Origin of the sequence: Prosthecobacter sp., assembly GCF_044226605.1 — a bacterium.
Classification (GTDB): domain Bacteria; phylum Verrucomicrobiota; class Verrucomicrobiia; order Verrucomicrobiales; family Verrucomicrobiaceae; genus Prosthecobacter.
In genome coordinates this window covers 517869-575539 of the sequence record NZ_JBGAGS010000001.1, presented here as the reverse complement: position 1 = coordinate 575539, position 57671 = coordinate 517869, and the positions used below count along the sequence as shown (strand labels likewise).

Sequence of the window (57671 nt, the reverse complement as noted above, 5' to 3'; positions counted from 1 at the left end):
ACGTGAGTGACTCCGGCGTATTTGCGTTCGGCTTTGCCGACGGGCCAGCACATGACTTCGACGGTGGCGAAACCTTCGTGGCGGGCGAAGTTGAGGACGTTGTCGAAGGAGAGTTCAGGGAGGATGGCGGTGACGAAGCCGAATTTCATGGCGGGTAGTGGGGATGACGAAACCAGAATGACCAATGATGAATGAATGACCAAGCTCGAAAGACGAAAATCGGCGTTTATCCGAGGGCACAAAAAAGGGCGGGAGTTTGAGTCCCGCCCTTTTAATGAGGTGTGTTTTACTTGGAGTCCGAGGGAACGTCCTTCTTCCCTTCGAGCACCTTGTCCACCAATCCGTATTCGGCGGCCTGGGCGGCGGACATGTAGTTGTCGCGGTCAGCGTCGCGTTCGATTTGTTCGACGGACTTGCCGGTGTGGTGGGCGAGAATGCGGTTGAGGCGCTTCTTGAGGCCGAACATGTACTCGACGGTACGCTCCACATCGCTGGCGGTGCCGCGTGCGCCGCCGGAGACCTGGTGGATCATGATGTCGGAATTGGGCAGGGCGTAGCGCTTGCCCTTGGTGCCTGCGGCGAGCAGGACGGCGCCCATGGAAGCGACGAGGCCGATGCTGTAGGTGCAGACGTCGCAGGTGAGGAACTGCATGGTGTCATAGATGGCGAGGCCGGCGGTGACGCTGCCGCCGGGGCTGTTGACGTAGATGTTGATGTCCTTCTTGGGGTCCTGCATCTGGAGGAAGAGAAGCTGGGCTATGATGATGGAGGCCATCGTGTCATTGACCTCGCCACCAAGGAAAATGATGCGGTCCTTCAGGAGGCGGGAGTAGATGTCATAGGCGCGCTCGCCACGGCCTTCGGACTCGATGACGGTGGGGACCATGTAGCTGGACTGAGGGGCGATGACAGAGGGAAAATCGGAGTAGGGGCTGGGGGTCATGAGGAGAATGAAGAGGTTGGGGGTGGGGTTGTCAAAAAGGATGAATTATGAATTATACATTATGAAGGGTGGGAAGAGGCGAGTTTGAGGCCAACAACGCCGGAGATGATCAATAGAATGCATACGAGGCGGGCGGCGGTGCGGGGTTCATCAAAGATGAATATGCCGACGAGGGCGGTGCCGACGGCGCCGATGCCGGTCCAGACGGCATAGGCGGTGCCAAGGGGCAGGGTGCGAAGGGCTAGGGAGAGGAAGAAGAAGCTGGCGATCATGAGTGCCACGGTGATGACACTGGGCCAGAGGCGGGACCAGCCGTCGGTCTGTTTCAGGCCGATGGCCCAGGCGACTTCCAAGAGGCCGGCGATGGTGAGGTGGATCCAGGGCATGAGGGAGTATTAAAGGTTGGAGGATGAAATGACGAGGCCATGCACGGGTGAAGATGGCGAGCTGCTTTTTAGCCGAGGTATCTGATGACGGACGTTTTTGTTCCTCGGTTGAAGAGTTTGCATGCAGCCATGGTTCCGAAAAGCTACGAGCCTGCCGGAGTCTTGGCTGCGGACTGCTTGCGGCGGACGGCGAGGTCTTCGCTCTTGGTGCGGACAATGGCGGCATCCGCGGAACGACCTTGAGAGAGGAGATCTTTTTCCAGGGTGGCGAGATCCTGGACGTAACGATCGTAGAGGGGGCGTGATGCGGCATCTTTTTGCCGGGCATATTTTGATTCTTCGGCGCGGTAAGATCTGCGCTGGATGATGACGGCCTCGTGCAAACCTGGGGCATCGATGGCGGGCATGGACTTGCGCGCCGTGAAGCGCTGCTTTTCTTCGCGGAGGGCGACGGCATCATCGAGGTGGCCAGCCTTGGTGGCGTCCTGGATGGCGCGATCCAGAGAACCTGGGTAGCCGGCATCGAGGGCTTTCATTTGCGCGGTGTAAGGCGCGTCAGCCTCACGCTCGAAGGCGGCCTGAAACTCGGATTCCAATTGTGACAGGCGATTGGTGACCCACTCGCTGGCAGATGCTGCGGCGGATGCTTCGGTGGTGGAAGGGTCCTGACTCTCCTGGGCGATGAACCACCCGCCGATGCCGAGAACGAGCAGGACCGCGAAAACGTAAGGCAGCGTGGAAGATGGCTCGGGCTTTTGAGGCGGTGGCGGCTCATGCACGGGATGCCGGGGCGTGGTTTGGCGCTGGGGCGAAGAGCCGGGGCTGCGTGACGATGGGACAACGGTGCGCCCGGGTTTGTATTCAGCCTGCTGGACTGGCGGACCGGGGGCCTCCTTGCGGGGCTCCGCGCGGGGTGTGGTAAGGATCACGTCAAGATCGAGGCGCAGTTCGTGGCTGCTCTGATAGCGCTCCTCCCGGTCATGCTCCAAGGCACGGCGGACGATGGCATCAAAGCGCGGGTCAATGCTCTGAAATTTTTGCGAGGGCATGCGGAACATTCCGCGTGGGATGTCTCCGGTAAGCATCTGATAGAGCATGACGCCAACGGCATAAATATCCGCCCGGCCATCGACATCCGCGCCGAAGGTAAGCGTTTCCGGGGCGACGTAATCGGGCGTGCCCATGGCCATGCCTGTCTGGGTAATGCCGGAGGTGCGGCTTTTGTCGGCCAGTTTGGCGAGGCCGAAGTCGGCGACTTTGACGCGGCCTTCCATGTCGATGAGGACATTGGAGGGTTTGATGTCGCGATGAACGATGCCCTGCTTGTGCGCGTAGCCGAGGGCATCGCAGAGGTGGGCGGTGATGGCGAGGGCGTGCTCAGGCGGGAGCTTCCCTTCACGGGCGATCATGCGCTGGACGTCCGTGCCATCCACATACTCCATGACGAAGTAGAGCTGACCGTCCGCAGTGCGGCCAAAGTCATACACGCTGACGATGGCAGGGTGGTTCATCCGGCCCATGAGACGGGCCTCATTTTTGAAGCGCTCAGCAAAGGCGGTGTCCTGCTGCTCAATGGCGGGCGGGAGGAGCTTGATGGCGACCGCACGATCCAGGCTGAGCTGGATGCCTTTGTAAACGGCACCCATGCCGCCGCGGCCGATCAGGGCATGGATTTCATACTGTGGCAGGAGCTCCTGCAACTCCTCCGGCTGCGGAGGCTCCCAGCGCCAGCCGCCGCCGGTGGTCTTCGGCGGAGGGTCGGAACTGGGGAATTCGCTCATGGCAGGGGTGGGAGCAGGGCTGGATTGGGAGCAGGATAACCTCCAGACCTGCGGGAAGTTGTCACGAAGAACCCGCAATGAGCGGCGGAATGACGCGACAGGTTGATTTCTGTGACAGACTCGCCTAACTCCGCGCCCCATGAATGAAAGTTTGAAGATTTTAAGCGGCTCTGCCCACCCGACTCTGGCGCAGTCGATCGCCAAGAACCTGAACATCGCGCTTTGCGCTGCTGAGCTGACCACTTTCCCGGACGGCGAGACTTTCGTGCAAATCCATGAAAACATCCGCGGTGGGGATGTTTTCATCGTGCAGCCGACGTGTCCGCCGACGAATCAGAACCTGATGGAACTGCTGATCATGGTGGATGCCGTGCGCCGTGCAAGCGCCGCGCGCATTACCGCAGTGCTGCCGTTCTTTGGCTACGCGCGTCAGGACCGCAAGGACCGGCCGCGGGTGCCGATCACCGCGAAGCTGGTGGCAAACCTGCTGGTGGCCGCCGGAGTGAACCGAGTGCTGACCGTGGACCTGCACGCAGGACAGATTCAGGGATTCTTCGATATTCCCGTGGATCATCTGTACGCGGCGCCGGTTTTGATGAAGGCTATCCGTGAGCGTGAGATCAACGACCTCGTGGTGGTCTCTCCGGACGTGGGCGGCATCAAAATGACGCATGCCTTTGCCAAGGCACTGGGCGCGCCGATGGCGATCGTGGCCAAGAACCGCGTGAGCGCGGAGGAAGTGGAGGCGCACAGCGTGATCGGGGACGTGGCCGGAAAAAATGTTCTGCTGGTGGATGACCTGACTGAAACGGCCGGGACGCTGACAGCGGCTTCAGACCTGCTGCTGAAGCATGGGGCGAAAAAGATCTATGCGGGGGTCTCCCACGCGGTGCTGGGGGAAAAAGGGCGAAATCGCATCGCCAAATCCCCGATTGTGGAGCTCCTGGCGACGAATTCGACGCCTCAGGCGACGGGGGACAAAGTGACCGCTTTGGACATTTCCCCCCTGCTGGCGCAGGCCATTGCCCGCATTCATGGGAATGAGTCTGTCACATCCCTGTTTGACACGAGGGGGTAAGCGTGTATTCTCCGCGCCCTTTTTCCAAAACTTAATCTCCTCACTGAGGAACCCCGACCATGGCTAAAATTCTCGATCTCCAGGCAGAAGTCCGCACCCAATCCGGTACCGGCGCCGTCAAACGCATGCGCAAGGCAGGCACCATCCCAGCTGCACTCTATGGTCGCAAGGTGAAGGCATCCAGCATTCAGGTGCACGGCAAAACCTTCTCGAAGCTCCTCGAAGGCAGCGCGTCTGACAACATCCTCGTCTCCCTGAAGATCGCCGGTGAAGAGCAGCTGGCGCTGGTGCAGGAAGTGCAGCACGACTACCTGCGCGGCGGCATTCTCCACATCGATTTCCATGCTGTGGCTGCCGACGAAGAAATTCACGCGAACGTGCCGGTGGTCACCGTGGGTGAAGCCAAGGGACAGAAGCAGGGCGGCATGGTGGAAGCGATCCACCACGAAATCGAAGTGCGCTGCCTGCCGAAGAACCTCCCAGAGAGCATCCAGATCGACGTCACAGCCCTTGAAGTGGGCCAGGGTATCCACGTCAGCGAAATCGCCTTCCCCGAAGGCGTCACCTGCCGCCTCGGTGGCGACGTGGTGATCGTGATGTGCGAAGAGCCGAAAGTGGAAGCCGAACCCGAGCCTGCTGCCGCCGCCGCTCCTGCTGCTGGTGCCAAGCCCGCCGCCGGTGCCGCTGCTCCTGCCGCCGCCGCTGGTGCCAAGCCCGCCGCCGGTGCTGCTGCTGCAAAGCCGGCCGCCAAGAAGTAATCATCCCTGCACCTTTTCCACGATGTGGCTTCCGGCGCGGCAACAACGAGCAGTGGCTTGAATGCGCCGCGCCTGATTGTCGGACTGGGCAATCCTGGCGAAACCTACCGCGACACACGCCACAACATCGGATTTATGGTGCTGGACGAAATCGCCAAACGCATGGGAGCCGCTTTCCGCGAGGAAAAGCGGTGGGCCGGGCTGGTGGCGAAATTCAGCGGCGGGTTTTTGCTCAAGCCGCTCACGTTTATGAACGACAGCGGTCGCTCCGTGCAGGCGGTCGGCCACTTCTACAAAGCTTCTCCGGCTCAGACATTGGTTGTCTACGACGATGTGGATCTGCCGCTGGGCCGGCTGCGTTTTCGCACGAATGGATCTGCCGCCGGGCACAATGGAATTCGCTCCCTCATTTCCTCCTTTGGCTCGGATGAGTTTCCGCGCCTGAAGGTGGGCATCTCTCCTGCAGAAGGCCGGCCCGCCGGTGAACGCATGGTGGGGCATGTGCTGGGAAAATTTCGCACCGAGGAGCAGCCGGCGCTGCAAACCGTGATCCAGCGAGCTGCAGATGCCGTGCTTTCTGCGGTTGAACGTGGGCTGGAAAACGCCATGAATGTCTTTAACCGGCAACCTGAATCTTAACCCCCGAAATACACACCTATGAACCGCAAATACGAGGCACTCATCGTGCTCGACACCAAAGGCAAAGAAGAAACCGTTGACTCCCTGGTCAGCACCATCAGCAAGGACATGGAGAAATCCGGCCTGAAGCTTGAGCAGATCGACAACATGGGCAAACGCAAGTTCCCCTTCAACCCACGTCACGTCGAAGGCGGCCACTTCATCAACATCCAGTTCAACGGCGAACCTGCCGCCCTGGACAGCCTGCGTGCCAAGCTGAAGCTGAACGAAAACGTGTATCAGCAGTACTACCTGAAGCGCAGCGCATAGTCCGCCTGCGACGGTGTTTTTTCATCACCCCGGTTCCGCGCGAGAGCGCGGGCCGGGGTTTTGTGTTGTGGAGGAGGCGATATGTTTTGGAGATGACCTAGGCGCAGGCATGTGGCGGCGATTGCACAGGTGCTGCTGATGCACGAAGAGATGCAAAGAGCGTGCTGGGTTTGCTTTCCGGGGTGTTTTGCAGAAACCCAGGGTCGCCTCGCTGAGGCCCGGCTGAACCTGGGCTGTATTCCGCAACCCCGTTGGGGTTGAAGTGAGGACCCAATGGCGAACTTGAAGCAAGGTGTGACGCGGTGCTCACTTCTGGAGCTTGCGGTAGGGAGCAAAGAGCGCTCCTAGAACCGCACCGAAGAACGTGCCGAATATGACCAGGAGGGGCCAAAGGGGTGGTCCTCCGATGTCACCTAGAAATGCAGTGCTCAGAAATAAAGCAAGAGGGGCCAGGCAGCCGCAGCCGATGGATCCGCGCACGCAGCCTGCCTTACGATTTCGAGGCGGTTCTGGCGAAACAGATGAGATGGCAGACCGGGGCGCCTGGTAAGGATTGATTTCCTCACTCATCGCTCAGTTTGATGACGCAGTGTGGCCCAGAGTGAGGGCTGGTGTGCCCACACCACTTATCACTTGGACTTAGGCATCGAGGCCGAAGGCGGTGTGAACGACGCGGGCGGCGTTTTCGACTTCGGCTTCTTCGACGATGACGGCGGTCTTGATCTCGCTGGTGGAGATCATCTGGATGTTGATCTTGGCGTCGGCGAGCGCCTTGAACATCTTGGCGGCAACGCCGCTGTGGCTGCGCATGCCGATGCCGACGACGCTGACCTTGGCGATGCTGCCCTGGGTGCGGAGCTGGGCCTTGTCACCGAGAGTGGGAAGGACGGCCTTGAGGGCGGACTCTGCCTTGGGGAGGTCGGCACCGCTGAGGGTGAAGGAGATGTCAGTGATGCCGTCGAAGCTGACGTTTTGCACGATCATGTCGATCGTGATGTTGGCGGAGGCGATGGCGCCGAAGATGGCGGCACTGATGCCTGGCCGGTCTGCGACGTCGTCGATGGTGACCTTGGCCTGATTGCGCTCGAGGCTGACGCCGCGGACGACGACAGATTCCATGCCGGGGGTTTCTTCTTTCACGATGGTTCCGGGGTTGTTGTTCATGCTGTTGCGCACTTCAAAGCGCACACCAAATTTATTGGCAAACTCGACGCTGCGGCTTTGCATCACCTTGGAGCCGGAGGAGGCCATCTCGAGCATCTCCTCGTAGCTGATTTCGGGGATTTTTTGCGCGGTTTTCACCACGCGGGGGTCGCAGGTGTAAACGCCGTCCACGTCGGTGTAGATCTGGCAGAGGTCTGCTTTGATGGCGGCGGCCATGGCGATGGCGGTGAGGTCGCTGCCGCCGCGGCCGAGGGTGGTGATTTCGCCGCTGGCGGTCTCGCCCTGGAAGCCGGCGAGCATGACGATATTGCCTTCGTCGAGCATCTTTTTCACCGCGTCCGGGGTGATATTGACGATGCGGGCCTTGGTGTGGACTCCGTCGGTGGAAATACCTGCCTGCGCGCCGGTGAGGGAGACGGCCTTGCCACCGAGGGCATTGATGGCCATGGCGGTGAGGGCGATGGTGGTCTGCTCACCCGTGGCGAGGAGGACGTCCATCTCACGCTCGATGGGTTCGCGCTCAGGGGAGACTTCCTTGGCGAGCTTGATCAGGTTGTCGGTGACGCCAGACATGGCGGAAACGACGGCGACGACTTGATTGCCCGCGCGCTGGGTTTCCAGAATGCGGCGTGCGCAATTGCGGATTCGCTCGGGATTGCCGACGGAGGTGCCGCCGTATTTCTGGACGATGAGGGCCATGCTGGGGTTGGGGGAAAAGGGCGCGGAAAATGGCATGGCGGCGCGGGTGTGCAAGGAGGGAGTTTGGGCGGAGAGGGGAGTTAACGGTGGTTTACGGTTGTTGACAGTGGTTGACCATTGTTTCCTAAGGGGCTGAAGGCGCTTAGGCGGAAAGGACCTTCTGCTGTTCTGCGGTGGTCAATTCTCGCCACTGGCCGGGTTTGAGAGGGAGATCGGCGAGGGTGAGGGAGCCGATGGAGACGCGGACGAGGCGGAGGGTGGGGTGGCCGACGGCGGCGGTCATGCGTCGAACCTGACGGTTTTTGCCCTCGGTGAGGGTGAGCTCGATCCAGGAAGTGGGGATGTTTTTGCGGACGCGGATGGGAGGATCGCGCGGCGGATGATCGGGCTCGGTGTCGAGGCGCTGCGCTTTGCAGGGCAGAGAGTGGAAATCTTTGAGATCGATGCCGGAGCGGAGTTTTTTGAGTGCGTCCTCGGTGATCTGGCCGTCCACCTGGGCATGGTAGGTGCGGGGGTGTGCGTGGCGGGGATTGAGGAGGCGGTCGTTCCAGCGGGCTTCATCGCTGAGGAGGAGAAGGCCCTCGGAGTCGCGATCAAGACGGCCGATGGCGTAGACGTGCGGAGGGAAGGCGAACTCGGCGAGGGTGCGGTGCGAGGGATGCTCCTGCGTGAACTGGGAGAGGACGTCGAAGGGTTTGTAAAAAGCGAGGAGCATTTATTTTTGCTTCAAGGCCTCAAGCTGGCGCTCGAGAACTTCCCTGCGGGTGTGATACGCAGCGCGGGACCTGTCTTCATTGATGCCACTGCGCATAAACGAGACTGAAATGACCACTCCGAACAGCGCCATGCCGATGGGAACGATGGCGAAAATGCCTGCACCGGCTTTTAAAAAGCCAGTGGCCATGACGATGCAAACCACGGCGAAGAAAACACCGAAGATGGTGCCCATAAAACGTCCGGCCGTACCTGAGCCGCTTCTGTTCATGGCGGCAGACAGATGTTCACTTCCCATTTCGCGGTCGAGCCTTTCAAGCTCGTTTTGCAGGGCGATGATTTCCAGGCTCTCTGCCATCTTGCCGGTATTCTCGGCGATCCGGGCCACTTCTTCGGTGAAGATGGTGGTCTCGGTGCGCTTGACCTCCAGGCTGCTGTGGCAGAACTGGCAGGTGACGAAGCGAGTTTTTTCGGCAACCTGCAGGGGAGCCCCGCAGTGGTTGCAGCGGACGGAGAGCGTATCCATACGGCAAGGCTAGCGGGCGCGCGGCGGAGTTTCAAGAGTGGTTCCAAACTGCGTGCAATCTTGCAATACGAGGCACGAACGGGCTCAGCGCGAGGGCAGGGGAGGCTTTGGCGTGGAGGCCGGAGACGCGAGGAGACGTTGCTGGAGGTAGGCGGGATCGTTGCCGCGGAGCATGGCTTCTTCCAGGGCCTTGCGTTTCTGCTCAAACTCCTCCTCCGTCATGCGGCGCGGGATGTAGAGCGGAGGGTCCAGCACGAGCGTGATGGTGGAAAATGGCAGGGGGAGCATGAACTTGTCCCAGGTTTTGAAATGCAGCGCACGGCTGTAATGCATGTGGGCGGGAATGATGGGCACGCCGGTGAGCTGGGCGAGCTTGATGATGCCGGGCTGCACTTGATAAATAGGGCCGCGGGGACCATCCGGCGTGATCCCGATCTCGTGGCCTTTGCGCGCCTTTTCCGCCAGGGTGATGAGTGCGCTCATGCCTTTTTCCGGCTTTGAACTGGAGCCGCGCGCGGCCTCGATGCCAAAGCTTTCGCAAAGGTCGGCGATGATCTGGCCATCGCCGCTGGGGCTGGTGAGGATAGTGCCGTCAATGTTGGGGAACCACTCCTGATGGGTCCAGGGAAAGAGGAACATGCGATTGTGCCAGAAGCCCCAGATGCAGCCGAGCCGCCGGGAGTCGAACACCCCGGCATCATCACGGATTTTCCAGCGCACGGTCAGGGCGATGGCGCGCATGAACCATGCGAGGATTTTGCCGGCGGATTTGATGCGGATTTTGGCCATGAGCGAATGATTCACGCATGGCGGTGTTCTGAGGGATGGTCAAGGCGCTGCATGCCGCAGTGAAGCATGAATGGCGGGAGCTGCCCCCCGCCTGGGCCGATCTTCAGCGCAGGTGTGCTGCTGCTCAGGTCTTGCGCATGGTCATGACACCGAGGGTGCCGACGCCCAGGACGAAGGCACCGATGCCGACAGGGAACAGCCCGGCATCGTTCGTGGAACCACCGATGATAACGGCGCTTTCCTGAGCATTGTCGGGCAGGTACCGGACCTGAACCTTTGGATCCGTGATGGAAGTTTCGTTGGTGCGCGAAGAAAAAAAGGTGGAGGAGACTTTGAAGTTTTTTTTCACCGGTGCGCTTGCACCCTGGGGGGTGAAAACGGCCTCAAAACTGTAGCTTCGGGAGCGTTTGCCGCTGCGACGGTACTCGCCTCCTTCAAGATGGCCGTCGACCGTGATACCCTCTTTATCGAGCTTGGCGAGGCGCTCTTTTTCCTGATGGCCGGTGTAGGCGAGAAAGGGCCCGGCGAGGATGCCGATGACGGCGACGATTTTGATTTTGGTAGGCGTTTCCATTTTTTTGGAATTACGCCGCCGGTTTTATCTAAAGGGAGATTTAGGGTCAATACGAATACTGCCGGGGTGTGTTGTTACATTGACTTAACCAATTCGATCACGGACCGGTCTTGCTCCCTGCGGAAGTCGGTACGGTCGAATATCTCGCTGATGACATGCAGACCGAGGCCGCCAATGCGATGATCGATGGAGGGAGGAGCGACCAGCCTTTGAAAGTCTTCATTGGTGATACCCTCCCCCATGTGCTCGATGAGGATGTGAACCGAGCCTGAAGTGGAAGCGATGCGGCACGTGGCCGCGCGCTCGCTGCTGGTGGAGCAGTAGGCGTATTTGCAAATGTTGCTCATCACTTCATCGCAGCCAAGAATGAGAAGCCCGGTGAACTCGTCGCTCAGGCCATGATAGGCGGACCAGGATTCGATGAACTCACGGACCAGACGGAGCGTGTCCGGATGACAGGTGAGGGCAATGGCGTTCGCTGGCGGGAGAGAATGATCGGTGATCATCAAGACGGTGGCGTCATCCTGATAAACGGCGTCCCGGGCAAAGGAGCGCCACTGCCTCACAAGATGGCTTAAGAATGCATGGCCATCCGCCGCGGGTTTCATGGCAGCGGCGAAAGACTTGTCCTCGAAGTATTCTCCCGCGCTGTTTTGCACTTCAAGAATGCCATCCGTATACAGCATCCACTGGCGCCCGGTGCTGAAAGGGAGGGAAGTGTGCTCGTAGCGGGCGGTACAAGCGATGCCGAGGGGGGCATTGCCGGGCGCTGCGACTTCTTTCCAGCCTGTGCCATCAAAGACCTGTGCGGCAGGCAGTCCGGCGCAACAAAGCCAGACGCGCCGTGTTTTCGGGCAGACGAGAATGGCATTGATGGCAATGAAGCGCCCGGCTTTCATGACGCCACAAAGACGTTTGTTGAGCGTGGCCATCCATTCGGCAAGGCTCATGGAGGTGCACAGATGGGCGGTGGAAGCGATCAGCGTGGTGCCTCGGGCCATGTCGAGGGCAGCGGGCAGGCCCTTGCCGCAGACGTCACCCACACCGAGGAGAATCTTGCCATCATCGATCTGGTGCCAGAAGTAGAAGTCGCCTCCGACTTCACTGGCGGGCTCGTAGAAAGTTTCCACGGCGACGTCGCCAAGTCGCACCTGCGATGCGGGAAGAAAAGAGTTTTGGATTTCAGTGGCGAGGGAGAGCTGCTGGCGGTTTGCGGCCTCCAAAATAGCCTTCTTTTGCGATTCAAGGCGCATCAAAGTCACTGCAATGAGACTGCCGAAAGTTTCGAACAATTCCACGTCCTGCGGAGTGAAGGCGGCACCATGGTTGGGATTGATGGCCTGCATGACTCCCAGGCAGCGATCTCCATCCAGCAGCGGAATCGTGACCATGGCACGAGTGACGAGGTCGGACTTGTCGGAGGCGGGACGAAAATGTCGGGGATCGCTGAGAGCGTCTTCGATATTGACGGCCTTTTTGGTGGAATAAACATCCCCGGCAATGCCCTTGCCTTTCGGAACTCGAACCTCCATCGCATTGATGGGGTCCAGTGTGGAGCGGATGAGGAGGTCCTCGCTGGGACCATCAGGGAGCAGGATGGAGCAAACTTCGCAGTCCATCACCTCACGTGACCGCTGAAGGATGTGATCGACAAGCTCGACGAGGTCGTGAGTGCTGCTGAGGCGGCGCGCCACCTCGAGCAGAATGTTTTGGCGAGACGAGATGGGCTGGGAATTACTCACGGAGGGAAAAGGACCGGAGCCAGGGAAAATGCAGCTAACGTTTGCTGGTGAGATCCATGGTATTCAATGCTACGTCGACGCTGGGCAGATGGGCGATGAAATCGCCGAGGCGGACGATTTTGAACGATGCCTCCACACGGCCCTGAATACCGGTGAGGGCAAATTCTGTGCCCGCGCCACTGGCATGCTGGAAGTACTCCACCACCACGGCCCAGACGGGAGTGTTGACGAAAGTCACCTTGGAGAAGTCAATGATGAGGCGTTTCACGCCGGCTTGCATCTGCTCGCGCACGACCTTTTGGAATTCGGGCACGGTAGCGAGGTCGGCCTCGCCCTCGAGCTCAATGACGACGGCATTGGGATGGGTGTGAACGGTAGGTTTCATGACGGTCAGAGCCAGCCGGTTTGATTGAGGCGCCCGGTGAGCTCCATCTGCCGTTCGAGCTGAGAGGCATAGAGTGCGGCATTTTCCGCGCTCGGCTTGCAGCGGGTGGATTCATCCAAGGTGACGAGTTTCCCGCAGAGCTGCTCGTAGCTGACGCGCTCGGTGCCGCTCTGATTGGCATGGGCATAGGCCGCCTGAATGGCGCCGCCAAGCGCGGCACCTTCACTGGTGCTCAGGGTGACGACTTCGGCATTGAAGCAGTCGGCGGCGATCTGACGCCAGACGCTGCTCTTGCTGCCGCCGCCCGTGAGGCGGATTTCTGTCGGGTTCATCCCGAGATCGCGGAATCTCTTCAAACCATAGGCGAGGCCAAGGGTTGCGCCCTCAACGGCAGCGCGGGCGAGGTTGGCGGGAGCCATGTTGGTGGGGCGCAGTCCGTGGATGACGCCGGTGCCGTTGGGCAGGTTCGGGGTGCGCTCGCCATTGAGGTAGGGGAGGAACATCACGCCATCTGCACCGACGGGGGCGGATTTCACGGCTGCTTCAAGCTGGCGCAGATCCCAGCGGAACATCTCGCGCACCTGCTCTGTGACGACGGTGACGTTCATGGTGCAGACGAGCGGCAGCCACTGATCGGTGCTGTCGCAGAAGGCGGCTACTTCACCCTGGCCATCGACCACGGGGGATGCCGCCACGCCGTAGAGCGTGCCACTGGTTCCGAAACTGGCGGTAACCACACCGGGCTTGATATTGCCGGTGCCGATGGCGCCCATCATGTTGTCGCCGCCGCCGGCGCTGATGATGACATCGAAATTCAGGCCCCACTTCACGGCGAGATCCTTGCGGATGGTGCCGTGCACGGATTTGGACGAACCGAGCGGAGGCAGCATGGAGCGCACGCTGGGATCGATGAAATCGCAGATCTCATAGGCCCACTGGCGGGTGTTGACGTTTAGGATGCCCATGCCGGAGGCGTCGCCGTATTCCATGCGCTTTACACCGCTGAGCCAGAAATTGATGTAGTCGTGGGGGAGCAAGATGGTCTTGGTTTTGGCGAAGTTCTCGGGTTCGTTCTGCTTCATCCAAAGCAGCTTGGGAATGGTGTAGCCTGGAAGCATGGCATTGCCTGCCGTAGCGATGACGCCGGGCTGGCCGCCGAAGTGGTGGGCGATCTCTGCGCACTGCGCCTGGGTGGAAGTATCGCACCAGAGCTTGGCGGCACGCACGGGCTTGTCATCCGCACCGAGCGGCACGAGGCCGTGCTGCTGGCCGCTGACGCCGATGCCGGCGATCTTGACCTTCTCCTTGCCGATTTGCTCAAGGCACTGCTGAACCGAGGCGTCCACGGCATCAAGCCAGGACTGCGGATCCTGCTCAAGGTGCCCGGGAGGCAGGCCATCGATCAATTCGTAGGAGCTGTGGCCGGAGGCGATGATTTTGCCTGAGTCGAGGTCGAGGACGATAGCCTTGGTGCTCTGAGTGCCGCTGTCGATGCCGAGAAAGTACATGGAGAAAGAAGAGGTTGGAGTCGGCGAAAGGTTTACGGTGGGGAGAGGGGAAAGGTCAAGGGGTCAAGCTGGCATGAATCGGCCATTTTAGGCGAAATCGGTCGAGGTCGTGGCCTTTGCCTGAGCATAGAGATGAATGACGGAATCCTTGGTGAGAAGGATAAGAGTGAAGATGCCGAGAAGCGTGCCAAAAGGCATGTGCAGGCAGTTCAGGCCGGCAATAACGATGGAGAAGGTACGGTTCACGCGGCGGTGAATGAAGCGTCCGGAGATGAGGGTGAGAATGCCGCTGACCAAGGAGAAGACGCCGAAGGCGAGATAAAACCACTTAAAGGCCTGGAAGAACTCCGCAGGATTGAAAGGCATTGGCGCCTGCGACTTTTCCCATATCCGAGGATTGCCGAAGAACATGTTCATCATGGAGTAATGAAAAAATAGAAAGGCGAGACCTACGATGGAAAGGCCGGCGCTGACGTAGTGGCAGATGGCGAGGGTGCGGAGGTGCTCGGCATCTTTGCTTGGAATGGGAGGCGGCTGCATGGCAGGTGCTGTAGTGGGGGAAATGCTCAGTCCTTTGACTGGATGTTGCCCGATTTGCGGATGGCGCGCAGGAGACGCCAGCCCAGGAAGAGGGAGACCGCGTAGCCCAAGGCACCGAAGACGGACACGCCATACAGCAGCGGCGCCGCCTGACGGCTCCACAGCTCCGTGGAACCAAGAAAAATGGCTGCCGTGAGAATACCGAGCACGAGCCGGTTGATGATGGGATCGAGATGGCGGTGGTCCAAATGCACGGTGAACGAGCCATCCCGAAAGCGGGCCAGCATGTCAGTGAGGTCACGAGGCAGGGCGGTGAGCAGGCGATCCCAAACTCGAAAGGTGCGGCGGGCCCTCCTGGCGATGCGGCTGGGCGAGAACCGGCGCATGATGAGGCGCGTGCAATACGGCTTCATCAATTCTGCCAGACTTACCTCAGGACTGAAGCGGCGTGAGGTACCCTCAAGTACGATGAGGGTTTTCAGCAGCATGGCCAGGGCCGGCGGGAGAACGATGTGATGACCGCGGATGATCTCGACGAGATTGCTCAAGGCCGTGCCCACGTGGATTTCATTGAGGGGATGGCCGGTGTAATCCGCCATGAATTCCTGGAGGTCGGCGCGCAGTTTCTCGCGCGCGCAGTCCGGCGGCACGTTTCCGAGCCGAAGAACCTGCTCGGCCACGAGCTCGGAATCGTTTTCGACCACCGCAAAGAGCAGGGCCTCGACCTCATCGCGTAAATCCTCTTCTATGCGGCCAACCATGCCGCAGTCGATGACGCCCACGATGTTGCCAGGCAGCAGGATGAGATTTCCCGGATGCGGATCGGCGTGGTAGAAGCCGTCTCGGAACACCATCTCGAGGTACATGTTGGCACCGCGCCTGGCAAACTCGCCCAAGTCCTCGCCGGACTGTTTCAGCATTTCGATGTCGGAGCCGATGATTCCCTCCAGCCGCTCCATGGTGACGACCTGGTGGGAGCACAAGGCGCCGAAGACTTCGGGAATGCAGACGGTGGGATCATCGGCGAAGCTGCGGGCGAATTCCTCGAGATTCTGGCGCTCGTAGGTGAGGTCGAGCTCTCGCAGGAGTGTGCGGCGGAACTGGCGTACGACCGCGAGAGGCTGGTAGGCGCGCAAGGCGGGAGAGTGTTTTTCAAGCAACTCTGCGAGGGCTTGAACGATCTCGACATCCGTGGCGGCCTGCTCGGCCACACCAGCGCGCCGGACTTTGACGACGACACTCTGCCCGGTGTGAAGCTGCGCGCCATGAACTTGGGCGACGGAGGCGGCGGCGAGAGGAGTGTCGTCAAAAGTGGCGAAAAGCTGCTCAATGGGGAGACCTAGTTCCTTTTCGATCGTAGCCCGGGCCACAGCGGAAGGATCGGGAGGCACATTGGACTGCAGCTGGGAAAGTTCTTCCGTGAGTTCGGGGCCGAGCAGGTCGGCGCGGGTGCTGAGCATCTGGCCGAGCTTGATGGATGTGGTGCCCAGCTCCGTGAGCGCCATGCGCACGCGCGCGGCCTGGGTGACTCCGAGGGTGAGGGACTGACCGTCGGCACTTTTGAGGCGGTCCTGCAGCCACGAGTACTTGAAGCCACCGAACAAATCGGCAAGGCCATACTTGCCGAGAACCGCAGCGATTTCCGCAATGCGTTTGGCATATCGTTCGAGGCGGGCCAGAGCGTCGATCTTCATTCTGCACAACCTCCGCATGAAAAAGGCGTCTGACAATGCGGAATGCACACTCTTGGCTGGCAGAATCTTCCCGCACGGCTATGCATCAAGGATGAGAACACCCAAGATCCTTGCCTTTGCGGGAAGCACCCGCAGCGACTCCTGCAACAAGAAGCTCGTGCGGCTCGCGGCGGATGCGGCACGCTCCGCAGGTGCGGAAGTCACGCTCATCGATCTGCGGGACTATGCCCTGCCGCTTTATGACGGTGATCTCGAGGAAGAGAAGGGCCTGCCAGAGAACGCCAAAACACTCAAGGCCATCTTCCGCGAACATGATGCCCTGCTGATTTCCGCGCCGGAGTACAACAGTTCGATCACCGCGGTGCTGAAGAACACGATCGACTGGGTCTCCCGTGCTGAAACGGACGATGAGCCTGCGCTGGTGGCCTACCGTGGTAAAACGGCGGCTTTGCTGAGCGCGTCTCCAGGAGCGCTGGGTGGCCTGCGTGGTCTGGTGCACGTGCGTGCGATTCTGGGCAACATCGGTGTCATCGTGCTGCCGGACCAGGTGGCCCTGCCCAAGGCATATGATGCTTTTGATGAGAAGGGAGCTCTCAAGGAAGAACGTGTCGCGAAGCAGGTGGAGAGGCTTGCGCAAGGGCTGGTGGATTTCTTGAAGAAGCAGCTGGGCTGAAGCTACCAGTCAAAGAACAGGCGCATAAACACCATTCCGGAAGCCACCTTGTAACTGGAGCCGTCCTGGGTGGAGCGGGAGTTCGTGTAGCTTCCCACGACATCAAAGGCAAGGTAGTTCAGCGGCTGCCAGCTCAAGGTGACCGATGGTGTCCAGATCTTGTCGGTGCGGACAAGATGGATGAACTGCTCCATCGAATACTGGACCGCAGGAGTGAGATAGAGTTTCCGGTCTTTAAAGGGTGAGAACGTAATGCCCAGATTGAAATTGTGCTTGTGCTTGTTTGGCACGAAATCGAAGGGGCTGCCGGCGGTCTGATAAAAATATTCGTAGCTCCAGGCCGGTGTGATCCGAGGGCTGACGATCCAGGAAAACTCGGTGGCCGCCCGGTAGGTGTAGCTGTCCAGGGTGCGTGCTCCGGTGGCGCGGTCAAAGACGCGCGAAAACGACCAGCTCAATGGCAGGTTCAGATCCAATTTCTTGTCCAAAAAGGTGCGCTCGTAGCTGAGCATCTGAGAGAAGGTGCTGGCAGTGAAATCCTGGGAGGCGTTTTCGGCGCGGCCATAGTAATACCAAGATTGATCAAAGGCGTTGGACAACGACCAGTGAGCATCGAACTGAGCATCCAGGGAGATGCCGGCGAACTGTGCGTATTGAGAGTCTGACTGCGGGTCTGTCTGGGTGTTGAAGATGTTGTCCGCCACCGAATACATGCTGGTGGTGCGAAACTGCATGGAGAAGATGTCGCTTAATATCTCATGCCATGAGCGGTTCAGTCCCGCAGCAGCGGCGATTGACTGCCGGTCTTGCTGCTCTGCGCTTTGAAAAGTTCCACGGCCCCTGGGCAGCAGACGGAGACGGGACTGGATGATGTTGGAGCGCCTGATCTTTGTGGCAGCGTCCAGGCTGTTCGTCAGAAAGGCCAGCACCAGAAGAATGAAAACCTTGAGTCGCATCCTGTGTGGGCAAGCCGTCGGGCGGAGGTCACCTGCGAGGAGCTGCGCCGGGCGCTGGTGCGGCATTTTTGGTGCCTGGACCACGGGCCCGCTCAGACTTGATCGGTACAGGAGTCAGCCGGATGGTTTCTACTTGAACAACAACAGGCTGGGGAAAGGCGTCCGGGGGAGGAACAGATTCATTGCCATTGGCTGGCCGAGTTTCCCGCAGGGATGCTATGCTGGCCTCAAGCTCAGCGAGTTCGCGCCGGGCAGTTTCGATCTTGCCGGCAAGTTCGGCGTGCTGGGCAAGTTGTTCGGGATCAGGTGCCTTGGCAGCCTTGGGAGCGGACATGGTCGCGCCTGCCGGAGGACCGCTGGCTTGGACATCCCTGTAACGCTGCTCCACAGCGGCGAGGCGTTGTCTGGCATCTATCAGCTGCTGTTTTGTGCCGGCGAGCTCCTGGTTTTGCTGCTCGATTTCGGCGCGCTCAGCCTTGACCTCTTCGAGGCGTTTTCTCCCCTCTTCGAGCTGCTGCTCCAAGTTGGCAAATGCGTGGCTCTGCCTGCCCAGCTCGGCACGTTGCGCTTTGACTGCGGCGAGGTTCTGCGTTTCGGCCGCGAGTTCTGTCCGGCATGTGGCGAGGTTCCTCTCACATGCGGCGAGTTCATCATTGCGGGCTGCGAGTGCAGCATTGCGCAGAGACAGTTCTCGTTCGTGAGCGGCGAGTTCTTGCTGAACACGCTGCAGCGAGCCTTCAGCCGCTGCAGCGTTTTGCTCCAGCGTCATGAGCAGAGACTCAAGGTCTTTGACAGCCGCTTCATCGCGCTGATGCCTGGCGTGGAACTCCGCACTGGCGGCACTGAGTGCGGAGTGCCTGGCCTCCTCTTCGCCGATGCGTTTCTCGTGATCGATAATCTGCTGACGAAGGGAATTAAGCAAAGCCTCGTCCTGCTCGCAATCATTCCGCACCTGAGTGAGGCGGTCAGCTGCTTCAGACTTCTGGGCGCCAAGAGTTTCAAGCTCCTGTCTAGCCTCCGCAATGGTGGTGTTGAGGCGCTGGACTTCGGTGGATTTTTCGTAGTGCTGAGCGTTGAGGCGCTCGAGCGCGGCGCTCTTGCTTTCGTGCTGGCTGGAAAGTGCGCTGATGGCCTCAAGCCAGTCACGGTGGGCCGTTTCCGCCTGCTTCAGGGCGTCCTTGGCGGGGGCCAGTTTTTCCTCTTCTTCCCGCAGGGACTCAACACGTGCGAAATGCAGGGCACGCTCTTTTTCTGCTCGCTGCTGCCAGTCGCGCAGTTCTTTCTCTGCTGTATCCACTTCAGCCTTGAGGCGAGCTTTTTCGGCTTCCAGTCTGACCACCGTTTCAGCGAGTGCCTGGTCGGCAGGCGAGGCAGCTGGAAGCGCGCTTGGCTCAGTCGACGGGGGGGCAGGTGAAGGCGTTTCAGGCGCTGGACGCTCAGGTGCTGGAGTGGAGGGTGCTGACGGGGCAGGAGGCGCCTGTGTCTGGACAGAGGGAGCAGCCTTCTGTGGCAGAGGGGATGCAGTGGCTGGGTCCTCAAGATCAAGCGTGCCAACGAGAGGGCCGAACGCGATGGTGTCGCCGTGAAGCAGGGTGCAGCTGATCTGCCTCTCGCCATTAACAAATGTGCCTGCAGTCGATTTTAAATCAAAGACCTGCAGGCTGCCGTCGGCGTTTTGGACAATTTCAGCATGATGTTCAGAGATCCGCTCGTCATCGACAACGATATCATTGCCTTCATCACGTCCGATTGTGGTGTGTTCCTTGAGGGGAACTACCACTTCCTGGCCGTCTTCGAGCACGAAAGTAAGTTTTGCCATGGGTTTAGAGCGCTGCAACTGGCGTAGCAAAGTCGATGATACGCATGGAATCAAACGCGCATTTGAATCGGTTGTAAAATGATGCAGGAATAATGCCTCGTGCTGCGGTTTTTTTTGTGACCGGATCGATGGCTGCTTCGTAGCTTTCAAATGGGCTCGCGCTAATCAATCTTGCAATTGTCTCAAAGTCGCAATCCAGTCGTGAATGCACACCGAAGCCGAAGCTTATCTCTCCAAATGCTGCCCCGTCATGCGCCGGCTGATCAAAACGCACGGCCCCTGCCTCCTGGAGCCGCAAAAGCGATCGCCGTATGAAGCGTTGATCAGCGCGGTGGCGCACCAGCAGCTTCATGCAAATGCAGCGGAGGCTATTCTCCGTCGGTTCAAGGCATTGCATCCACAGTCACGCTTTCCAAAGCCGCAGCAGGTGTTGGAGGCGAGCGATGAAATATTGCGTGGCTGCGGCTTTTCCACTGGGAAGATGATGGCGATACGGGACATCGCCGCAAAGACCGTAAGTGGACAAATTCCCGGCCGGGCCGCGGCGCTGAAACTGGATGATGAGGAATTGATTGAGCGGCTTGTGGCGGTGCGCGGGGTTGGCCGCTGGACGGTGGAGATGCTTCTCATTTTCACCCTTGGCAGGCCGGATGTGTTTCCGAGTGATGACTACGGCGTGCGCAACGGCTGGCGCGTGGCGAAGAAGCTGGGCGAGATGCCGAAGCCGAAGGAATTTCGCGCTTTGGCCGAACGCTGGCAGCCACATCGCACCCTGGCGGCATGGTATCTGTGGCGGGCCGCGGATGCTGCGAAGTCCTGAGATTCTGCGCAATGCAAGGGGAAACGCGCCATTGCTAAGCATGCCATCGGCGGCTAAGGGCTTGAGACATGTCTTTCAAGCCCCTCGGTCTCGACCCACACATCCTTACAGCCATTCAAGAAGCCGGTTACTCGGAGCCCACGCCCATCCAGGCGGCGGCCATTCCAGTGATCATTCAGGGTGGGGATGTGATCGGCATCGCGCAGACGGGCACGGGCAAGACGGCGGCCTTCACGCTGCCGATCCTGACCCGCCTGACATCAAATCCCATCCCGCAGGGGCAGCGCCGCCGCACGCGGGTGCTGGTGCTGGCACCCACTCGCGAGCTGGTGGCGCAGATCGAGGAGAACGTGCTGGCGTATGCCAAACATCTGCCGCTGAAAATTGCCAAGGTGTACGGCGGTGTGGGCGAGAAGCCGCAGAAGGATGCGCTGCGAGCGGGGAGCGACATTGTCATCGCCTGCCCGGGGCGGCTGCTGGACCTCATGGGGCAGCGCTGCGCGGATTTTTCCGGTCTGGAATATCTGGTACTGGATGAGGCGGACCGCATGCTGGACATGGGATTTCTGCCGGACATCCGCCGGGTGATCAACCAGCTGCCGAAGAAGCGGCAGACGCTGATGTTTTCCGCGACGCTGTCGAAGGAGATCGAAAGCCTGACACATGAGTTTCAGCATTCGCCGAAAATCGTGCAGATCGGCAAGCGGTCGAACCCGGCTGAGACGGTGACCCAGCTGGTGTATGAGCTGCACAAGCATCTGAAGCTGAGTCTGCTGATGCATCTGCTGAAAGATGAAAAGATGCAGATGGTGCTGGTCTTCAGCCGGACGAAGCATGGCGCGGACAAGATCGCGCGAAAGCTGGAATCAACGGGCGTGAAGTGCGCGACGCTGCATGCCAACCGCTCGCAGAACCAGCGGCTGCGTGCGCTGGATGATTTTAAGACGGGCACGGTTCGCGTGCTGGTGGCCACGGACATCGCGGCGCGCGGCATCGATGTGGACGGCATTTCCCATGTGGTGAATTTCGACTTCCCGCACATCGTGGAAGATTACGTGCACCGCATCGGCCGCACGGGCCGTGCGCAGGCGATTGGAGATGCCATCAGCTTTGTTTCGCCGGATGAGGCGGCAGATCTGCGCAAGCTGGAGAAATTCATCAACCGCGGGCTGGTGCGCAAGCGTGCGGAAGGCTTTGACTACAATGCGGCGCCGCAGGCGGTGAGCGACGAGAGGCCGGAGCGGCGCGAGCAGCAGCGGCAGTTTCAGCAGAGGCGCCCGCAGGGGCAGGGCGGGCAGCAGCGCCATGGTCAGGGCGGTGGCGGACGCTCAGGTCAGGGTGGAGGCCGGTCTAGTGGCCAGGGCGGCCAGAGCGAATGGCGTCCAAGTGGCCAAGGTGGCGGCGGCGGTGGTGGACGACACCAGGGCCAGGGGGGCGGCGGAGAGCGCCGTTCCTCGCAGAGCTCAGCGTCACGCTCACCAGCCCAGATGCCATCGCAGGATACGTCGCCGAAGGGGGCGCGGAGCTTGTGGAAGAGGCTGACGGGGCGGTAGATTCGCCAACAAGCGAGTGCTGCTGCGCTCAAAAATGGCCGACTCGCGGACGTGAGGAAGGCATTGGGTTGCCTCACGCTCGAAGACGGGAGGCTGTTGCCACACCCGTCCCACGACAGCCATAGAAATCACTTCGCGAACCAGCTTTTGGCGAGGGGACTGGTGGCGTAGAATTTGAGGAGTTGTTTGGCGACTTTTTCGCGACCGGAGTTGCTGGGGTGGGTGCCGTCGGGGCCGAGGTCTTCTTTGGTGTATTTGAGGTCGTCAAACTTGCGGCCTTTTTCACCATCGGCCCAGAGATAGGGGCCCCAGAGAAGGAGGGGGGATTTGGTGAGGGCGAGGGATTCGTCTCCGCTGATCTGCTGCTGGATGAGGTGACGCACCGCGAAGGCCCCCTCATAGGCATAGGGTTCGGGATTGAGGCCAGTGCTGGCGTAGCCGGCGTAGATGCGGCTGCCGAGGTAGGCGATGCGGAGGTTGGGGAAGCGCTCTTTGAGGAGGTGGAGGACTTTGATGGTGTCTGCCTCCAGGGTGGCGAGGTGTTCGGCCTTGGAGCCGGAGGGGCCGGCATTGGCGAGCTTGATCCAGGCGACCTGCACCTGCTGCGGGCTCACGGAGGCGCGCTGCAGGCGGTTCATCGCTTCGGGCCAGTGGCGGCCTTCAGGCTGGGACCACGCGGCCATGGTCTGGCCGCCTTGGGCGCAATCGACGATGGTGAGCTTGTCGGACTTGCGTGGATCCTGGTCGGCAATGGTTTTGAAGAAGGAGAACTCCTGGGTGGCGTTTGACATGCTGATGGAGACGAAAGCGATCTTGCCGCTGTCGGAAGGCTTGCCTTCGGCATCGAGGGGCTTGATCTGGGCGAGCGCGGTGTCGGCGGATTTTTTGAGCGCCTCGGGGGGCTCGTTGCTGCCTTTGCCGTAGAGGCCGCCGTCTTCGCCTTCATACTTGTCCTCGGCGGTCATGTCGGTGAGGGGCTTGAGGCCCTCGGGGGCTTTGCGCTGATTGGCCTGGCCGCGGCCACCACCACCGCCGCCACGATTGCCACCGCGGCTGCGGACCTCCTTGGCGTGGTCGAGGTACTTTTGATCTTCCTCACTGAGCTTCTCGCCGTTTTGTTCGCGACGGTGAAGAGCCTGCGCTTTCTGCCAGTCGATGCCGTCCTGCCCCTGTGAAGAAGGTGCGCCGCCCCCCGATTTTGCTTGCTGAGCCGCATGCTCGGCCTTGGCCCGCTCGATGTAGGCTGACTCTTCCGCCGTGAGGGTGCCGCCATTCTGGTGCTTCTCGAAAAGCTCGCGAGCCTTTTTGAAATCAATGGGGGCATCGGCGGACTGGCTGCGCAGAGTGGCGGCGCCGAGAAGGGAGACCAGGGCGAGGAGGATGGTTGTCTTCATGGTGAGCGTGGAACCCCGCCGCGTGCATTTGGATTCATTTTGGATCAAATTTAGCACCGGGGTGGAGGGATCAAAGAAGCGGGCGGTGCGGGAATCATATGAAAAAGCTTTCATTGAAGGCGAGGCCGGCTGCGTCCGGAGAGGTGTTTTCGTCTTGTCATGTGCGGGTGAAACCGTCAGCCTGAAAAGCTCAAATCATGTCCGATTCCAACAGCACCCGCCGCGTCGTCCTGGCCAGTTTCATAGGCACCACCATTGAGTGGTATGATTTCTTTCTCTACGTCACGGCTTCGGCGCTGGTGTTTGGGAAGCTGTTTTTCACCAGCATGGACCCCTGGGCGGCATCCATGGCGTCCTATGCGACGAATGCGGTGGGGTTCTTTGCGCGACCGCTGGGAGGAATCGTCTTCGGGCATTTTGGAGACAAACTGGGGCGCAAATCCATGCTGGTGACGACGCTGATGATGATGGGGCTGGCGACCTGCGGGATCGGCCTGCTGCCGACGTATGAGCAGGCGGGCATCCTTGCGCCGATTCTGCTGGTGGTGCTGCGTTTCATCCAAGGACTGGGTGTGGGCGGCGAGTGGGGTGGCGCGGTGCTGATGGCCGTGGAGCACGGCAAAGAGGGGCAGCGCGGGTTTCTCGCGAGCTGGGTGCAGGCGGGAGTGCCCATCGGGCTGCTGATAGCGACCGGAGTGTTTCGCATGCTGTCTTCGGTCATTCCCGAGGAGTCGTTTCTGGCGTGGGGCTGGCGCATTCCTTTCCTGATCGGCATGCTGCTGCTGGGGGTGGGCATGTTTATCCGTCTGCGCGTCATGGAGAGCCCGGTGTTTGCCGAGGAGCAAAAGTCGGGGAGCAAGAACGAGATGCCTATTCTGGAGGTGATCCGCAAGTATCCGCGAAATGTGCTGATCGCCATGGGAGCGCGGTTTGCGGAGAATGCGTTTTTTTACATCATCACGGCGTTTGTGCTCACCTATGCCACACTGCAGGCCGGATTTACCAAAGAGCAGGTGCTGCAGGCGGTGCTGATAGGATCGGCTGTGCAGTTCTTTGTGATCCCATTTTTCGGATGGTTGTCCGACCGGATTGGCCGCCGTCCGGTTTACATCGCAGGAACAGTCTTTGTGGCGCTGTTTGCGTTTCCGTTCTTCTGGCTGATCGACCTGAAATCCATTCACATGCTGTGGCTGGCGGTGACGCTGGGGCTGATCATTCACAGCGCGATGTATGGGCCGCAGGCGGCGTTCTTCTCCGAGCTGTTCGGCACGCGGGTGAGATACAGCGGGGCGTCGCTTGGGTATCAACTGGCATCACCGCTAGCGGGCGGACTGGCACCGCTGATCGCGACGGCGCTGCTGGATCAGAGCGGGGGCAAGCCGTGGACAGTGGCGGTGTATCTGATTGTCATGGCGGTCATCACTTTGGTGGCAGTGTGGCTGGCGGAGGAGACGAATCGGAAGGCGCTGTGAAACAAGCTGCTGAACTGCAATGTCGATGCTTGCGTCCTCACCAGTGTTTATAGCTGCAGACTGGCCCTATCGGGTCTTCTGGTTGCTTGCGCCTATCACCTTGTCGGTCGAGGCGCTGATCATGTGGCGCAGGCATTCCGAGTCTTTGAGGTTCAAAAAGGTCCTGGGTTTGATTGTCCTGGCGAATGGGGTGTCAAGTCTTGGTGGAGAGGCATGGTCAAGACTCAATCCGACGGTAAGTCTCTACAAACCATTGGGGGATCTCGAGGCTGAGGCCGCGTTTGCTGTTCTCGGGGTATGGGTGTTGGCCTCCCTGGTGGAGTATGGTGTGATCAGAGCTGTCACGACTCTGGCTGCTTTTAAATTTGCGCTTACCTCTGTCCTTATGAACTTGGGGAGTTGTTTGCTGGTGCTCGGAGTGGGGGAGTTCAGTCTGAAGGGGATGAAAAATTGGGTTGGATGAGTTCTTTCTGAAACAGCATGGTGTCCAATTTGGCCTAAAAAGTGTCCGCCTGAGTTCGACGAACCAGTTGCACAGCGGCGTGTTTCGTCTCCCTTGGCTCTCCTACCATGAACGACGCCTTCCCAGACATCCCCAAAATCCAGTACGAAGGACCCAAGAGCCGCAACCCGCTTTCCTTCAAGCATTACAACCCGGACGAAATCGTTGGCGGAAAGACGATGCGTTCGCAGATGCGCTTTGCCGTGGCCTACTGGCATGCGATGCGCAACTCGCTGTCCGATCCTTTCGGCGGCGGCACCGCCCAGCGCCCCTGGGATGACGGCAGCAACTCGGTGGCGAATGCACAGCGCCGCGTGTGGGCCTGCTTCGAGTTCATGGACAAGCTGGGCGTGGACTACTACTGCTGGCATGACCGCGACGTGGCTCCTGAACTCGCCACGCTGGCAGAGAGCAATGCGGCCTTTGACGCCGTGGCCGATGAGCTGGAAAAAGCTCAGAAGCAGACCGGTAAGAAGCTCCTCTGGGGCACCGCCTGCCTTTTCTCCCACTCACGCTACTGCCAGGGAGCCGCGACCAGTCCGAATGCCGGCGTGTTTGCCTATGCGGCCGCGCAGGTGAAGAAGGCCATGGATGTGACGCATCGCCTCGGCGGCGAAGGCTACACCTTCTGGGGTGGCCGTGAAGGCTACGCTACACTTTGGAACACAGACATGAAGCGTGAGGTGAATCACCTGGCGCGCCTGCTGCACATGGCGGTGGATTACAAGAAGAAGATCGGCTTCAAGGGCCAGTTCTACATCGAGCCGAAGCCACGTGAGCCTTCCACGCATCAGTATGACTCTGACGCGGCGGCCTGCCTAAACTTCCTGCGCGAGCACAACCTGCTGGAGCACTTCAAGCTGAACCTGGAAACCAACCATGCCACACTCGCCGGCCACACCATGCGTCATGAGATGCAGGTGGCGGTGGCGGCGAATGCGCTGGGGTCCATCGATGCGAACACCGGTGACACGCTCATCGGCTGGGACACCGACCAGTTCCCGACGAACATCTACCTGACCACGGAGATCATGCTGGAAGTGCTGAAGATGGGCGGCCTGACCACGGGCGGCCTGAACTTTGACGCGAAGTGCCGTCGTGAATCCTTTGAGCCTGTGGACCTCTTCCACGCGCACATTGGCGGCATGGACGCCTTTGCACGCGGCCTCAAGATCGCGCATTCGATGATCGAAGACGGTCGCATCGACGCCTTCATCAAGCAGCGCTACAGCACGTTTGACAGCGGCATCGGTGCGAAGATCGAGAAGGGCGAAGTGGGCTTTGCCGAACTCGAAGCGCACGTCCTCGCCAATGGCGAGCCTCTGCTGGGCAGCGGCCGTCAGGAGATGATGGAAAACCTGGTGAACGACTACCTGTAAAAGCGGAAGTCCTGCAAATAATCAAAGCACATGATGAGGCGGCCCGAAACGGCCGCCTCATTCACATGCAAATGCGCGTGTGTGAGCGATTCGCCTGATGCAGTGCTCAGGTATCACCCGGCCTGAGGCATCGGGTTTCGCAGGAGATGTGCTGGACCGAGCCAAGGGGCCTTGCATCCTGGGAATGGCTGCTGAAGCTGCCGCCATGAGTGATCCCCTTTGGTTTAAAGACGCCATCATTTACCAGCTGCATGTACGGGCTTTTTGTGATGGAGACGGAGATGGAATTGGCGATTTCCGCGGCCTGATTTCGAAGCTTGCCTATCTGGAGCAGCTCGGTGTGACCGCCCTATGGCTGCTGCCATTCTATCCATCCCCCTTGCGTGATGACGGCTACGACACGGCGGACTACATGGCGGTGAACCCGGTGTATGGAACGCTGGCGGACTTTCAAGAGTTTCTGGATGAAGCACACCGGCGGAACATGAAAGTGATCACGGAACTGGTGCTGAATCATACCAGCGACCAGCATGCGTGGTTTCAGCAGGCACGGCGCGCGAAGCCGGGGTCTCCTGAGCGTGAGTTTTATGTCTGGAGCGATACTCCGGAGCCGTATCGTGAGGCGCGCATCATCTTCAAAGATTTCGAGCACTCCAACTGGGCCTGGGACCCGGTGGCAAACGCGTACTACTGGCATCGTTTCTACTCGCACCAGCCGGACTTAAACTGGGACAATCCGGAGGTGGAGAAGGTGATGTTCAAGACCATCGACTTCTGGCTGGGGATTGGGGTGGACGGACTGCGCCTGGATGCCGTTCCGTATCTCATTGAGAGGGACGGAACGAACTGCGAGAACCTTCCGGAAACACACGCCATCCTGCAGCGGCTGCGGGCCCATATTGACCGCCATTTCCCCAACCGCATGCTGCTGGCGGAGGCCAACCAATGGCCGGAGGAGGCGGCGGCGTACTTTGGCAAGGACGGGGATGAATGCTCGATGGCCTTTCACTTTCCTGTGATGCCGCGGCTCTTCATGGCGCTGCAGATGGAGGACCGGTTTCCCATCATTGACATCCTGGAGCAGACGCCTGCGATCCCGGCGAACTCGCAGTGGGCCATGTTTTTGCGCAATCATGACGAGCTGACGCTGGAGATGGTGACGGACGAAGAGCGCGACTACATGTACCGCGTGTATGCGGCCGACCAGAGGGCGCGAATCAACCTGGGGATCCGCCGGCGTCTGGCACCGCTGCTGCGCAACAGCCGGAGGAAGATCGAGCTGCTGAATGTGCTGCTGCTCTCCCTGACTGGGACGCCAATCATTTACTACGGTGATGAAATTGGCATGGGGGACAACATCTACCTGGGCGACCGTAATGGAGTGCGAACACCGATGCAGTGGAGCATGGACCGGAATGCGGGTTTTTCTCGAGCGAATGCTCAGCAGCTCTATTTCCCGGTGATCATTGATTCAGAGTATCACTATGAAGCGGTGAACGTGGAGACGCAGGAGTACAACCCCTCGTCGCTGCTGTGGTGGACACGCCGCATTGTGGCCATGCGCCAGCGCTTCAAGGCGTTTGGACGTGGGACGATGGAGTTTCCGTCTTCGGACAATCCGAGGGTGCTCGCTTTTGTGAAGGAATACGAGGGCGAGAGAATCCTGGTGGTGGCGAATTTGTCCCGCTTTGCGCAAGCGGTGGAACTGGGCCTGGCGAAGTGGCAGGGGCTGAGGCCGGCGGAAGTCTTCAGCCAAAATCGTTTTCCGGTGATCGGCACGGCGCCGTATTTTCTCACCATGGGGCCGCATGATTATCTGTGGCTGACGCTGGAGGTTGTGGCGGACCCACAGCGGATTGGGGAGAACTTCACGCCGCCCGTGATTGAGCTGGCGCCCACGTGGGCGAACGTCGAAACAACGCTGCACAGCCATGCCTTCACAGAACACACGCTGCCGGACTGTCTGCAGCATTGCCGCTGGTTTGGCGGCAAGGCGAATGCGATACGGAGTGTGCAGGTGCAGGAGACGGTGCCGCTGGGATCTGATGCAACGGGTGCGGATGCCGGCAGGCTGGGGTTGGTGCAGGTCAATTACTTTGCGGTGGCGCCAGAGACGTATCTCCTGCCGCTGCAACTGACCACCTCAGGGCAGGGGACCGAGTCTGTGATTGCGCGGTTCGCCTCCGCTGAAGGCGAAGGGGTGCTGATAGACGCGCTCGATGACGATAACTTCCGCTCCGCACTGTTTGAAATCATTCTGCGGGAAAAGCGAGTGCGTGGCGGATCGGGCGAACTCGCTGGAGCCTGTGCTGAGTTGCTCAAGGCGCAGGCGGGAGAGCTGACGCTGCCGTTGCCATCGCGGGCTTTGCGTGCTGAGCAGAGCAATTCCTCGATTATTTACGACGGCCGCTATTTCCTGAAAGTGTATCGCAAGGTGGAGGCGGGACAGAACCCGGATGCTGAAGTGCTGCGCTTCCTGAGTGAAAGGCAAAAATTCCCGAATGTTCCAGCCTATTGCGGAGCGATTGAGCACCGGGTGCGCGGCTCCGAAGCCCGAGTCCTGGCGCTGCTGGTGGCGAACGTGGCGAATGAGGGCGATGCCTGGGAGTACACGCAAGGAGCTCTGGGGCGCTACTATGAGCGTGTGCTGACGAACGAGCGCGTGCTCGCCCTGCCGCCGGGAAGCACCGAAGGGCTAACAGCGGACCTGACCGATGAGATTGTTGGCGGCGTTTACCCAGAACGTGTCCGGCAGCTGGGAGAGCGCACGGCCCAGATGCACCTGGCACTGGCGGCCGATCCTGACGACCCGAACTTTGCTCCGGAATCCTTCACAGGGTTGTATCAGCGCTCGCTCTATCAATCCATGCGCTCCGGAACGAAGCGCATGGCTCAGCTTCTGCAGCAACGCCTGACCTTTCTGCCTGAAGCGTACCAGGCAGAGGCCGCGGCGCTGCTTCAGCGCCAGGCTGAAATCCTCAGCCGGCAGGCAGGGCTGCTCACAAACAAGGTCAATGCCACGCGCATCCGCAATCACGGGGACTATCATCTCGGACAGGTTCTAAACACCGGGCGAGATTTTTGCATCATCGACTTTGAGGGCGAGCCGGCACGGCCGCTGAGTGAACGGCGCATGAAGCGCTCTCCGCTGCGCGATGTGGCGGGCATGCTGCGCTCATTTCATTATGCCGCGTATACGGCGCTCGACCGGCAGCCCGGGGTGAAGGCCGGAGAGTGTGAAAACCTGGTGCGGTGGACGGAGATCTGGGTGAGGACGATCAGCACCCATTTCCTGGATGCCTACCTCAGCGCCGCGAAGGGAGCCTCATTCCTGCCAGATTCCGAAAAAGCGCTGAAGGTGCTGCTGGACGCTTTTCTGCTGGAAAAAGCAGTGTACGAAGTCTGCTACGAACTCAATAACCGGCCGCAGTGGGCACACGTGCCAGTCCGCGGCATCGCTCAACTGCTGGACGGCGGGCCGCCTGTGTGAATGATGGCGGCCCGAAGATGAGGAGGTTTTATTTTTTCTCTTCGTCCTTCTCCTTGTCGTTCTTCGCGTCCTTCTTTTTGTCCGCCTCCTCCTTCTCGGGCTTGGTGAGTTCGCGCATGGGGTTCGCAGGCTTGTCTTCCTTGTGGAGCTGGAATTTGCTCTTCACGGGACGGCGGGGCCAGTAGTTGTTTTCGATGTCGGTGTCGACGAGTTCCTGGCGGGGGTCGAAGGTGACGGATTTGAGCTCCTTTTTGGTGAAGAGCATTTTGGCGGCCTTCTCGGTGTTGAAGCGCCAGATTTCGGCGGGGAGCTTGATCTCTTCGGTGCTGCCGTCGGTGTATTCGACTTTTAGGATCACGGGGGTGACGAGGCCGCCCACATTGCTAAACTCGATGAGGTAGAAGTTGTGCTTGGTCTGGAGGAGGGCGGGATCGATCTTCTCCTCCTTGAGCTCCTTGATGAGGGATTCGAACTTTTTCTTCTCGCTCGGAAGGACGGTGGCCTTGTCGTAGCTGTCGTAGAAGTCTTTGAGCTCGGGGTAGCGGTCGATGCGCTTGGAGAGGGAGTAGTTGCGCTCGCGGGTGGTTGTTTTTGGGAGATCGTCTTCTTCCTTTTTCTTCCTGGGTTTCTCGATGGCGGGATCGCGCGAGTCGAGCTGCAGCCACTTCACTTCATCGATGGCGATATCGACGTGGTCGGTGCTGTAGAACCAGCCGCGCCAGAACCAGTCGAGATCGACGCCGCTGGCCTCCTCCATGGTGCGGAAAAAATCTGAAGGGGTGGGGCGCTTGAACATCCAGCGTTTCGCGTAGGTTTTGAAGGCGTGATCGAAGGCTTCGCGGCCGAGGATGTGCTCCCGTAGGATGTTGAGCGCGACGGTGGGCTGGCCGTAGGCATTGGGGCCAAGGTCGGCGATGGATTCGGAGTTCGTCATGACCGGCGCGCGGTCCTTGAGACGCATGTAGTCGGTCATCCCGCGCTCGTTACGGCGGTGTTTCCAGTCGTTTTCCCATTCTTCTTCGGTGAGGAATTCGACGAAGGAGTTCAGCCCTTCGTCCATCCAGGTCCACTGGCGTTCGTCGCTGTTCACGATCATGGGGAAGTAGTTGTGACCCACCTCATGAATGACCACCCCGATGAGGCCGTATTTGGTCCGTTCAGGATAGGTGCCGTCTTTTTCCGGACGAGGACCGTTGAAGCAGATCATGGGGTATTCCATGCCGCCAATGGGGCCGTTCACCGACCATGCCACCGGGTAGGGGTACTCAAAGGTGTAGCGGGAGTAGGTCTGGATGGTATGGGCGATGGCGTGGGTGGAATATTTATCCCAAAGCGGCATGCCTTCCTTGGGGTAGAGGGACATGGCCATCACCGGCTTGCCTTTCACGTTGGCGCCCTCCACGGCCATGGCATCCCAGACAAATTTACGCGAGGAAGCGAAGGCAAAGTCGCGGACGTTGTCGGCCTGAAAAATCCAGGTCTTCCTGCCTTTCGGTTTGCTCTTTTCAGCCGCCTTGGCCTCATCCGGTGTGACGATAAACAGAGGTTTCTTTTTCTCGCTCTCGGCTTGTTTCAGTCGGTCGCGCTGGGTCTGGGTCAGGACTTTCTCAGGATTTTGCAGGGTGCCGGTGGCGGCCACAATGTGATCGTCTGGTGCGGTGAGGCGCACGGTGTAGTTGCCGAATTCCAGCGTGAATTCGCCAGTTCCGAGGAACTGCTTGTTGATCCAGCCGGCATAGTCGGTGTAGGCGGCCATGCGCGGGAACCACTGCGCGATGGTGTAGATGGTGTTGCCGTCTTCCTTGAAAAATTCGTAGCCGGTGCGTGCATTGATGCGCTCACAGTCGTTGATCGGATAGTTCCACGCAATTTTGAAAACGAAATCGGCTCCGGCGGCAAGAGGCTCGTTCAAATCGAGACGCAGCATGGTTTTCACCACGGCGTGAGGCAGTTCCTTGCCCTTGGCATCGGTGAGCTTGGTGATCTTCATTTCGCCATCGTAGTTTTCGTAGGCCAGCAGGCGGTCGAGGGCGGAGTAAGTGATCTTGCCGGGATCGATGCCGCGCTTGGTGTTTGGTACGGAGCGGGAGTCGGCGTTATGAGAGAAATAGTTCTGGTCAAGCTGCACCCAGAGGTAGGTGAGCGGATCCGGCGAGAGATTGTGATAAGTCACGGTGGCCTCGGCTGTGATGAAGCGCTTCACGTCGTCGAGCTCCACATCGATGTCGTAGTCGGCGCGGTTCTGCCAGTAACCGGTGCCCGGTGCCCCCGAAGCGTTGCGCTGCGCGGAGGGCGTCGGGATCGTCTGATCAAGCTGCTGAAATTTGCCGACGGGTGCGCCGGATTCTGCGGCTGCGAGGGAAAAGACGGCGAAAAAGGCAGGGATGAGCAATTTCATGAGGAGGGCGATTTTCCAAATGCCGGCTCCAAAGGCAAGCTCATCCTGCTCACCTGATCTGGCGATGGGCTTGGAATTTCTTCCGCTTGTCTTCGTATCCTGCTTCTGATTGCATCCGACTATGACTCCACCCTCCGAAACACTCTCCCGGCGTGACGCCCTCAAAGCCACGATCGCCTCCGTAGGACTCAGCGCCCTGGCCTTTGAGCCCATCCATGCGGTGCCTGCTGCTGCGCCGGATGCGCGGCGAGGAGCGGTGAAAAAGTACAACATGCTGAAATCGATCAACCTGTGGGCTTTTCCATATCCGGAGCGTATGACGCTGCGTGAATGCATGCAACTGGCCAGGGACGCGGGTTTCGACGGCATCGAGCTGAACTACGACCTGGACAATGACCTCTCTCCTAAACACGGCACGGCGGACTATGTGAAGATCCGCAAGATGGCCGATGAAATTGGCATTCAGATCAGCGGGCTGTGTTCTTTCCTCTTCTGGCCCTATCCGCTGACGAGCAATGACCCCGCGAAACGTGCGCAAGGCATGGAGCTGGCAGGAAAGATCGCCCAATGTGCGCATGATCTGGGCGTGGAGAATGTGCTGGTTGTGCCTGGGGCGGTTCACATCCCCTGGCGCACGGATCATGAACCCGTGGCGAATGATGTGTGTGACCAGCGCGCGAGGGAAGCCGTGGGGCAGCTGGCCAGGCAGGCGGAGAAGCTGAAAGTCTGCCTCAACATCGAGAACATCTTTTTCAACGGCTACCTGATGACGCCGATGGAGATGAACTCCTTTGTGGACAGCTTTGGCAGCGAGCATGTGCGCGTGCATTTTGACACGGGGAACATCAGCATGTTTCAGTTTCCCGAGCACTGGGCGAAGGTGCTGGGCAAACGCACGAAGAATGTGCATTTGAAGGAGTTCACCAAAAAGGGCACCGATTTCAGCCTGGAGACCTTCCGTCCTCTGCTGGATGGCACCACGAACTGGCCTGCAGTGACGGATGCGCTGGCGGACACCGGATATGAAGGCTTCCTCACGTTTGAATACTTCCATCCTTACGCGCACTATCCAGAAGCGCTGATTTATCAGACGTCGGACTCGCTGGATCGGATTTTGGGCCGCAAAGCATGAGCTGGGAGACGATCATTCTCCTGTTTTTGGCGGGGCTGAGCGCGGGATTTATCGATGCCGTCGCGGGTGGCGGCGGGCTGATTTCGGTGCCTGCGCTGCTCTGGGCAGGACTCCTGCCGCAGATGGCGCTGGGCACGAACAAAATGCAGGCGGTCTGGGGAACGCTGATGGCGGTGCGGAAATATGCCAAAGCTGGTTTCGTATCGTGGTCGCAGGTTCGCTTCACCGTGCTTGTCACTTTTGTCTCGGCGTGTCTGGGGACTTGGACGGTGACGCATGTGAGCAATGAGATGCTGAAAAAAATTGTCCCGTGGATGCTGCTCGGAATCGCAGTCTATGTCCTGCTCAGCCCGGGGCTGGGGAAAACAGCGGCCAAGGCGCGGCTTGGGCTAGGATCCTTTGCATGCCTGGCGGGGAGCGTGCTCGGTTTTTATGATGGATTTTTCGGACCTGGCACTGGCACGTTCTGGACGCTGGCATGCATCTCCCTGCTGGGACTGGAACTGACGCGAGCAACGGCTTTTACGAAGGTGGTGAATCTGACCAGCAATGCGGCATCGCTGCTGGTTTTTGTGTTCAGTGGCAGGGTGAACTATGAGATTGCCGTTGCGATGATCGCAGGACAGCTGATTGGCGGGAGGCTCGGCGCTGGCATGGCCATCCGCCATGGCGCGCCGTTCATCCGCGTCATTTTCATCAGCGTGGTGCTGGCGATGGTGGCGAAGCTGCTGTGGGATCAGTTTGCATAACGGAAAACAAGTTTCGCTGAATCCATCTGAAAGCGCAGGCCGTATTTGCCTGACACTCTCTTCCGCCTATGATCGCCGCTTCCATGTCCACCGTCCAAACCACAGCCCAAGGGCGTCAGTTTCCTAAATTCGATCTCTCACGCCTTCTTGGCACCGTGTTCAAGCCTACGTTTGGGCGGAAAATTTGCATTCTCATTGATCTGCCGGATCTGGCGGAGGCGAAGGACTATGCGTTTCTGAACAACCCGGCGCGTGCCATCCAGAAACGTGCGCATGAGCACTTTTACCTCGGTCTGAAAAACGGCGTGGCCGAGGAGCTGGCGCTGCAGGGCGGGGAAATGTATGCCTACCAGCAGACGACGGGCAGCAATCTGGACCTGCCTGACCTTTGTGTGGACATGAGCGGCAAGGAGCTGAGCCTGGAAAAGGATGTGTATTCAAATTACGACATCATCCTCTGCATTTCGACTTTCTCCGCCACCGCTCCGCTGACAGCGTTCGCGAAACAGTATGGCTTCCGTGGTGCCACGCTGCATGGTGTTAATGATGTCATCCTGAATTCCGGTCTTGCGGTCGACTATGAAGTGGTGAGCAAGGACGCTGAAAAGCTTCGCAAGGCGATGACGCGTGCAGATGCGGTGGAGATTGATTTCACGGTGGAAAACGGACCCGACATGACCGTGCGCCTGGAGCTGAGCCAGCAGGAAGCGCAGAAAAGCCACGGCCTCTGCCAGGGGGATGCGCCTGACATTGCCAACCTGCCGGCGGGAGAGGTGTATTTTGTGCCCACGGGTGCGGAAGGGACCTTCCCGCTGAAGTATGAGGACGGCACGCTGGGCAAACTCACTGTCACCGGCGGCTGCATCATCAAAGCGGAGCTCATTGCTGGAAACCAGAAAACAATTGATGAACACAATGCCAAACTGGCGGATGACCCGATGACAGGAGTTCTGGGCGAGCTGGGTTTTGGCACGCAGGTGCTGCCGGTTTCTGGAGCGGACATTCAGGATGAAAAAGTGCTCGGCACCTGCCATCTTGCCACCGGACGTGACGACCATCTTGGCGGGCACATCACGCCGCAGAAGTTCAAGCGTCATCAAAACGCCACGCATGACGACATCCTGTTTGCGCCGCACAAGACACCGAATTTTGACATCAAGCAGACACGCATGTTCCGCGATGGCAAAGTCACGGTCTTGAATGAGCACTTCCAGCCCTCGAAGTATCTGCTGGAAGCACTCGCCGCCGAATAGCCTGACGGAATGATGAACATTTACGAGACGCGTCGGCTGCTGGACGAATACCTGCTGTTTCACTACGGGGAGCCTGCCGAGGTGCTGCCGTGGGAGCATGGGCCACGGGAGGCCCTGGGATTTCCGGTGCGCACCGTCATGGAACTGATTGATCTGCCGCGCACGCCGTGTGAGGCGGCGGTGCTGGATCTGGGCTGTGCGGTGGGGAGGTCGAGTTTTGAACTGGCGAACTTCGGCGTCAGCGTTTTGGGCATTGATTACTCGCAGAGTTTTGTCGATGCAGCCGCAACCCTGGCGCGTGAAGGAAGCATGAGTTACGAGCGTGTGGACGAGGGCAGCGCAAAGACGCATTTAATGGCGCGCGTGCCGGCGAATCTGCGACGGGACCGGGTGCGCTTTGAACAAGGCGATGCCATGAACCTGCGCGGCGACCTGGGGGACTACGACATTGTGCATGCGGCCAATTTGCTTTGCCGCCTGACAGACCCTCAGAAACTGATCGACCGACTGCCAGGTTTGGTGCGGCCCGGCGGGCAGCTTTTGTTGACGACGCCGTGCACCTGGCTGGAAGAGTTCACGCCGCGCGGAAACTGGCCCCAAGGCTCCACGCGTGAATGGCTGACGTCGAAGTTGGAGCCACACTTCGATTTGTCCAAATCCTGCGACATGCCGTTTTTAATCCGTGAGCATGCGCGAAAGTATCAGTGGAGCGTCGCTCTGGGAATGCGGTGGCGGCGGAAAGTCGAAGAGGTGTGAGGTGAGCGCTTGATTCGTGGCGGCGATTTGGCCTACTCTGCGAAATCATGAAAAACGCGCTCCTCCTGGCCTCCCTCCTCGCTGCCGCCGCTGTGCAGGCGCAGACTCCGAATTTCAAAGAGCAGCAGATCGATGATGCCGTGGGCATTGGCTACGGTCTGGCGGTCGCGGATGTGAACGGGGACGGGCGCACGGACATTCTGCTGGCGGACAGCAATGTGATCGTGTGGTATGAAAACCCCACTTGGAAGAAGCACATCATCGCCGAAAAGCTGACGGAGAAAGATCATGTCTGCATCGCGGCGCGTGACATCAATGGTGATGGCAAGTGTGAGATTGCCGTGGGGGCGGAGTGGAATCCTGGAGACACGGTGGGAAGCGGTGCGGTGTTTTATTTGATCCCGCCGGCGGATAGGACACAGAAGTGGGAGCCGGTGAAGCTCACGCATGAACCGACGACGCACCGCATGAAATGGGTGCGCAACCGCGGCGGGCGCTATGATCTCGTGGTGGTGCCTCTGCATGGCCGTGGCAATGACAAAAACGGCGAGGGTGCGGGCGTGCGTGTGCTGGCCTATCACATGCCGGAAGATCCGCACAAAGAATGGAACACCACGCTGGTCCAGGGAACGATGCACAAGACGCACAATCTCGACATCATTCCTGCACCCGCCAATGAGGCCGAGAGCCTTCTGCTGTGCGGACGCGAAGGTGTGGTGCGGCTGGATCAGACCGACAATGGCTGGAAGGAGCAGTGGATCGCGCAGCATCCGAAAGACTCCGCGGATCTGCAAGGCGCAGGCGAAGTGCGCTATGGAGCCTTTGCCGGCGGGCAGCCTTATGTGACGACGGTCGAGCCCATGCATGGTGACAAGCTCGTGATCTACACGCCGCCAAAAGACGGCCCCAAAAACGGCACCTGGCAGCGCCAGGTGTTGAGCGATCAACTTGTGGATGGCCACGCCATTGCCACTCACGATCTGCTTGGCCTCAACAACCGTCAGATTGTCGTCGGATGGCGTGCGCAGCAGAAGGTCGGCAAGGTGGCGGTGAAACTGTTCTGGACCACCAAAGAGGACGGCAGCGGCTGGAAGGAGACCTTCATCGACGATGGTGGTATGGCCTGTGAGGACGCCGTTTGTGCCGATCTTGATGGTGACCGCGACTTGGAGGTCATCGCTGCCGGTCGTCGTAGTAAGAATGTTAAGATTTACTGGAATCAGCGAAGCCAGTAGAACGCAAAAGTTGCTCAAGCGATTAGGTGGGCAGTTGCATGGGTGTGGAATTTGCTCCTAGAATCGTGGTCGCTATGAAAGCCACACGTCTTTTTGCATCTGCCATTGGTGTTCTGCTCTTGAGTCAGTGTGCCATGCCGGACATGCCTCTGTTCTCCTCGCGCAGAGAGGTGACCCGACGCCCGCTGATGATTATGCCGCCTCTGGCTTCTCAGCCTGTCTTGTATGTTTGGAATGGGAGCAGCAAACCCGGTCCGCTTAGCGTCAACATCGACCTTAGTGAGCAGAAGGCCTACCTTTTTAAAGGCGGTCAAAATGTAGGCTGGACCTATGTGGCCTCCGGGCGCAGCGGCTTTCGCTCTCCCACTGGTACCTTCCGTATCATGGAGAAGATTGTCGACAAGCGCTCCAATCGATACGGAATGATTGTGAATGCCAATGGTGATGTGGTGAACAGCAACGCCACCGCAGGTGTGTCGCGCATCCCTCCCGGCGGGCGATTCGTTGGAGCCAGGATGCCATACTGGATGAGAATCACCGGCTACGGCGTTGGAATGCACGCAGGAGCGATTCCCAATCCTGGATCACCCGCCTCCCATGGCTGCATCCGTCTTCCGCGAGACATGGCGGAGACGATATTTCAGAATGCCAGCGTAGGCACACGGGTGACGATCATGCAGTGAGGCCTGCAGCCGGCTTTGATGGCCGGGCGCTCTGCGTGTGAAAGGCGGCCGTTTGCTTAGTTTTGCATCGCGGTGCCCAGAATTTCTTCAAACCGTTGAAGCCAGAGCTGAGTGCTTGTTTCGCGCAGGAGCCATTGACGTCCGGCACTGCCGATGATCTGACGAGCGGTGGCAGGCGTTGCCTCCATGGTAAGAACGTCCTCCACGATGCCGCGTACATCTCCAGGTTCATGCTGCAAACCTGTGGCACCATGCTGGACGATCTCGCACAAGCCGCCGGATTTCGCAGCAAGCACGGGTTTGCGATAGTCATACGCTTCATACACCACGAGGCCGAGCGGCTCCCACCAGGTCGAAGGCACGATGACCGCGCGGCAGCGACGGAGTGCCTCGCGCTTTGTCTCTCCGCCAATGTGTCCAAGCTGGCCGATGTAAGGATTGGTGCGCAGCCGCTGCTGCACGGTGGCATTCAGCGGCCCTTCACCAGCAATATGGAGAAGGGGCGTGTTCTTTCCGAGCTGACGATGGAGTTCATCCCAGGCATCCAGCAGCGGGATGACACCTTTGGTTTCTGCGAGGCGGCCGATGAAAAGGTAATAGCCGGCGTCTTCAAGGGCAGGCAGCTGGGGCATGGGCGTCCAGGCATGGCGCAGGGTGTGCACCCGTGCTGCAGGCAGTGCGCCGGTGGAGACCAGCTTTTCACGCATGAAGTCTGAGACGGCCACCCAGGCCTTGACGCTTTTCAGCCAGCCGCTGCGGTGCAGCGCCTTTAACATGAGGGCGAACAGCGCGCTCTTGACCACGGAGTCCTGCCAGGCTCCCGCGCGCACCTCTTTCCAGTAGCTGCCATACAGGGCGTCCGGCGTGAGCTTTCCGTGGATCTGGAGCGTGCCGCTGACAGAAAAGGGACGGAAGTTATGCAGAAACTGCACGACCGGCAGCCCGTGCTTCAAAGCGGCGTGATACAGGGAGGGCGAGCCAACAGGGTGTACATTGTGAAACACCGCGGCACCGGCGGCGCTGGCATCCAAGGCGGTCTCGAAACGCTGGCGTGCGTTTCGGTTATAAAACATGCGCCGGGCTTGATCGAACTTGGAGGGGGCCTGGTCCCCAGTCCACTCCGCGCTGTCAAACTGGCACCACGTCATGTCGTGCCGGGTGGAAAGGTCCGCATGGATTTTGTCTGCGATCAATTCTTCGCCACCCCGGAACAGGTAACGATTAAAAACATGCAGGAGTGCGCGGGGAGTTTGGGGAGAGACGGGAACCATCGAAAAAGTAGGGGCACAAAAACCAGCGCGGCCTATTTGCCAAGCAGGAGGCGGGCCACGCGGCTGATTCTCGCATGAAATGCAGCCCCGTCTTGCCTAATTTCCCTTCCTATGATATTCAGAAGTTCCATGAAGCCTGCCAACCTTAGCCTCTTCATAGTGACTGCTTGTGTCGCAATCAGTGTCTCTGCACAAGGGGAGGGGATGCGCCCTTGGAAAGACGTGCAGGGCCGTGTGATCCAGGCCGATTTTGTACGAGCCACTGCTGACAATGTGACATTGAGAGTGGCAGACGGAAAAGAGCATACACTCCCCATCTCCCGACTCTGCGCCGAGGACCAGGCTTTTATAAAGAGACAGGCGTCAGCTGCGGCCCCGACAGTTCCAGCCACAGTGCAAGGTGTCACCCCTGCGGTGACGGCTGCGTCAATGGCACGCCTCCCCGCCGAGAAGCGCAGCTGGCCGGAAAATGTCGTCGTGCCTACCAAGTCGGTTGAGATTCAAATCGTGGAGGAGAATCCTGCAGCACGGAAGTTTGTGTACCGTTCCGAGGGCTTTGAATTCACCTCCCAGGCAAAGCTTGCCGGCAGTGTGATGAAGGAGGTTGCCCGCACCTTCGAGGCCACCAAGTCACTGGTTTCCTCCCTGCCATGGGGAGTCGTCTGCCGGCCACCTGAGGGGTTCGAGCGCTACAAGGCCCAGTTGTTTGAGACGCGGAAGGACTACACCGACGCAGGCGGACCCGAGAATTCCGGAGGGGTCTATTTCACCAGCGACAAAATTTTTCGCGTTCCCTTCCCCAGCATCGGCCTCAAGCAGCTGGGCAAAACCTATGCGAAGGATGACAACTACGATGGCGGCACTTTGATCCACGAGATCACCCATCAGGTGATGGACAATTACATGATTTTTCTGCCGGTGTGGGTCACGGAAGGCACGGCCGAATACACGGAGATGCTGCCCTACAATGCCGGGAAATTTCGCGCAGACGCCCATCAAAAGGGTCTGCGAGATCACATTCTGGAGATGCAGAAGAATGGTTTCACCCTCGACATCGGGAGCCTGGAAAAGCACATGACGATGAATGAAGACTCCTGGAGCGGCATCGCGGAAAGCTCCAACACGAAGATGGGGGAGCTCTATTTCCGCTCCGTGCTGGCGGTGTATTTTTTCTGCCATCTGGACGGAGACAAAAAGGGCACCCGCTTCATCAAGTTCATGGATGCTGTCTATGGGGAGACCGAAGCGCTGCACACCTTTTTCAAGGATCCCCGGGTGAAACACTCTGCGGACGGCCGCTTCAGCTATCCCGCCGACTTCCCGCCTCCGGACATGGACAGCAACACCGCCCCATTCAAACACCTGGACCTCTTGCTCGACGGCCGCAGTTATTCACAAATTGCCAGGGAGATGATCGCTGCATACAGGGACATCGGCTTCAAAATCATCGTGAATTGAGCCGATGAGGCGAAAATAGGCGGAAAAACCTCCGCAGGGCGGGCAATTTCGCGTCTTTTCCACCCCCGCGTTTGACGCACCGCACCGACTGTGCAAGATGCCGCGCTTTCCGGCCCCGCGATGCCGTAGCACTGGTCTGCCGGCCGGTGGCTCCTTCGCCCTGAAAGCGCCCAGATCATACGCTTTCACCCACCCAACTTCCGACCTTCGCCGTTCCGCATTCGGATTTCGCCATTTCCTACCTCACCCATGCCCAAAGACACCACCATCCATCGCATCCTCGTCATCGGTTCCGGCCCCATTGTCATCGGCCAAGGCTGTGAATTTGACTACTCCGGCGTCCAGGCCTGCAAGGCCCTGCGCGAGGAGGGATACGAAGTGGTGCTCATCAACTCCAATCCGGCCACGATCATGACGGATCCGGAGTTTGCCTTCCGCACCTACATCGAGCCGATCACCCCGGAGATGGTCGAAAAGATCATCATCAAGGAAAAACCGGACGTCCTGCTGCCCACCCTTGGCGGCCAGACCGCCCTGAACTGCGCCATGGCACTGCATCGTGCCGGCACGCTGGAAAAGCATGGCGTGCGCATGATCGGCGCCAAGCCGGATGCCATCGAAAAGGGCGAGGACCGCCTGCTTTTCAAAAACGCCATGCTCAAGATCGGGCTGGACCTGCCGCAGTCCGGGGTGGCCCACACGATCGAGGAGGCGCGCGTCATTGCCGAGGAAATCGGCACCATGCCGCTCATCATCCGCCCGGCCTATACTTTGGGCGGCACAGGCGGTGGCATCGCCTACAACAAGGAAGAATTCGAGAGCATCACCGCCCGCGGGCTGGATCTCTCTCCAGTAAGCGAGGTGCTAATTGAGGAGTCCCTTCTCGGCTGGAAGGAGTTTGAAATGGAGGTCATGCGGGACAAGGCGGACAACTGCGTGATCATCTGCTCCATCGAAAACCTCGACCCCATGGGGGTGCATACCGGGGACTCGATCACCGTGGCTCCTATTCAGACGCTCACAGATCGCGAGTACCAGATCATGCGTGACTTCTCCTTCGCCTGTATCCGTGAGATCGGCGTGGAGACAGGCGGATCCAACATCCAGTTCGCCATTCACCCGGACACGGGGCGCATGATCGTCATCGAGATGAATCCGCGCGTGAGCCGCAGTTCCGCGCTGGCCTCCAAGGCCACCGGTTTCCCGATCGCGAAGATCGCTGCCAAGCTGGCCGTCGGCTTCACGCTGGACGAACTGAAGAACGACATCACCCGCGAGACGCCCGCGAGCTTTGAGCCGTCGATCGACTATGTCGTCACCAAGGTGCCGCGCTTCACCTTTGAAAAATTCCCGGGCGCCGACGAGACGCTGACCACGCAGATGAAGTCCGTGGGCGAGGCCATGGCCATCGGCCGCACCTTCAAGGAGTCTCTGCAGAAAGCGCTGCGCAGCCTCGAGATCAAGCGCTTCGGCCTCATCGGCGATGGCGCGGATAAAGTGGTGGATGACGAGACGCTGACCACCAAGCTCACTGTGCCGAATGCCGAGCGCATCTTCTTCCTTGCCCAGGCTTTTGCCAAGGGCTGGAGCGTGGACCGTGTGTTTGATCTGACCAAGATTGACCGCTGGTTCCTGCGGCAGATTGAGGAGATTGTGAAGGAAGACCTGCTGATTCCGAGCCGGTCCGGCGAGGCGTTGATCAGCCAGATTCCAGAGGCGGAGCGCACGGAAGAAAAGAAGGCGGCCGTGCTCGTCTCCGCGATGCGCAAATGGAAACGCATGGGCTTCTCTGACCGGCAGATTGCACACAGCTTCGGCGTGCCGGAGAAGTGCATTCGGGATGGTCGCCTCAAGTATGGCGTGAAGCCGACTTACCGCCTGGTGGACACTTGTGCAGCCGAGTTCGAGGCTTACACGCCCTACTACTACAGCACTTACGGCGTCGAAGACGAAGTGCGGGACAACGACCGCAAGAAGGTCATGATTCTCGGTGGCGGGCCAAACCGAATCGGCCAGGGCATCGAGTTCGACTACTGCTGCGTGCACGCTTCCTTCGCGCTGCGTGAGCTGGGCTATGAGACCATCATGGTCAACTCAAACCCAGAGACCGTCTCCACCGACTACGACACCAGCGACAAACTCTACTTTGAACCGCTGACACTGGAGGACGTGCTGAACATCTATGAGCGTGAAAACAAGCACGATCAGGTGATGGGCGTCATTGTGCAGTTCGGCGGGCAGACGCCGCTGAATCTCGCCAAGGGGCTGGAGGAAAATGGCGTCCGCATCATCGGCACCTCACCGAAGAACATTGAGCTGGCGGAAGATCGCAAGATGTTCGCCAAGCTCCTCGATGATCTCGGCCTCGCGCAGGCCTCCAGCGGCACCGCTACGTCGCTGGAGGAAGCCCTGGCCATCACCGCGAAGATTGGCTACCCAAGCCTGGTGCGTCCGAGCTTCGTGCTCGGTGGTCGCGCCATGCAGATCGTTTACAGCGATGCCGAACTGACCCACTACATGAAGAACGCCGTGGAAGCCACTCCGGACCGACCGGTGCTGGTGGACCGCTTCCTGGAAGACGCGACGGAAGTGGATGTCGATTGCATCAGCGATGGCGAAACCACGGTGATCGGCGCGATCATGGAGCACATCGAAGAAGCTGGCATCCACTCGGGCGACAGCGCCTGCGTCATCCCGCCCTTCAGCCTCACCCCTGCCATGCAGGACCGCATCCGCGATGCCGCCAAGAAGCTGGCCAAAGCCCTTGGCGTGCGCGGCTTGATGAACATGCAGCTCGCTGTGAAGGGCGATGATTTGTATGTCATCGAAGTAAACCCACGTGCCTCCCGCACCGCTCCGTTCGTGAGCAAGGCCATCGGCGTGCCGCTGCCCAAGCTGGCCGCCAAAATCATGGCTGGCAAGACTTTGAAGGAACTCGGCTTCACCGAAGAAGTGCATCCGAAGCATCATAGCGTGAAGGAAGCCGTCTTCCCCTTCAGCAAATTCTTGGGCGTGGACATCATCCTCGGCCCGGAAATGAAGAGCACCGGCGAAGTCATGGGCATCGATGACGATCTGGGCATGGCCTTTGCCAAGAGCCAGATGGCCGCCGGCGGCACCCTGCCGACGAAGGGCAATGTCTTCATCAGCGTCAAGGAATCCGACCGCCCGAATGTGGTCCGCATCGCCAAAGGTTATGCCGATCTGGGCTTCACTCTTTACGCCACCAGCGGCACTGGCAGCGTCATCAGCGAGGCCGGTATTCCCGTCAACATCCTGCCCAAACTCGCCAGTGGCCAGCGCCCCAACGTCATCGACCTGATGAAGAACAAGGACATGGCCCTCGTGATCAACACGCCCAGCGGCAAAAACCCACGGGAGGATGAGATCAAGATCCGCACCGCCTCCATGCAAAACCGCATTCCGATCATGACCACCCTGCGTGGCGCCGATGCGGCACTGCGGGCGATCAAGTCCTTGCAGGGCAGTGACGTGCAGGTGCGGGCGCTACAAGAGTATCATAAATAACATGATGTTTCATTAAGCTGGCTTTCGAGCGGCATTTTGCCTAGCATTCAGAATAAATGAATTGCTAGCATTCTCGCCGCCTTGCCCAGCTTCCTCTCATTCTCTATCGCCACCCCCTTAGGGCGCCGTCTTCGAGGACAACCGGGGATAAAAGCGCCCATCGGTCTGAGGGATCACTTGCGACGGCTGACAAGGCCGTTGCTTCTGATCGCATGGACAGGGCTGATGGCCTATCTCCCCATGATGCAGGCGTATGTCTGGGCCCTGGATGATTATCCCTTGTCCCAAATGGCCCGGTCCGGCGTCATGGAGTATCTGGGCAATGCCTTTCAGGAACGGGGCTTCTGGCGGCTTTTGCAGCATGGCACGGTCGGATGGATCTTGAATTGCGGCCCATGGCTGCCGGGGCTGCTCGCCATCTGCGCGCATATCCTGACCTGTCAGCTTTTCTACATTGTACTCTGCCGCCTGTGTGGAATTCGGAGCGGGGTTTTGTGGCTGGCAGTCCTCGCGGCTTGCTCGCCTTTGGGCTTCCAAGCCCTGACGTGGTTGTCCGCGGTGCCTTACATCCTCAATTCACTGGTCCTGTGGGGATCAATCTGGATGTTTCTGCAAACGGATGCCATTTCTAAATGGGCCTGGCTGGCGTGGGGGCTTATTTTTGCGGCATCGCTGCTGTTGCATGATCATCTGCTCTTCGCCCTGTCTTTTGTGGCGGGGGCGGCGTGGCTGATGAACACCCGGCCAGAGCCCTGGAAGACGTGGTTGAAGCCATCCGTTCGCTGGATTCCTCCACTGATGGCATGCATGTATCTGGCTGCGTACTTGATCTGGAAGCCAACGGATCACCATCTGTATATGGAGCCCCATTTCCACTGGCCCTCTTTGCTGAGTCCGCTGGTCAATCTCCGGCACTGGCTGGACATCTGGGCACCTTTTTCCAGTCGTGAGCTGTGGCAGATCGCCGCCAGTGAGTGGCCTTTGGAGTGGGGCGGTCTTGGCTTGGGTATCGTGGGAGGAGTGGTCGGTGTGTGGCTGGCTCCCGCGGCCGCGAGCGGCGGCGGGGAAATCGAACGAACTCATGCCAAGAAAGTGGTGATGGCCATGCTGCTGCTGTTCTTGATGGCGAGCTTGATTTATGTGCCGGCCGGAGGCTTTTCGCTGGATTCACGGAAGCGATATCCGCTCCTTTTGTTTCTGCTCGGCGGCGGAGGAGTTGCCGCGCTTTGCTGGGGCCGGCCCTTGCTGCTTCTCGTGAGACGGTGGCAGAGAAAGGCCGCCATGATCCTGCTGGTAGGGGCGTTCATTCCCGCATGCTGGCTGCACATCGGATTGTGGAGGGCGGAGGCCCGGGCGACAAGGCTCCTGTCTGATTTTCTGGCGGCGAATCCCAGCTACCATCAGGTCTATGCTGCCAAAGTGGCAGACCCCGCGAAGATTTCTCCAGCCACGGGACATTTGCATGGCCAGGCCTGGATTCTGAATGTCTATGTCGATCAGCCCTTTGTGATGGACCATCCCGGACAGGTTCTGCCTGAAATCATAGAGGCTCCCAGCCCTGATGTTCCGTCATTGATATACGACTACAAAAGCCGGGAATGGAAGGTGTCATCTCCGTCCAGCGGTACATGATGCGGGTTCGAATTTCGCAACTCGATTTGCCGCAGCGCCGTTTCAAATTGGGTCTGCCTTATTGAACAGCCATGAAAGACCACCCTCTGCCAGCTCTTCGCAATCAGCTTCTTAACCTGCACAAGCTGCTCATGAATGCCGAGCGGGCGGCGTATGAGAAGGAAGGAAATGTGATCGCATCTCCGATGCAGTTTTTACAGCTGCTGATGGAGCACGAGCGCTTTGCGTGGCTGCGGCAGCTCTCGCAACTGGTCGTGGTGATCGACGAGGCGATGGAGGAAAAGCCGCCGATCACTACGGAGCGAATGGATGCGCTGGTGGCCGAGGCACGGCATTTGCTCCTCGGCTCGGAAGAGCCGGGAAGCTTTGCAGCGCGCTACTCAAAGGCCCGCGAGCTCGAGGCCGCCGTGGCGGCGGCGCATGCGGAGCTCAGCAAGAGTTTGGGCTAGGTCCGTGGTGGGCGCTGATCGAGAGGAGGGCGGACACCCCTGTCTGCTTTTATCCTTGCGGCTTCGCCGCCATTTGAATGAGGCGGGCAAGAGTGCCCGCGCTCCCTTCATCGGCACCCGCAGGAACGAGCCGCTCTCGTCCGTAGTCAGCCTATGCAGCGCTTACTTGCTCTCATCGTCCCCATGTTCGCTCTGCTGCTGCCGCTGCTCGCCGAAGCTCAGGACATCACGGTGACACAGGACCATTTCCGAGGTGATTTCCCACCGCTGCATTATGGCGCGGACGAGACACAAATCGAGGCGACCGCGCAGGCGGTGATCGAGCGGGTGTTTCGGGATGAAGACGGCTTTTTGCGAGGTAGCGTGAACGGCCGAACGATGAAGCCGCTCACGCCGGAGGACGTGAAGGAGCGGCCGGATGGCCGGGGCGGTCGCGTCGAGCACGCGGCGATCCCGAACGCCCTCAAGCCGGTGTTCATGAACTACGAAAACGCTGGCGAGGCGAGCGGAGCCTACCTCGTAGCGCTTTGCCTCAAGGCGCAGGCCACCGGCGATGCCTCCACGCGCGAACTCGCCCGGCGCACCGTCGCCGCCATCGTGACGCTTTGGAATAACGCCGCTGCGGCGCAGGGGCTCGGTGGCGGCGGACGCGGCTGGTTTCCTAAGCCCTACGGCGGCATTCGCGCCGTCGCCTGCATCGAGGAATGCAGCGCCGACCAATACGCCGACATCACGCTCGGCCTGCACGCCTACCATCGCACGCTCGCCACGGAAGAGGAAAAGCGGCAGATCGAGGACATCATCGTTTCCTTCTCCGACTGGTGGTATGATCACGACCACTGCGGCGTCTATTTCGGCCGCCCCATCTGGTGGAAGCGGCTCGACTGGCACCCCATGGCCGCGGCCTACTTCCTCTACCTCCACGCGCTCGCCGAGACCTGGCGGCCCGGCGACAAACCGAAGCGCAGTTTCGACACATGGTTGCAGCTTAAAGACACGCTCCAGCACCCGGACAAACCCATCGGCGCCACCATGCACGGCATCCCGCTGCTCTGCCTGAACGAGCTGCGCACCCTGCGCCCCGACCTCGACACCCTCTGGATGCCCGCCATCCGCCACCAAGCTGATCTGCTCGCTCGTGGTCTCGACGAAGCCGATGAAATCAAGCGCTACGACATGAACGCCTACTGCGCCGACTACTTCGCCCTCGCCCACACGCTCGTCCCTGATGCGAACTACGACCAGCTCGCCCAGCGCTGCCTCGCCGCCGTGAAAGACCGCGCCCACTTCTATCACCTCCGCCGCGGCCAGCCTCTCGCGAAGCTCTCACCCTTCGTCCGCGGCGACGACTATCGCGACGCCTTCTGGTGCGAGAATCACATCCACTACCTCGCCGCGTATTGGCGACTGCGGGTCAAGGGGCTGAGTGCTGGCAAGCAATGAGCGAAGCGCACTGCGATTGGCTTACAGTGCTAAAGATCACAGGGTGCATGGTCGTATTGGAATGAAAGCCGCGTTCGCAGCCACCCATGAATTTCACACGCAACCCTCTCTCCCGGATCCTCGCTCTGCCTGTCTTGTTTTTTGTCTCAACGGTCCACGCCCAAAATGGGGACGGAATGGGGAAGGTGCCGCCCTCGCTGGTGCCGGCGGAGCTTGTTCCGGACACGCGGGCTTTGTCTGCGGATGAGGAATTGAAAACCTTCCGGGTGGCACCGGGCTACCGGGTGGAACTGGCAGCCAGTGAGCCGCTGGTGGGGGATCCGATCTTTGCGCAGTTTGGTCCGGATGGGCGGCTTTGGGTGGTGGAGATGCTCGGGTACATGCCGGACATTCAGGGCAATCGTGAGGATGAGCCGGTGGGCCGGATCGTGATTCTCAAGGACACCGATGGCGACGGGCGCTTCGATGAAAGCAAGGTCTTTCTCGATCAACTCATCATGCCCCGCACGGTCCTGCCGATTGGCGAAGGCGCGCTGGTGGGCGCACCGCCGATGCTGTGGTATTGCCCGGACAAGAATGGCGATGACAAGGCGGATGAGAAGATCGAGGTGGCCAAGGATGCTGGCGCACAAACCATCCCTGGCCGCCCCGAACTGGCGAACCCGGAACATGGCGCGAACTCGCCGCTCTGGGCGCTGGACAACTGGATCTACTTTGCGGAATACGCGGCGCGTTTTCGCTGGCGCGGCGCTGGCGCCTTCGAACGCAGCCTCTCGTCCGTGCGCGGACAATATGGACTCAGTCAGGATGACTTTTGCCGTCTCTTTTACAACTACAACTCCGGCCACTTGCAGGGAGACATGTGGCCCTCCCATTACCGTCTGCGCAATCCGAATTATGAGAGGTCAGGAGGCCGCATCAGCCCGCCGGTGAACCAGGCCGTGTGGCCCATCCGTGTGACCCCCGGCACGAACCGCGCCTACATTCCTGAGAACATGGCGGGTCACAAACTGAAGAACTTTACCGCTGCGTGCTCACCCTGGATTTACCGAGGCGATCTCTTCCCGGCTGATGCTCTTGGCAATGCCTTCGCCTGCGAGCCGGCCCTGCATCTCGTGAAGCGAGACATTGTCACCCTCGAAAAAGGCCGGCTCGTGGCGCGTGAAGCCTACGATCAGCGTGAGTTTCTCGCGTCCACGGATGAGCGCTTTCGTCCTGTAAGCATGACCACGGGACCCGATGGAGCGCTTTACGTCGTGGATTTTTACCGGGGCATCATCCAGCACCGCATCTCGCTCAGTCCCTATCTGGAAAAGTACATCCAGGAGCACGATCTTGTGAATCCACGCGGCCTGGGGCGGATCTGGCGCATCGTTCCTGAAAATGCCAAGACACGTCCTGCACCCAATCTGGCGAAGCTTGGCAATGCAGAGCTCGTCCCCATCCTCGCTCACACCAATTCCTGGCACCGGGAAACCGCCCAGCGCCTGCTTGTCGAGCGTGCGGATGCAGGGGTTGTCCCCGCACTGGAAGCTCTCGCGCGCAGCGATGTCGCGCTCGGCCGCCTGCATGCCTTGTGGACGCTCGATGGCATGGGCAAGACCACCTGGCCGGTGATCGAGGCAGCGCTCGCTGACGTCGATGCCCGCGTGCGCAACAGTGCCCTGCGCATCGCTGAAGTTTTCCTGGCCGGGGAAAAGCGCGCTGCTGTGGTGACCAGGCTCATCGCCCTCTCCGCCACCGAACCGGATTCGCAGGTGCAGACACAAATCGCCCTGACGCTTGGCGAGTGCCAGGACTCGGCGGCCGATCTGGCCATGGCTGCGATGGCCAGCCGCGTGCCCGATCACCCCTATCTGACCGAAGCCATCCTCAGCGGGGTCAAAGGCCGCGAGTTGGAACTGCTGGAGCATTGCGTGGCCACTGGAAGCGGCAAAACTCTGATCCTAGGCCTGGCGGGCTGTGTGGCCAGCGAACGCAATCCAGCCCGTGTCTCGCGGTTCCTGGCACTCGCGGAAAAGGCCGGTGCCACACCTCGCAAAACGCTGCTCGCTGGCTTCACCGCCAATTCGGCGGACTTCACGCGCCGGAAAGTGAAGCTCGAAGCCAGACCTGCTTTTCTCGACACTCCCGGCACCGAAAAGGTGGAGGCCATGCTGACCTGGCCGGGCAAGCCTGCGCCCGCCGGGTTCAAGCCACCGCGTCCGCTGACGGCTGATGAGCAAAGCCGTTTTGAGATGGGCAAGGCGCTGTACTCCGGCATCTGCGCTGGCTGCCATCAGCCCAGTGGTTCAGGCCTCGCTGGCATCGCCCCACCGCTGATTGATTCCGAATGGGTCAATGGCTCGCCCGACCGGCTCAGTCGCATCGTCCTCCACGGCGTGCGCGGCTACATCACGGTCAAAAAGACGCGTTACCAGCTCGACATGCCTCCGCTGGGCGCTTTGGGCGATGAACCTCTGGCGGCCATTCTCACTTATCTCCGACGTGAGTGGGAGCATGGTGCGGAGCCCATCTCACCGGACTTTCTCAAAGCGGTCCGCGAAAAGGAAGCGCGACGCACCGATTCGTGGACGGAACAGGAGCTGCTCAAGATTCCGTGACCGAGCGTCTCTCCGCCCTGCACTTTGCAGCGTTCTCCAAAACAACAGGCCTCGGAGCCGCATCAAGCGACTCCGAGGACGTGACTTTCTGAAAGGAGCAAGGCTCGGCTTACGCCAGCGCTTCTTTGCAATACTGCACGCACTTCTTCACCTCAGCGATAGCGTCAGAGCCCTCAGGGATTTTGTATTCCAGCTCGACCTCGGCGGGGAAGGTCCACTTCTCTTTTTTCATGAGCTGCAGCACTTCCTTGATCGGGGTCTGGCCCTGGCCCCAGGGGACATTGCCGCCGTCGGCGGTGCGGTCCTTGAGGTGCAGATTTGTGATGCGGTCGTGGTACTTCTCCAGCACAGGGATGGGAGACTTGCCCTTCGTGCCGGCGACGTAGTGGCCGATGTCGAGGTTCAAGCCGATGTACTGGCCGAGTTCCAGGATGGAGTCGAACTTGTCCATCTCAGGAAGGTTGTTGGTGTGGTTGTGAAAGCCGACCCAGATCTTGTGCTTGTCGGCAAAAGGCGCGAGACGCGCGGCGAGGATGGCGTTGCGTTCGGTGGTCACGCCCGTGCAACCCAGCGCCTTGGCCACGAGGAAGCTGAAGTCGATTTCTTCATCCGACTGCCCGAAGCCCATCTTATGGATGTGGATGTTGACGCCTGCATCGTTGTACATTTTGCGCAGCTCACGGCACTTCGCGAGCTGCTGCTCACGCTCGGCGTCGGTGGCTTTGCCTTTGATGCCCGTGAAGTCTTGGATGGGGCCGCCCATCAGTTCGGTCTCGCTGAGGCCATCTTCGAGCAGCGCCTTGAGCGTTTCTTCGGCGGTCTTGGCCATGCTGCGGTAGCTATAGGTAATGCAGCCGATGCGCACGCCGCCGAAGACCGAATTCGGTTTGTCCGCAGCAGAGGCAAGACGGGGGAAGGTGAGGCCTGTAGCGGCGGTGAGGGCTGTGCCGAGGAAGCTGCGGCGAGTGAACGAGGTCGATGTCATGGGTGGAAAAGGTGATTGATTAATAATGGTCAGTTTCGGGCCCTGTGTTTGACACATTCGCGTCATGAAGTCACGCCAAACTGCTGCATTGGAACCTTAAGCTTGAAAAGGGCACACTCTATTTGGTGTCTTTTTTCACCGGTGCTCCTTGCGGGACAACCTTGACGGCATCTGCCGGGACCGGGGCCTGGGAGGCGGTGGTAAGGGGCAAATTGTCTGGCAGGCTCTTGAGGAAAAAATCTTTGTACTGAATCTTCATGACGGGGCCGCGATGCACCTGGACGGCGATGACACCTTCGAGAGCGCGTCCTTTTTCGTCGAGGTCGATGACGTCCACGGTTTGCACGCCATCGATCCAGTGCTGGTGATGATTGCCCTCAACGAGGACGCGGTAGTCGTGCCATTGATCGGAGGGGAAGCTCTGGATGGGGAATTTGCCGACCACCCAGGGCTGCGCCTGGGTGTCGATGATGACTTTTTCTCCGGTGTGGGCAAGGATGCGGCGGCCGCGCTCTTCGTAGAGCATGCCGTTGTAGTCGTCCTTGTCGGGTACCACATCGCACTGGTAGCCAGTGACAACCCATTCGCCGAGATCCGGGCGCTCCAGGCCGCGATACTGCAGGCCGCTGTTCCCGCCTTTGGTGGCTTTCACTTTGACGCGGAGTTCGAAGTTTTTCACCTTGCCGTCTTTCCAGGTGATGAAACGGTTGTAGTCGAGCTTGCCATCGGTCACGCCGGTGAGGCAGCCGTCTTCGACGGACCACCAGGTGCTGCCGCCGCTCCAGCCGGTGAGGTCTTTGCCATTGAAGATGGCCTTGAAGCCTTCGGGCGGGGCCTCGGCACGGAGAGAAAGCGAGAAGGTGAGCAGCGACAGGCCAAGGCAGAGAGCGGTGCGGGGCATGGTGGTTGGGGATGGAGTGACGCGTTTCTAAACGAGGCGTCGGGTTGCGTCTTTATCAATGTTTCGGCGCATGTACGGCGTCCCTTGCGGTCCGCGCTTCGTTTAAGATTCGTGACAGGCCGCAGTTGACCGGCGGCATCGCATTGCTGCACAATGGAGCGCATCCACGGAATTCACTTCAACCAACCAAGGAGAGAGCCATGACGACCGAATCCAAATGCCCGTTTCACCAAACCGCCGGCGGCGGCACCACCAACCGGGACTGGTGGCCGAAGCAGTTGAAAGTCGATCTTCTGCATCAGCATTCCTCGAAGTCCGACCCAATGGGCGGGGACTTCGATTACGCCAAGGAGTTCCAGAGCCTTGACTATGCAGGGCTGAAACAAGACCTCGCGAAGCTGATGACGGACTCGCAGGACTGGTGGCCGGCGGACTTCGGCCACTACGGCCCGCTCTTCATCCGCATGGCATGGCACAGCGCCGGCACCTACCGCACGGGCGATGGTCGCGGCGGCGGGGGGAGAGGGCAGCAACGCTTTGCACCGCTCAACAGCTGGCCGGACAATGTGAGCCTGGACAAGGCGCGCCGCCTGCTGTGGCCGATCAAACAGAAGTATGGCCGTAAAATTTCCTGGGCCGATCTCATGATCCTCACAGGCAATGTCGCCCTCGAAACCATGGGCTTCAAAACCTTCGGTTTCGGTGGCGGACGTGAGGACACCTGGGAGCCGGATCATGATGTCTACTGGGGCCGCGAAACCAAGTGGCTGGGAGGTGACATCCGCTACTCGCAGGGATCTCCAGGAGTCGATGAAAGCCACGGCGTTCTTGTGAAGGACGATGACAGCAAAGTGCCGCACACACGTGACCTTGAGAATCCGCTCGCAGCAGTTCAGATGGGGTTGATCTACGTGAATCCTGAAGGTCCGGACGGCAAGCCCGACCCTGTGGCCTCCGCCCGCGATATTCGCGACACCTTCGGCCGCATGGCGATGAACGACGAAGAGACCGTGGCGCTCATCGCCGGAGGTCACACCTTCGGCAAAACTCACGGCGCTGGCGATGCGGGAATGGTGGGCTCTGAACCCGAAGCCGCCGATCTCGAGGAACAAGGCATGGGCTGGAAGAGCCGTTTCGGCACGGGCAAAGGCGGTGACGCGATCACCAGCGGCCTCGAAGTCACCTGGTCGCAGACACCGACGAAGTGGAGCAATTACTTCTTCGAAAACCTGTTCAAGTATGAATGGGAACTCACCAAGAGCCCGGCGGGTGCGCAGCAATGGGTGGCCAAGGGCGCTGAAGCCACGGTTCCCGACGCGCACGATTCTTCGAAGAAGCGTCTGCCGACGATGCTCACCACCGATCTGGCCCTGCGCTTTGATCCGGCCTACGAGAAGATCTCCCGACGCTTTCTGGCGCATCCAGAGGAGTTCGCAAACGCGTTCGCCCGTGCGTGGTTCAAGCTGACCCATCGTGACATGGGCCCACGCGCGCGTTATCTCGGCCCGGAAGTTCCGCAGGAGGAACTCATCTGGCAGGACCCCATCCCTGCAGCAAATCACCCGTCGATCAGCGAGGCGGAAATCGCCTCACTCAAGACACAGATTGCCGCATCTGGCCTGTCAGTCTCGCAACTCGTGAGCACCGCATGGGCCTCTGCGTCCACCTTCCGTGGCTCCGACAAGCGAGGTGGTGCCAATGGCGCGCGCATTCGCCTCGCACCCCAGAAGGATTGGGAGGTCAATCAGCCGCAGCAGCTCGCGAAGGTGCTCGAAACTCTCACGGGGGTTCAGAATGCATTCAACAAGTCAGCCAGCGGCGGTAAACAGGTTTCGCTCGCCGATTTGATTGTGCTGGCCGGTTGCGTTGGCGTCGAACAGGCGGCGAAAAATGCCGGTCACACGGTCACGGTGCCTTTCGCGCCGGGCCGCACAGACGCCTCGCAGGAGCAGACGGACGTGGAATCCTTTGCGGTGCTGGAACCGATTGCCGATGGCTTCCGCAACTACCTCAAAGGCAAATACAGCGTGCCCGCCGAAGCGCTGCTCATCGACAAAGCGCAGCTGCTCACGCTCTCCGCGCCCGAGATGACGGTGCTCATCGGCGGCATGCGTGTCCTCGGTACCAACGCCGATGGCTCGTCACATGGTGTCTTCACGCAGCGTGTGGGCTCGCTCACCAATGACTTCTTCGTGAACCTGCTCGACATGAACACGGAGTGGAAGTCCGTCTCACCCTGCGGCAATGCTTTCGCGGGTGTCGATCGCAAGACCGGCACACCTAAGTGGACCGCCATGCGGACTGACCTCGTCTTCGGCTCCAATTCCCAGCTGCGAGCACTCGCGGAAGTCTATGGATGCGCCGACGGCGGGGAGAAGTTCGTGAGGGACTTCGTCGCCGCGTGGGCCAAGGTGATGAACCTGGATCGCTTTGATCTGGCTTGATCACCAGTCTTGCCTCAACTCTCGATTGATCGTTCGTGGCTCCGCGCTAACGAACATGCATGACTCTGACGCTTCCCCAATGGTTTGATCTCCACACGCATTTCCGCCAAGGCCCGGCGATGACTGCTTATGTCAAAGCGCATCGCGACATGGGCTGTGCGGGAGCGCTGGCGATGCCGAACACCCAGCCGCCGGTTTCTCGCATTTCAGGGGCCGCGCAGAGCGATGGCTGGTCGATCGAAAGTTACTCGGCAGAACTGCGTGCGGCGGGAGCGGATGCCTTTGAGCAGCTCATTGTGCCTTTGTATCTGACCCGCCATACCACGGCGGCAATGATTCGCGAAGGCGCTGCCTCCGGGCAGTTGCGCGCCTGCAAGTACTACCCGCCGCATGGAACGACAAACTCAGAACACGGGGTGCCGATGGATGACCTGATTGGCGGAGAGGTGCTGCGGGCGATGGAGGAGTGTGGTGTGGTGCTGTGCATCCATGGCGAGCAGCATGCGCTGAGCGGACCAGACTACATCGATGCGCAGCAGAACGCGGAAACCCGATTTTATTCGGAGCGGATGCCGAGGTTGCTGGCAGCGCATCCAAAGCTGCGCATCGTGTGCGAGCACATCACCACGCGCAAGGCGGCGGAGTTTGTGGCAAATGCGCCGGAGCATGTGGGCGCGACGATCACGCCCCAGCATTTGCTCTACACTCTGGGGCATCTGATCCAGGGACTAAAATATCATCTGTACTGTCTGCCGATCGTGAAGTTTCAGGATGACCGCGCCGCACTTCGGCAGGCCGTCACGAGCACGGGGCAGAAGAAATATTTCGCCGGCACAGACAGCGCCCCGCATACCACCAAGGCGACGGCCTGCGGCTGTGCGGCGGGCTGCTTTACCGGAGGTTGCGCGCCTCAGCTTTATGCCATGGCGTTCGAAGAGGCAGGTGTGGATCTCGGCACGGCGGAGGGGAAGGCTTTGTTTGAGCGCTTCCTTTGTCTCAATGGTCCGGGCTTCTATGGATTTCCGGCGTCTGAAAAGCGATTCACGATGGAGAAGGCATCGCAAAAAATGGAAGTGCTCGAAACCCCTGCGGGCCCTGTGACTCCGCTGCCGGTGGGCATGAGCATGGAACTGACGTGGCGGCTCTCGGTTTGAATCAAGGCGCGGCAGGCCGCAGGTGCTTGGTGAAGAAGGTGGCGACCATGTCTCGAAGCGGTGGCGTAAAATGGGCATTGCCACCATGGCCTCCGCCCGGCACGACTTGCAGGGCCACTTCGAGCCCGGCCTTCTGATAAACATCCACCATGCGCTGAGATTGATCGAGATGGACTGTGCCATCTTTGTCGCCGTGGATGATGAGCAGCGGAGCGTCGCCAGCGCTGACCTGGAAGACGGGGCTGGCAAAGCGGGCGAGTTCGAGATTCTTTTTCACCGGACCGCCCAGCAGCAGGAATACAGTTGATTTGGGATCTTCCGTTTTGATGGGCTGATTTTCCGAACGCAGAATGAAGTCGCTGGGGCCAAAATAGTCCGCCACTGCCTGAACCGCCGAGCTTTGATCGAGATTGCCGCCGACGTTTCCTTCGTACTCGGGGACGCCGCCGGTGGTGCCGAGCAAAAGCACCAGATGCCCGCCCGCAGACGTGCCAGCCACGCCCACGCGGGTGGCGTCATACCCGTACTCTCCCGCATGAGCTCGCAGCCAGCGCACAGCGCCTTTGCAATCGTGAATCTGTGCTGGAAACACGGCCACCTGGGAGAGGCGGTAGCTGATGCTCGCCACGGCAAAGCCGCTTTCGGTGAGCCAGGAGGTCGAACAGTTTTTGTACGATCCGGCCTTCCAGCCGCCGCCGTGGATGAACACCACCAAAGGCGGTTTCTTCGAATCCTTCGGCAGATACAGGTCCAGCTTCAGCTCGTGGTCATTCACCTTGGCATAAACGATGTCAGCATGAGTGGGTGCGAGGTCCGGAGCAGAATGACCAAGGCTGGGAAGCGCCAGCAGCAGGACGGTGAAAAGGGGCAGGATGCGTGAATGAAAGAGCATCTTCGAACAACGCCGGAACGGCGAAAAGATTTCCAAAAGGAGTACCATCCATCACTTCCCCGAAGCCGCCAGTCTGATGCTGCGCACCTTCATCCATGCGCCGGGTTCGGCGCTGCCCACGGGATCGATTCTCAGGCGAAGCATGCCACCCCGATAGGAAGCGACTGAGGACAAGGGAATCACATGCCGGTGAAATTCACCATCAGCTATGAGTGGGAACGCGAGTAAGTTTTCAGCAGAAAAGCCCTTCTGTCCAAACGACTGCCACATGAGGGTGCCTTGCTTTTGTTCCGTATGAAAAGCCGCATCGATGATGAGATAGGGCGCATCAGCCGCCTGCCAGAAGGTCATGGGGCTGATGAGCTGTGGATCGTCTTGCTCCAGCACCACGTTCAGGCTGTCCTTCACCGGCCAGCCA

At 59.7% G+C, this 57671-nt stretch carries 48 protein-coding genes (2 of these 48 cut by a window edge); 24 read left to right on the top strand and 24 right to left on the bottom strand.

The features are described from left to right. From ACILSO_RS02090 to ACILSO_RS02075, 4 genes are all read right to left on the bottom strand, one after another. Positions 1-149 carry the 5' portion of a sugar phosphate isomerase/epimerase family protein gene (locus ACILSO_RS02090; RefSeq protein ID WP_395735695.1) on the bottom strand. It extends 766 nt beyond the left edge of the window, so only the first 149 of its 915 coding nucleotides appear in the window; its start codon is at positions 147-149; its stop codon lies off the left edge, out of view. A 137-nt stretch (positions 150-286) separates the two neighbouring features. Next, positions 287-943: an ATP-dependent Clp protease proteolytic subunit gene (locus tag ACILSO_RS02085; RefSeq protein ID WP_395735694.1), complete on the bottom strand. Its 657-nt coding sequence runs from the start codon at positions 941-943 to the stop codon at positions 287-289. A 59-nt stretch (positions 944-1002) separates the two neighbouring features. Next, entirely contained in the window at positions 1003-1329 is a 327-nt protein-coding gene (gene sugE / locus ACILSO_RS02080) for a quaternary ammonium compound efflux SMR transporter SugE (RefSeq protein ID WP_395735693.1), read from the bottom strand. A 143-nt stretch (positions 1330-1472) separates the two neighbouring features. Further along, positions 1473-3110 (bottom strand): serine/threonine-protein kinase, encoded by a 1638-nt coding sequence (locus tag ACILSO_RS02075; protein WP_395735692.1) that lies wholly within the window; start codon positions 3108-3110, stop codon positions 1473-1475. Between the two features lie 139 nt (positions 3111-3249). On the opposite strand from ACILSO_RS02075, the gene ACILSO_RS02070 reads away from it, so the two are divergent. From ACILSO_RS02070 to rpsF, 4 genes are read left to right on the top strand one after another with little or no spacing between them, the layout of a single operon-like run. Then, the gene (locus tag ACILSO_RS02070; protein WP_395735691.1) at positions 3250-4188 is read left to right on the top strand and encodes a ribose-phosphate diphosphokinase; all 939 of its coding nucleotides are present in this window, start codon (positions 3250-3252) and stop codon (positions 4186-4188) included. A gap of 59 nt (positions 4189-4247) precedes the next feature. Next, positions 4248-4946, top strand: a complete 699-nt coding sequence (locus tag ACILSO_RS02065) for a 50S ribosomal protein L25 (RefSeq protein WP_395735690.1) — start codon at positions 4248-4250, stop codon at positions 4944-4946. Between the two features lie 57 nt (positions 4947-5003). After that, complete coding sequence (gene pth / locus ACILSO_RS02060) at positions 5004-5585, top strand: aminoacyl-tRNA hydrolase (protein ID WP_395735689.1); 582 nt, start codon at positions 5004-5006, stop codon at positions 5583-5585. A gap of 18 nt (positions 5586-5603) precedes the next feature. Then, positions 5604-5894, top strand: coding sequence for a 30S ribosomal protein S6 (rpsF, locus tag ACILSO_RS02055; protein ID WP_377164332.1), 291 nt, complete (start codon positions 5604-5606; stop codon positions 5892-5894). 639 nt (positions 5895-6533) lie between these two features. Here rpsF and ACILSO_RS02050 read toward each other — a convergent pair. The 10 genes from ACILSO_RS02050 to ACILSO_RS02005 all read right to left on the bottom strand — a co-directional run bounded on the left by ACILSO_RS02050 (position 6534) and on the right by ACILSO_RS02005 (position 16229). Continuing rightward, positions 6534-7757 carry an aspartate kinase gene (locus ACILSO_RS02050; RefSeq protein ID WP_395735688.1) on the bottom strand — a complete coding sequence of 408 codons (1224 nt, stop codon included), beginning with the start codon at positions 7755-7757 and terminating at the stop codon, positions 6534-6536. Positions 7758-7899: 142 nt separating this feature from the next. Next, complete coding sequence (locus ACILSO_RS02045; RefSeq protein ID WP_395735687.1) at positions 7900-8472, bottom strand: pseudouridine synthase; 573 nt, start codon at positions 8470-8472, stop codon at positions 7900-7902. Then, positions 8473-8997 carry a hypothetical protein gene (locus ACILSO_RS02040; protein WP_395735686.1) on the bottom strand — a complete coding sequence of 175 codons (525 nt, stop codon included), beginning with the start codon at positions 8995-8997 and terminating at the stop codon, positions 8473-8475. It abuts the gene before it with no gap. Between the two features lie 84 nt (positions 8998-9081). Further along, positions 9082-9786, bottom strand: a complete 705-nt coding sequence (locus ACILSO_RS02035) for a lysophospholipid acyltransferase family protein (RefSeq protein WP_395735685.1) — start codon at positions 9784-9786, stop codon at positions 9082-9084. Positions 9787-9910: 124 nt separating this feature from the next. Next, positions 9911-10360: a DUF3592 domain-containing protein gene (locus ACILSO_RS02030; protein WP_395735684.1), complete on the bottom strand. Its 450-nt coding sequence runs from the start codon at positions 10358-10360 to the stop codon at positions 9911-9913. A 74-nt stretch (positions 10361-10434) separates the two neighbouring features. Continuing rightward, on the bottom strand, positions 10435-12102 hold the full coding sequence (locus ACILSO_RS02025; protein WP_395735683.1) for a SpoIIE family protein phosphatase: 1668 nt from the start codon (positions 12100-12102) through the stop codon (positions 10435-10437). Between the two features lie 34 nt (positions 12103-12136). Beyond that, complete coding sequence (locus ACILSO_RS02020) at positions 12137-12487, bottom strand: STAS domain-containing protein (protein WP_395735682.1); 351 nt, start codon at positions 12485-12487, stop codon at positions 12137-12139. A gap of 5 nt (positions 12488-12492) precedes the next feature. After that, positions 12493-13995, bottom strand: coding sequence for a xylulokinase (xylB, locus tag ACILSO_RS02015; protein ID WP_395735681.1), 1503 nt, complete (start codon positions 13993-13995; stop codon positions 12493-12495). 87 nt (positions 13996-14082) lie between these two features. Beyond that, complete coding sequence (locus tag ACILSO_RS02010) at positions 14083-14535, bottom strand: hypothetical protein (RefSeq protein ID WP_395735680.1); 453 nt, start codon at positions 14533-14535, stop codon at positions 14083-14085. 26 nt (positions 14536-14561) lie between these two features. Continuing rightward, the gene (locus ACILSO_RS02005) at positions 14562-16229 is read right to left on the bottom strand and encodes an ABC1 kinase family protein (protein ID WP_395735679.1); all 1668 of its coding nucleotides are present in this window, start codon (positions 16227-16229) and stop codon (positions 14562-14564) included. Between the two features lie 91 nt (positions 16230-16320). Here ACILSO_RS02005 and ACILSO_RS02000 point away from each other — a divergent pair, with 91 nt between their 5' ends. Continuing rightward, entirely contained in the window at positions 16321-16902 is a 582-nt protein-coding gene (locus ACILSO_RS02000) for an NADPH-dependent FMN reductase (protein WP_395735678.1), read from the top strand. A gap of 2 nt (positions 16903-16904) precedes the next feature. On the opposite strand, the gene ACILSO_RS01995 is transcribed toward ACILSO_RS02000, so the two are convergent. The 3 genes from ACILSO_RS01995 to ACILSO_RS01985 are packed head-to-tail and all read right to left on the bottom strand — an operon-like array spanning position 16905 to position 20029. Then, complete coding sequence (locus tag ACILSO_RS01995) at positions 16905-17858, bottom strand: hypothetical protein (protein ID WP_395735677.1); 954 nt, start codon at positions 17856-17858, stop codon at positions 16905-16907. 28 nt (positions 17859-17886) lie between these two features. Continuing rightward, positions 17887-19677: an FHA domain-containing protein gene (locus tag ACILSO_RS01990; RefSeq protein ID WP_395735676.1), complete on the bottom strand. Its 1791-nt coding sequence runs from the start codon at positions 19675-19677 to the stop codon at positions 17887-17889. A 4-nt stretch (positions 19678-19681) separates the two neighbouring features. Beyond that, a complete protein-coding gene (locus tag ACILSO_RS01985; RefSeq protein WP_395735715.1) occupies positions 19682-20029 on the bottom strand; it encodes a hypothetical protein in 348 nt (115 codons plus the stop codon). On the opposite strand from ACILSO_RS01985, the gene ACILSO_RS01980 reads away from it, so the two are divergent. Together ACILSO_RS01980 and ACILSO_RS01975 are read left to right on the top strand one after the other, a co-directional pair. Then, positions 19928-20497: a DNA-3-methyladenine glycosylase family protein gene (locus ACILSO_RS01980; protein ID WP_395735713.1), complete on the top strand. Its 570-nt coding sequence runs from the start codon at positions 19928-19930 to the stop codon at positions 20495-20497. The two genes, ACILSO_RS01985 and ACILSO_RS01980, sit on opposite strands and share 102 nt — an antisense overlap. A 68-nt stretch (positions 20498-20565) precedes the next feature. After that, entirely contained in the window at positions 20566-22050 is a 1485-nt protein-coding gene (locus ACILSO_RS01975) for a DEAD/DEAH box helicase (RefSeq protein ID WP_395735675.1), read from the top strand. A 128-nt stretch (positions 22051-22178) separates the two neighbouring features. On the opposite strand, the gene ACILSO_RS01970 is transcribed toward ACILSO_RS01975, so the two are convergent. After that, complete coding sequence (locus tag ACILSO_RS01970; protein ID WP_395735674.1) at positions 22179-23444, bottom strand: hypothetical protein; 1266 nt, start codon at positions 23442-23444, stop codon at positions 22179-22181. A gap of 197 nt (positions 23445-23641) precedes the next feature. Between ACILSO_RS01970 and ACILSO_RS01965 the strand changes: the two genes are divergently transcribed. From ACILSO_RS01965 to treS, 3 genes are all read left to right on the top strand, one after another. Continuing rightward, a complete protein-coding gene (locus tag ACILSO_RS01965) occupies positions 23642-24916 on the top strand; it encodes an MFS transporter (RefSeq protein WP_395735673.1) in 1275 nt (424 codons plus the stop codon). 570 nt (positions 24917-25486) lie between these two features. Next, positions 25487-26797 (top strand): xylose isomerase, encoded by a 1311-nt coding sequence (xylA, locus tag ACILSO_RS01960; RefSeq protein ID WP_395735672.1) that lies wholly within the window; start codon positions 25487-25489, stop codon positions 26795-26797. A 205-nt stretch (positions 26798-27002) separates the two neighbouring features. After that, positions 27003-30287 (top strand): maltose alpha-D-glucosyltransferase, encoded by a 3285-nt coding sequence (gene treS / locus ACILSO_RS01955; RefSeq protein ID WP_395735671.1) that lies wholly within the window; start codon positions 27003-27005, stop codon positions 30285-30287. A 28-nt stretch (positions 30288-30315) separates the two neighbouring features. Here the strand turns inward: treS and ACILSO_RS01950 are convergent, their stop codons facing one another. Next, on the bottom strand, positions 30316-32685 hold the full coding sequence (locus ACILSO_RS01950) for a M1 family metallopeptidase (protein ID WP_395735670.1): 2370 nt from the start codon (positions 32683-32685) through the stop codon (positions 30316-30318). 121 nt (positions 32686-32806) lie between these two features. On the opposite strand from ACILSO_RS01950, the gene ACILSO_RS01945 reads away from it, so the two are divergent. The 6 genes from ACILSO_RS01945 to ACILSO_RS01920 all read left to right on the top strand — a co-directional run bounded on the left by ACILSO_RS01945 (position 32807) and on the right by ACILSO_RS01920 (position 38493). Next, a complete protein-coding gene (locus ACILSO_RS01945) occupies positions 32807-33817 on the top strand; it encodes a sugar phosphate isomerase/epimerase family protein (RefSeq protein WP_395735669.1) in 1011 nt (336 codons plus the stop codon). After that, complete coding sequence (locus ACILSO_RS01940; RefSeq protein WP_395735668.1) at positions 33814-34566, top strand: TSUP family transporter; 753 nt, start codon at positions 33814-33816, stop codon at positions 34564-34566. Before ACILSO_RS01945 ends, ACILSO_RS01940 begins: the two co-directional genes overlap by 4 nt. Positions 34567-34649: 83 nt before the next feature. Then, the gene (locus tag ACILSO_RS01935) at positions 34650-35819 is read left to right on the top strand and encodes a hypothetical protein (protein ID WP_395735667.1); all 1170 of its coding nucleotides are present in this window, start codon (positions 34650-34652) and stop codon (positions 35817-35819) included. A 9-nt stretch (positions 35820-35828) separates the two neighbouring features. Next, positions 35829-36575 carry a putative 4-mercaptohistidine N1-methyltransferase gene (locus ACILSO_RS01930; protein WP_395735666.1) on the top strand — a complete coding sequence of 249 codons (747 nt, stop codon included), beginning with the start codon at positions 35829-35831 and terminating at the stop codon, positions 36573-36575. 47 nt (positions 36576-36622) lie between these two features. After that, positions 36623-37810 (top strand): FG-GAP repeat domain-containing protein, encoded by a 1188-nt coding sequence (locus ACILSO_RS01925; RefSeq protein WP_395735665.1) that lies wholly within the window; start codon positions 36623-36625, stop codon positions 37808-37810. Between the two features lie 74 nt (positions 37811-37884). Further along, the gene (locus tag ACILSO_RS01920) at positions 37885-38493 is read left to right on the top strand and encodes a L,D-transpeptidase (RefSeq protein ID WP_395735664.1); all 609 of its coding nucleotides are present in this window, start codon (positions 37885-37887) and stop codon (positions 38491-38493) included. A gap of 56 nt (positions 38494-38549) precedes the next feature. Here ACILSO_RS01920 and ACILSO_RS01915 read toward each other — a convergent pair whose 3' ends face one another. Then, positions 38550-39641 (bottom strand): glycosyltransferase family 4 protein, encoded by a 1092-nt coding sequence (locus ACILSO_RS01915; protein ID WP_395735663.1) that lies wholly within the window; start codon positions 39639-39641, stop codon positions 38550-38552. A 552-nt stretch (positions 39642-40193) separates the two neighbouring features. On the opposite strand from ACILSO_RS01915, the gene ACILSO_RS01910 reads away from it, so the two are divergent. From ACILSO_RS01910 to ACILSO_RS01885, 6 genes are all read left to right on the top strand, one after another. Then, positions 40194-41222, top strand: a complete 1029-nt coding sequence (locus ACILSO_RS01910) for a hypothetical protein (RefSeq protein WP_395735662.1) — start codon at positions 40194-40196, stop codon at positions 41220-41222. 249 nt (positions 41223-41471) lie between these two features. Continuing rightward, on the top strand, positions 41472-44750 hold the full coding sequence (gene carB / locus ACILSO_RS01905) for a carbamoyl-phosphate synthase large subunit (RefSeq protein WP_395735661.1): 3279 nt from the start codon (positions 41472-41474) through the stop codon (positions 44748-44750). 81 nt (positions 44751-44831) lie between these two features. Beyond that, positions 44832-46382, top strand: coding sequence for a hypothetical protein (locus ACILSO_RS01900; RefSeq protein WP_395735660.1), 1551 nt, complete (start codon positions 44832-44834; stop codon positions 46380-46382). Positions 46383-46453: 71 nt separating this feature from the next. Beyond that, positions 46454-46831 (top strand): hypothetical protein, encoded by a 378-nt coding sequence (locus ACILSO_RS01895; RefSeq protein WP_395735659.1) that lies wholly within the window; start codon positions 46454-46456, stop codon positions 46829-46831. A 183-nt stretch (positions 46832-47014) separates the two neighbouring features. After that, positions 47015-48274, top strand: a complete 1260-nt coding sequence (locus ACILSO_RS01890) for a hypothetical protein (RefSeq protein ID WP_395735658.1) — start codon at positions 47015-47017, stop codon at positions 48272-48274. A gap of 86 nt (positions 48275-48360) precedes the next feature. Further along, on the top strand, positions 48361-50877 hold the full coding sequence (locus ACILSO_RS01885; protein ID WP_395735657.1) for a c-type cytochrome: 2517 nt from the start codon (positions 48361-48363) through the stop codon (positions 50875-50877). A gap of 109 nt (positions 50878-50986) precedes the next feature. Here ACILSO_RS01885 and ACILSO_RS01880 read toward each other — a convergent pair whose 3' ends face one another. Next, positions 50987-51862, bottom strand: a complete 876-nt coding sequence (locus ACILSO_RS01880; RefSeq protein ID WP_395735656.1) for a sugar phosphate isomerase/epimerase family protein — start codon at positions 51860-51862, stop codon at positions 50987-50989. Between the two features lie 118 nt (positions 51863-51980). Further along, positions 51981-52763, bottom strand: coding sequence for a DUF1080 domain-containing protein (locus tag ACILSO_RS01875; protein WP_395735655.1), 783 nt, complete (start codon positions 52761-52763; stop codon positions 51981-51983). Between the two features lie 200 nt (positions 52764-52963). Here ACILSO_RS01875 and katG point away from each other — a divergent pair, with 200 nt between their 5' ends. Together katG and ACILSO_RS01865 are read left to right on the top strand one after the other, a co-directional pair. Further along, a complete protein-coding gene (gene katG / locus ACILSO_RS01870; protein WP_395735654.1) occupies positions 52964-55207 on the top strand; it encodes a catalase/peroxidase HPI in 2244 nt (747 codons plus the stop codon). Between the two features lie 59 nt (positions 55208-55266). Beyond that, positions 55267-56361 carry a dihydroorotase gene (locus tag ACILSO_RS01865; RefSeq protein ID WP_395735653.1) on the top strand — a complete coding sequence of 365 codons (1095 nt, stop codon included), beginning with the start codon at positions 55267-55269 and terminating at the stop codon, positions 56359-56361. A gap of 1 nt (position 56362) precedes the next feature. Here the strand turns inward: ACILSO_RS01865 and ACILSO_RS01860 are convergent, their stop codons facing one another. Together ACILSO_RS01860 and ACILSO_RS01855 are read right to left on the bottom strand one after the other, a co-directional pair. Beyond that, the gene (locus ACILSO_RS01860; protein WP_395735652.1) at positions 56363-57253 is read right to left on the bottom strand and encodes an alpha/beta hydrolase fold domain-containing protein; all 891 of its coding nucleotides are present in this window, start codon (positions 57251-57253) and stop codon (positions 56363-56365) included. 51 nt (positions 57254-57304) lie between these two features. Beyond that, a protein-coding gene (locus ACILSO_RS01855) for a hypothetical protein (RefSeq protein WP_395735651.1) crosses the window boundary here: on the bottom strand, positions 57305-57671 show its 3' portion. The gene runs 956 nt beyond the window's last position; 367 of the gene's 1323 nt are visible here — the last part of the coding sequence; its start codon lies beyond the right edge, outside the window; it ends in the stop codon at positions 57305-57307.

Excerpts from the sequence above, each read along its gene's own strand:
- ACILSO_RS02085 (WP_395735694.1), bottom strand. The coding sequence starts at position 943 with ATGACCCCCAGCCCCTACTCCGATTTTCCCTCTGTCATCGCCCCTCAG.
- sugE (WP_395735693.1), bottom strand. The coding sequence starts at position 1,329 with ATGCCCTGGATCCACCTCACCATCGCCGGCCTCTTGGAAGTCGCCTGG.
- ACILSO_RS02075 (WP_395735692.1), bottom strand. The coding sequence starts at position 3,110 with ATGAGCGAATTCCCCAGTTCCGACCCTCCGCCGAAGACCACCGGCGGC.
- ACILSO_RS02070 (WP_395735691.1), top strand. The coding sequence starts at position 3,250 with ATGAATGAAAGTTTGAAGATTTTAAGCGGCTCTGCCCACCCGACTCTG.
- ACILSO_RS02065 (WP_395735690.1), top strand. The coding sequence starts at position 4,248 with ATGGCTAAAATTCTCGATCTCCAGGCAGAAGTCCGCACCCAATCCGGT.
- rpsF (WP_377164332.1), top strand. The coding sequence starts at position 5,604 with ATGAACCGCAAATACGAGGCACTCATCGTGCTCGACACCAAAGGCAAA.
- ACILSO_RS02050 (WP_395735688.1), bottom strand. The coding sequence starts at position 7,757 with ATGGCCCTCATCGTCCAGAAATACGGCGGCACCTCCGTCGGCAATCCC.
- ACILSO_RS02045 (WP_395735687.1), bottom strand. The coding sequence starts at position 8,472 with ATGCTCCTCGCTTTTTACAAACCCTTCGACGTCCTCTCCCAGTTCACG.
- ACILSO_RS02040 (WP_395735686.1), bottom strand. The coding sequence starts at position 8,997 with ATGGATACGCTCTCCGTCCGCTGCAACCACTGCGGGGCTCCCCTGCAG.
- ACILSO_RS02035 (WP_395735685.1), bottom strand. The coding sequence starts at position 9,786 with ATGGCCAAAATCCGCATCAAATCCGCCGGCAAAATCCTCGCATGGTTC.
- ACILSO_RS02030 (WP_395735684.1), bottom strand. The coding sequence starts at position 10,360 with ATGGAAACGCCTACCAAAATCAAAATCGTCGCCGTCATCGGCATCCTC.
- ACILSO_RS02020 (WP_395735682.1), bottom strand. The coding sequence starts at position 12,487 with ATGAAACCTACCGTTCACACCCATCCCAATGCCGTCGTCATTGAGCTC.
- xylB (WP_395735681.1), bottom strand. The coding sequence starts at position 13,995 with ATGTACTTTCTCGGCATCGACAGCGGCACTCAGAGCACCAAGGCTATC.
- ACILSO_RS02010 (WP_395735680.1), bottom strand. The coding sequence starts at position 14,535 with ATGCAGCCGCCTCCCATTCCAAGCAAAGATGCCGAGCACCTCCGCACC.
- ACILSO_RS02005 (WP_395735679.1), bottom strand. The coding sequence starts at position 16,229 with ATGAAGATCGACGCTCTGGCCCGCCTCGAACGATATGCCAAACGCATT.
- ACILSO_RS02000 (WP_395735678.1), top strand. The coding sequence starts at position 16,321 with ATGAGAACACCCAAGATCCTTGCCTTTGCGGGAAGCACCCGCAGCGAC.
- ACILSO_RS01995 (WP_395735677.1), bottom strand. The coding sequence starts at position 17,858 with ATGCGACTCAAGGTTTTCATTCTTCTGGTGCTGGCCTTTCTGACGAAC.
- ACILSO_RS01990 (WP_395735676.1), bottom strand. The coding sequence starts at position 19,677 with ATGGCAAAACTTACTTTCGTGCTCGAAGACGGCCAGGAAGTGGTAGTT.
- ACILSO_RS01980 (WP_395735713.1), top strand. The coding sequence starts at position 19,928 with ATGCGCCGGCTGATCAAAACGCACGGCCCCTGCCTCCTGGAGCCGCAA.
- ACILSO_RS01985 (WP_395735715.1), bottom strand. The coding sequence starts at position 20,029 with ATGAAGCTGCTGGTGCGCCACCGCGCTGATCAACGCTTCATACGGCGA.
- ACILSO_RS01975 (WP_395735675.1), top strand. The coding sequence starts at position 20,566 with ATGTCTTTCAAGCCCCTCGGTCTCGACCCACACATCCTTACAGCCATT.
- ACILSO_RS01970 (WP_395735674.1), bottom strand. The coding sequence starts at position 23,444 with ATGAAGACAACCATCCTCCTCGCCCTGGTCTCCCTTCTCGGCGCCGCC.
- ACILSO_RS01965 (WP_395735673.1), top strand. The coding sequence starts at position 23,642 with ATGTCCGATTCCAACAGCACCCGCCGCGTCGTCCTGGCCAGTTTCATA.
- xylA (WP_395735672.1), top strand. The coding sequence starts at position 25,487 with ATGAACGACGCCTTCCCAGACATCCCCAAAATCCAGTACGAAGGACCC.
- treS (WP_395735671.1), top strand. The coding sequence starts at position 27,003 with ATGAGTGATCCCCTTTGGTTTAAAGACGCCATCATTTACCAGCTGCAT.
- ACILSO_RS01950 (WP_395735670.1), bottom strand. The coding sequence starts at position 32,685 with ATGAAATTGCTCATCCCTGCCTTTTTCGCCGTCTTTTCCCTCGCAGCC.
- ACILSO_RS01945 (WP_395735669.1), top strand. The coding sequence starts at position 32,807 with ATGACTCCACCCTCCGAAACACTCTCCCGGCGTGACGCCCTCAAAGCC.
- ACILSO_RS01940 (WP_395735668.1), top strand. The coding sequence starts at position 33,814 with ATGAGCTGGGAGACGATCATTCTCCTGTTTTTGGCGGGGCTGAGCGCG.
- ACILSO_RS01935 (WP_395735667.1), top strand. The coding sequence starts at position 34,650 with ATGTCCACCGTCCAAACCACAGCCCAAGGGCGTCAGTTTCCTAAATTC.
- ACILSO_RS01930 (WP_395735666.1), top strand. The coding sequence starts at position 35,829 with ATGATGAACATTTACGAGACGCGTCGGCTGCTGGACGAATACCTGCTG.
- ACILSO_RS01925 (WP_395735665.1), top strand. The coding sequence starts at position 36,623 with ATGAAAAACGCGCTCCTCCTGGCCTCCCTCCTCGCTGCCGCCGCTGTG.
- ACILSO_RS01920 (WP_395735664.1), top strand. The coding sequence starts at position 37,885 with ATGAAAGCCACACGTCTTTTTGCATCTGCCATTGGTGTTCTGCTCTTG.
- ACILSO_RS01915 (WP_395735663.1), bottom strand. The coding sequence starts at position 39,641 with ATGACGTGGTGCCAGTTTGACAGCGCGGAGTGGACTGGGGACCAGGCC.
- ACILSO_RS01910 (WP_395735662.1), top strand. The coding sequence starts at position 40,194 with ATGGCACGCCTCCCCGCCGAGAAGCGCAGCTGGCCGGAAAATGTCGTC.
- carB (WP_395735661.1), top strand. The coding sequence starts at position 41,472 with ATGCCCAAAGACACCACCATCCATCGCATCCTCGTCATCGGTTCCGGC.
- ACILSO_RS01895 (WP_395735659.1), top strand. The coding sequence starts at position 46,454 with ATGAAAGACCACCCTCTGCCAGCTCTTCGCAATCAGCTTCTTAACCTG.
- ACILSO_RS01890 (WP_395735658.1), top strand. The coding sequence starts at position 47,015 with ATGTTCGCTCTGCTGCTGCCGCTGCTCGCCGAAGCTCAGGACATCACG.
- ACILSO_RS01885 (WP_395735657.1), top strand. The coding sequence starts at position 48,361 with ATGAATTTCACACGCAACCCTCTCTCCCGGATCCTCGCTCTGCCTGTC.
- ACILSO_RS01880 (WP_395735656.1), bottom strand. The coding sequence starts at position 51,862 with ATGACATCGACCTCGTTCACTCGCCGCAGCTTCCTCGGCACAGCCCTC.
- ACILSO_RS01875 (WP_395735655.1), bottom strand. The coding sequence starts at position 52,763 with ATGCCCCGCACCGCTCTCTGCCTTGGCCTGTCGCTGCTCACCTTCTCG.
- katG (WP_395735654.1), top strand. The coding sequence starts at position 52,964 with ATGACGACCGAATCCAAATGCCCGTTTCACCAAACCGCCGGCGGCGGC.
- ACILSO_RS01865 (WP_395735653.1), top strand. The coding sequence starts at position 55,267 with ATGACTCTGACGCTTCCCCAATGGTTTGATCTCCACACGCATTTCCGC.
- ACILSO_RS01860 (WP_395735652.1), bottom strand. The coding sequence starts at position 57,253 with ATGCTCTTTCATTCACGCATCCTGCCCCTTTTCACCGTCCTGCTGCTG.